The following is a 56,486-nucleotide window of genomic DNA, read 5'->3' on the forward strand; positions in this document are numbered from 1 at the left end:
AGGTACTCGGGGTCGCAGCCCAGCCGGTGGGCGAGCTGGACCAGCACGTCGTGCGACGGGGTCCGCTTGCCGGACTCCAGCAGGGAAATGTAGCTCGGGGAGAAGTCCTGTCCGGCCAGATCGACCTGGGACAGACCTGCGGCGCGCCGGAGCTGCCGGATTCTCGAACCAAGCCTCTGCAGGTGCTCCACGCTTGAACTCCCCATATTGACTACGGAATCTAACTGAATTTACCACCGCCTGTCAAAGGTCCTCCGGGGCGCACGTGTGGGGTCCGTTGATCCCGTCGTTGATCTTGTCGTTGATCAGACGTAGATCGCGGGGTGCCAGGCTGCGGGCAGTGAACGACGGACTTCCGGCGGCTGCCAGTGCAGGCCGCCGGCCGGCCGTGAAGGCCGGTCCAGCAGAGGAGAACTCGCCATGGAGCATGTGACGAAGCCGGCCGCCGCCGGGACGCACCGGGCACGGATGGCGGCCGGGCTCGCAGCCGCGCTGCTCGCCCTGCTCCCGGCGGCGGTGGTGACGGCCACGACTGCCGGCTGGGACGGTGCCCCCGCACAGATCAGTGCGGACGGCAGCCACAAGGACCCCAAGGAGTGGAACAACACCCTCGACGTTCCGCCGCCCAAGATGCAGTGACCCCGCACGAGCAGCCGAGGACCGGCCCCCGGAGCCCTTGCCGTGGCGGTCCGGTGAGGCGGGGTCCTTCAGGCCAGGTGCGACAGCAGGCGCTCGGTGTCGGCCGCCTCGGGCAGCCTGAGCCGGGTGTACACGGCCGTCGCCTCCCGCAGCCGCACCCGGGCCGCGTCGGCCTCACCGAGATCCGCCAGGGCCCGGCCGAGCACCACCAGCGCGTGTCCCCGGTCGCGTTCGGCTCCGATCTCCTCGCACTGGCCGAGGGCCGCCTCCGCGTGCCGGACCGCCTCCCCGGCGCGCCCGGTCGCGCGCAGGGTGTCCGCCATGCGGTACCGGGCCTGGGCCTCCCGGTTGCGGATGCCCGCGGCCCGGCACAGCTCCAGGCACGCGTCGTACCGGGCCAGGGCCTCCTCGTGGCGGCCGAGTCCGTGGAGGGCCAGAGCGAGGACGTACAGCCCGTAGGCCAGGTTGCGGTCGTCGCCGATCTCCCGCAGGGCCGGCAGCAGCTCCTCGCAGGCGGGCACCGCCTCGTCGGCCCGGCCGCTGCACACCCGGGCCAGTGCGGCGTTCAGCGTGGTCACCAGCTCCCCCGACCGGTGGCCGAGCTTACGGGCGAGCTCGATCGCCTCGTCGTAGGAGCGGATCGCGTCGTGGTGGCGGTGCCGGAGCTGGGAGACCAGGCCCAGGTCGTTGAGCGACTGGCGCAGGATCGTCAGGTCGCCCACCTCCCGGGACGCCTCCACCGCCAGCGTCGCCTGGGCTTCGGCGTCCGTCAGGCGGGTGCTCTGGATCGCCACGGTGCCGCACAGGAAGTGGCCGCGTCCGACCGAGCGGCGGTCGCCCAGGACGGCGGCGGCCTTGGCGACGGCCAGCGCCACCGGCGTCAGCTGCTCGTAGCGCACCTGCTGACCGAACGGGCTGAGCGCGACCAGGAGATCGGCCGCCTTGCGCAGCCGCTCGGCGCTCGCCGGCCCGGCCTCCCGGGCCGCCAGCAGGGCCGCCGCCAGGGCGCCGTCGACCTCGGCCGCGACCCACTCGCGGGCCGCCGCGAAGCCGTCCAGCGGTACGCCGGCCGACCGCGTCGGACCGAACGCGTCGTTCATCGGATCGCCCGGGACGGCGGTCTCGAACGCCCGGACGGCGGTGGCGAGCAGGTGGTCGATCAGCCGTTCCAGCGCCGCGGAGCCCTCGCCGGGATCCGCGGCGGCGGCCCGGTGCCGGGCGAAGTCGCGCAGCAGGTCGTGGTAGCGGTAGCGGCCCGGAACGGTCGCCTCCAGCATGGCGGCGTCGACCAGGGACTCCAGCAGGTCCTCGGCGCTGTGGGTGTCCGTCTCCAGCACGGCGGCCGCGGCCGGCAGCCCGATGTCGGGGCCGCCGACGACGGCGATCAGGCGGAAGGCGCGGGCCTGTTCTTCCGTGAGCTGCCGGTAGCCGAGCTCGAAGGCGGCGTCCACGGCCAGGTCGCCGACCCGCAGTTCGGCGATCCGGCGGCGTTCGTCGGCCAGCCGGTCGGCCATCGTCCGGACGGACCAGGACGGCCGGGCGGCCAGCCGGGTCGCGACGATCCGGACGGCGAGCGGCAGCCGGCCGCTGCTCGTCACCAGCTCCAGCGCGGCGAGCGGCTCGGCGGCGACGCGCTCCGGCCCGGCGATGCGGGCCAGCAGGTCGAGCGCCTCCTGCTGGTCGAAGGCGGCCAGGTCCACCTGGACCGCGGTGGGCAGTCCGAAGAGCCGGGACCGCCCGGTGATCAGCACGGCACAGCCGCCGGAGCCGGGCAGCAGCGGTCTGACCTGGGCGGTGTTGGGGGCGTTGTCCAGCAGGACGAGCGCGCGGCGTCCGTCCAGCAGCGAGCGGTACAGCCGGGAGCGGTCCTCCAGGCTCTCCGGGACGTTCTCCGGCGGGACGCCCAGCGCGGTGAGGAAGCTGGCCAGCACCATGGCCGGCTCGGCCGGGTCGCCCTCGCTGCCGCGCAGGTCCGCATACAGCTGCCCGTCGGTGTAGGCCGCCTTGACCCGGTGCGCGACCCGCAGCGCCAGGGCGGTCTTGCCGACGCCGCCCATCCCCGACACCGCGACCACGGGCATGTCGGCCGGTCCCGCCGCGTCGATCGCCCGGCAGATCGTCGCCACTCCCTCGGCCCGGCCGGTGAAGTCCGAGGTGTCCGCGGGCAGCTGGGCGGGGGTCGGTCCGGGTGCGGCGGGGCGGGCGGGGAGGGCCGGCCGGGCCGGCGCCGGTTCGGCGGCGGGGGGCCGGTCTGCGGGCGGCGTGAGCGGGGGCCGGGCGGGGGCGGGCAGGTCGAGCTCCGGGTCGTTGCGCAGGATCTGCTGGTGCAGGGTGTGCAGTTCCGGCGCCGGAGCGACGCCCAGCCCCTCGCCGAGGATCCGGCGCAGCCGGTCGAAGAGTGCGAGCGCGTCGGCCTGCCGCCCGGCCCTGTACAGGGCGCGCATCAGCTGTCCGTACGGTCGCTCGCGCAGCGGGTGCTCGGCGGTGAAGGCGCTGAGGTCGGGGATCGCGAGGCTGTGGCGGCCGAGCAGCAGGTCCACCTCGAACCGCTCTTCCATCAGGGCGAGCCGCAGTTCGGAGAGCCGGCCGCGCTGCTGTTCGGCGAACGGGCCCGGGACGTTGGCCAGCGGCTCGCCCTGCCAGAGTTCCAGGGCGCGGGACAGCTGGTCGCCGGCTTCCTCGTCCCGGCCGGCGCGGCGGGCCTGGAGGGCGGAGGCGGCGAGCTGGTCGGCGAACGTCGCGTCCAGGTTCTCGACCGGGAGGACGAGCCGGTAGCCGTCGCCGACCGACACGAGGGTGCTCGGCGCCGAGCGGTCCTCCTCCAGCGTCTTGCGCCACCGCCAGGCGTAGGTGCGGACGGTGGCCAGCGCCGTGTCGGGGCACTCCTCTCCCCAGACCGCCCCGATGAGTTCGTGCACCGACACCGCCTGCCCGGGGCGCAGCAGCAGCGCGGCCATCATGGCCTGCTGCTGCGGTGACCCCACCGGAAGGCGATGGTCCCCCCGGTATGCCCGTATCTGTCCGAGAACCATGAAGCGGATGTCGGTCGTCATTCCGGCAATTCCCTCCCGCTGTCGCTCCGCCGGGCGCAGCCTGTTGCTTCTGTTCGGTGTGACTTCGCGTGTTCCCAGGCGGGGCGTCGGGCCTGCCGGTCGGGTTCTCGTTGAACGACCGCCGCTGAGCGGAGGGGCGGTGGCGTCCTCAGAATACGGTGAATGGTAGGAAATTATGCCTATGGAGGGCTCCATTGATCGCCCGGCGTGCCGGTGGAGAGCCGTCATCGATTCGTACACCGCGCGGATGAACGCGCGTTGATCCCGCTCTGGTTGGTTTTGCCGTACGGACGCCGGACGCCACCCGGCGGCCGCCGAAACCGGGACGCAGCGAATGACAGGATGTGAAATGGTTGATTCCGGGCATGCCCTGAAGCCGCCCACGACACCGCAGGACGTCACCACCGCCCTCGGCGGGGCGTCAGCTGCCGTGCTGGCACGGCGGGTTGCGGAGACCCATGCCGCTCTGGCGGCCGGCGGGCCCGGGCTGCCCGCCCCCGGCGACGTCCCGCTCCTGCTCGCCCTGGGGGACGGCGGGACGGCCCCCGTCCCCGACCGCTGCCTGCACGAGCTCTTCGAGGAGCAGGCCGGCCGCACCCCGGACGCCGTGGCCGTGCACTGCGACGGCGTGGAGCTCACCTACCGGGACGTCGCGGAGAGGGCGCAGGAGTTGTCCCGCAGGCTGCCCGGCCCCCTCGCCCCGGGCCGGCCGGTCGGGATCTGCCTGGAACGTTCGGCGGACCTGGTCGCGGCGCTGCTGGCGGTGCTCACGACGGGCGGCTGCTACGTGCCGCTCGATCCGTCCCTGCCGCCCGGGCGGCTGCGCTTCATCGCCGAGGACGCCGGGCTGGAGCTCGTCCTGACGAGTGCCGCGTCGGCCGCCCGGCTCGACGGGATCCCCGTCCGCGTGGTCCTCACGGACGGGGACGCGCAGGGCACGGACGACGGGCATCTTGCCGGCGGCGCCCGGGACAAGCTCCGCGCCCCGGGCCCCCGCGACCCGGCGTACGTCATCTACACCTCGGGCAGCACCGGCCGGCCGAAGGGCGTGGTGGTCGAGCACCGCTCCGCGGTCGACGTCCTCCTGCGGAAGATCGAGCTCGGCGGTCTCGGCCCCGGCTCCCGCATGCTCGGCTTCGCCTCGGCCGCCTTCGACGTCTCGCTGCTGGAGATCTTCGGCGCACTGCTGTCCGGCGCCACCCTGGTCCTGGCCACCGAGGAGGACCGGCTGGACACGGGACGGCTCCAGACGCTGATGGTCACGCAGCGGGTGACCGCCGCCGACCTGCCCGTCGCCCTCCTTCCGCTGCTCGACCCGGAGGAGCTCGTGGATCTCGGGTTCCTCTCGACCGGCGGCGAGGCTCCCCCGGGTGCACAGCTCGACCGCTGGGCCGCCCCGGGCCGGGCGGTCTGGAACAGCTACGGCCCCACCGAGACCACCGTGGACGTCACCATGCACCGCTGCACCGCCCCGGCCCGGGAGCCGTTCCCGCCGATCGGCCGGCCGATGGCCAACCACCGGGTGTACGTGGTCGACCCGGCCCTGCGGCTGCTGCCGCCCGGCGCGCCCGGCGAGCTGTGCGTGGCCGGCGCCGGGCTGGCGCGCGGCTATCTGGGCGCGCCCGCCCTGACCGCCGAGCGCTTCGTCGAGGACCCGTGGGGGCCGCCGGGCTCCCGGCTCTACCGCACCGGGGACCTGGTGCGCTGGAACGCCGAGGGCCGGCTGGAGTTCCTGGGCCGCGCCGACGGCCAGGTGAAGGTCAACGGTCACCGGATCGAGCTGGGCGAGATCGAGGCTCACCTCGCCCGGCACCCGGACGTCCTGCAGGCGGCCGTGACGGTCCGCCGGGACGCGGTGGTGCAGGCCCTGGTCGGCTACGTGGTGCCCCGGGAGGGTGCCGCCCCGGCCCCCGCCGCGCTGCGCGCGCATCTCGACCGGTCGTTGCCGGGCTACATGGTCCCGCACGCCTATGTGACGCTCGACCGGCTGCCGCTGGGGCCGAGCGGCAAGCTCGACCGCGGGGCGCTGCCGGCTCCCGGCCGCGCCGCACGGGCGGGCGGCCCGGGCCGGGCGCCGGCGTGAGCCCGGGGCCGCCGTCCCGCCCCGGGCGGATACCCGTCTATCGCGGTGCAGAACCCGCGTAGAGCGTCCCAAGCCATGATGCGGGGGACGGAAGGGGCATGTGGTGGACTCCGAAAGACACTACGACGTATTGGTGGTCGGCGCCGGCGCGGCGGGCGCATCGGCGGCGCGGCTGCTGGCGGGCTCCGGGAGGCGGGTCCTGGTCGCCTCGCCCGGCGGCGGGGACGCTCCGTCGGCCCTGCCGCCCGCGGGCCCACTCGCCCGGACGGTACGGGAAGCCGCGGGTGACGGCGCCGAGTTCGTCCGTGGAGAGGTGCTGGACATCCGCACCTCCGGAACGAACGCCCGGCTACGGATCCGTGGTGGCGGCTCGTTCACCGGCGACCGCGTCCTGCTGGCCGTCGGCCACACGCCGGGCCTGCCGTCCTGGCTGCCCGCCGGCGCCTGGGGCCGGTGCGCCTTCGACCGCCCGCGCGGTGGGGCGCGCCGCTCCCGTGCGGCCGCCGCGCGGGTCCCGGCCGGTGCCCGTGGCCGGCCGCGCGACGTCTGCGTCAGCGTCGGCAGGGGCGTGGAGGCGCTGGAGTCCGCCCTGCTCTCCGTGGGGCACGCCGGCCGGGTGACCGCCGTCATCTCCGACCCGGACGCCCTCGACTGCGACCAGGCGTGGCGGCTTCGGCGGTCGGGCGGCAACGTGGTGCGGGACCTGGTGGTCGCGGCGATGGAACTGCCGTCCGGCACCCTCAAGCTGCTCACCACCGAGGGGCGGGAGCTGCTGGCGGACACCCTGCTCCTGCCCGGGGCGGGCGCCCCCGTCCGCCGCCCGCTGACCAGCCTGCTGGCGCTGAGCGTCGACGCCCGGGGCAACCCCCGGACCAGCAGCTCCGGGCGGACTTCCAACCCCCGGGTGTGGCACGTCCGGGACGACGCCGGCGCGGCGGACGGCTTCTCCCGCGCCGCGGCCGACGGCCTGGTCGCCGCCCGCTCCATCGTGGAGGACATCCTGCTGAGCAGCTCCGGCGGCGCGGCGACCGGAGCCGGGGCCTCCGCCCGCCGGGGCCTGCGACGGTCCCTCGGCAGCCGGACCGTCGCCGGGCCGGCCCGGCTCGGTTCCGCCGCCGGGTGACATACTGACGGCCCGCCGGCCCCGACGGCCGGTTCCTTGCGGCGTGGACGGGAGCACTGATGACCGGGACAACCGCCCAGGGCGTGCTGTTCGACTTCTCCGGCACGCTCTTCCGCATCGAGTCCACCGCTTCCTGGCTGCGGGCCGCGCTCGACCGGAACGGGACCGAGCTGTCCGGCACACAGTTCGCGCGGCTGACACGTCAGTTGGAGGTGGCCGGTGCGCTGCCCGGCGGTCCGCTGCCGCAGGCCGTGCCACCGCACCTGGCGCAGGTGTGGGCCGGACGCGACCGCAGCACGCAGGAGCACCGGGCCGCCTACACGGGCCTCGCCCGGGAGGTGCCGCTGCCCGACGCGGCCCTGTACGACCTGCTGTACGCCCGGCACATGGAGCCCGCCGCCTGGCGGCCGTACGCCGACGCCGGCGAGGTCCTCGGCGAACTGCGGCGGCGCGGCGTACGGACCGCGGTGGTGAGCAACATCGGCTGGGACCTGCGGCCGGTCTTCCGCGCGCACGGCCTGGACGGTCCGGTGGACGCCTATGTGCTGTCGTACGAGCACGGCGTGCAGAAGCCCGATCCACGGCTGTTCCGGGTGGCGTGCACGGCGCTCGGGCTGCCGCCCGAGCGGGTGCTCATGGTCGGCGACGACCCGCGTGCGGACGCGGGGGCGGCCGGGATCGGCTGCGCGGTGCGGCTGGTGGAGAGCCTTCCGGTCGAGGAGCGGCCGGACGGTCTGCTACCGGTCCTGGACCTCGTCGGCTGAGCCCCCCCCCGGCCGCCGGGCACCGGCCCGCGCTCACTCCGCGGCCGGCGGCCCCGGGGCCTCCGCCTCCCTCGCCGCCCCCGCCCAGGCCCGCAGGGCGCCCCGGTCGGCGAACCGGGCCACATTGCGGTCCAGGCCCCCGGCCCAGCTGTACTGGTGGAAGGTCCACGGATGCTGTACGGCCGGGTGGCCGGCGGCGTGGCCGGGGTCGGCTATCCACAGGCCGTCGCCCGCGTTGCTCGTCGTGTCGCGGTTGAACCAGTAGTCCCGGTTGCAGTAGAGCACCACCCGGTGCCCGCTCGCCTTGGCGCGGACGTGGGCGAGCCAGCGGTCCTTGTCCGGGCACCACACGTCGGGGTGCTCCCAGTCGAGGGCCAGGACGTCGCCCGCGCGTAACGCGATCTTCCCGAGGAAGTAGTTGCCCTGCGCCGACATCGAGCCCGGTGTGACGTAGTGGTAATAGCCGACGACGAGCCCCGCCCGCCGGGCCCGGTCGCGCTGGACGACCCACTTGGGGTTGGTGTACGACGTTCCCTCCGTGACCTTGACGAAGACGAAGTCCAGCCCCTGGAGGGGGTAGTTCTCGCTGTTGTGGCTGCTGACGTCTATGCCGTGGAGCATGCCGGCCTCCTTCGGAACTGCGCACGACAGGCGTCCGCAGTATCGAGGGGAACCGGCGAGGCTGCGAGGGGTGCGGCCTCAGATCTTCTGCGGCTCGGCCAGCGGGCCCGGCCGGCGGGGCGACGGCAGGCGCGGGCGCCGGCCGCCCCCGGCCGTGCGCAGGGCCAGCGCGGCCAGGGCCTCGGGCGCCCCGGCCTGGCCCCGGATGCCCGGGAAGGCGTTGATGTCGACGATCACGGGCTCTCCCCCGGCGTCGAGGAGGTCGACGCCGTAGACGTCCAGGGCGAACACCTCGCCCACGCGCCGCACGACGTCCAGCCACCCCTCGGGCAGCTCACCGGTCCCCAGCGAGCGGGTGGTCTTGTCGGGGACGTCCGTGGCCAGCTCGGAGCGGCGCAGTCCGGCGAAGATGTCGTCGGCGACGGCCCAGAGCTTGTGGTCCCAGCCGTCGTTGGGCGTGAAGGGCTGGATGACCACCGGCTCGTCCGGCCACCGTTCGGCCAGCGACCGCAGACGGGCGAGGTCGTCGACGCGGGCGACCAGGTCGTGACGCCGGCTCCGCCGGCTCTTGACCACCACCGGGCCCGGCAGCTCTTCCCCCGCCGCCGCGCAGCGCGACAGGGACGCCTCGGTGCGGGTGTCCACGAACGGCAGGCCCGCACGCCGGGCCACCTCCGCCATGGCGGTGCGGTCCTGGCACAGCTCGGTGGCCGCGGCGGAGTTCAGCACCGGAGCCCCGTGTTCCTCCAGGAAGCGGGCGTACGCCAGGGCCCGCGGGGTGCGCGTCTTGAGCAGGTAGACGTCGGCGAGGGCCGCGGGGTCCGGGAAGTCCTCCGTCGTCCCCGGGTCGGTCCATTCGACGGTGTGGCGGGGCGTCAGCAGGGCCGTGGTCTCGGCGAGCAGCGGGTGGCCGGGGTCGGGGGTGAGCAGGCAGATCCTCATGCGTCGCCGCCGGCGGCCCGGGCCTGCGCCGTCAGCAGGGGGTGCGGGCCGGGTGCCGGGCCCGCTCCTCCCCCGCCCGCCAGCCGCAGGATGGCGCGCGAGACCGTGGCCACGGCGTCGGGCACCTGACGGAAGCTGGGGAAGTCGTTGACGTCCACGACGACCGGGCCGTCGGGGCCGAGGACGATGTCCACCCCGTAGAGGTCGAGGCCGAAGGCGGCACCGACCTCGGTGGCGATGGCCGCGATCTCGGGGGCCAGCGGTACGTGGCGTTCCCGGGCGGGGTGGTCGGGGTGCAGGGGGCTGCGGCGCTCGGTGGCGTACAGCTCGCCGGCGACGCAGTAGACCTTCAGGTCGACGCCCGTGTTGGGCACGTAGGGCTGGGCGATGAGCATGCCGTCCGGGTGCCCGTCGGTGTCCGGTGCGGGGGCCGTCAGCCGCTCCGCGTCCGGTACGAGCCGGACCGCGCGCCCCGAGCTGCCGTCGGCGGGCTTGACGACCAGCGGGTAGGCGCTCGCCGGCAGCGCGGCGAACTCCTCCGCCCGGGCGGCGGCGTAGGTCGGGGGCACCGGCAGGCCGCGGCCCTCGGCTATCACGGCGGCGAGGGCCTTGTCCCGTACGCCCCTGATGGAACGGGCGTCGTTGACCGTGGTCAGGCCGACGGCCGCGGCGGCCTCCAGGAGCGTCAGCCCCGGGCCGCCGGACACGGTCTTGAGCACCCACGCGTCGTGGTCCCCGGCGCGGACCACCTCCGAGAGGCGCATCAGCGAGCTTCCCGGCCGCAGCACGTCCACCCGGTGGCCCCAGGCGGTCAGTTGGCGGATGACGTCCACCGGCATGCCGTCGTACCGGTACTGCTCCTCCACCAGGAAGCAGAGTCTCATGTGCTGCATCATCCTCGATATCCCGGACATCCGCCGATGCGCCCGGCGAACTGTGACGGCTCAGGATGTCATGGCGCCGGGTGGGCTCCGTACCCGGCGGCCGGTGCCCGCGGACCGGGCGGACGGAACGCCTCCAGAAGTCGTTCGGCGGCCAGGGCCGCCGTCAGGGTGCCCTCGCGCACCTGCTGTTCGAGGCCGGGGCCCAGTCGGCGCACGTCGGGGTGGTCGCGGAGCTCCGTCAGGAGCTGTTCGCGGACCATGGTCCACACCCAGTCGACCTGCTGTCCGCGGCGTCGTTCCTCCAGCGCGCCGGTGGCCTCAAGGACGCGGCGGTGCTGCTCCACGCGCTCCCACAGGACGTCCAGGCCGGTGTTCTCGCGGGCGCTGCACGTGAGCACGGGAGGGTTCCAGGCGGCGTCCGGCGACTGGAGCAGGCGCAGTGCGCCGGCCAGTTCGCGGGCGGCGGCCTTGGCGTCCCGTTCGTGCGGTCCGTCCGCTTTGTTCACGGCGACGAGATCGGCTAGTTCCAGGACGCCCTTCTTGATGCCCTGGAGCTGGTCGCCGGTGCGGGCGAGGGTGAGCAGCAGGAAGGTGTCGACCATGTCGGCGACGGCCGTCTCGGACTGGCCGACGCCGACGGTCTCCACCAGCACGACGTCGTATCCGGCGGCCTCCATCACCACGATGGTCTCGCGGGTGGCCTTGGCGACCCCGCCGAGCGTTCCGGCGGTGGGCGAGGGACGGACGAAGGCCGCCGGGTCGACGGCGAGGCGCTCCATGCGGGTCTTGTCGCCCAGGATGCTGCCGCCGGTGCGGCTGGAGGAGGGGTCGACGGCGAGCACGGCGACCTTGTGGCCGAGCCCGGTGAGCATCGTGCCGAGGGCGTCGATGAAGGTGGACTTGCCGACGCCGGGCACGCCCGTGATGCCGATCCGCCGCGCCGCACCGGCGTGCGGCAGCAGCTGGGTCAGCATCCGCTGGGCGAGCGCCCGGTGGTCGGCGCGCGTGGACTCGACGAGCGTGATGGCGCGGGCGACGGCCGCCCGCTTCCCGTCCAGCACGCCCTTCACATAGGCGTCGAGGTCGATGGTCCTGCGGGCGGGCGGGGTCATGGCAGCCACCGGCGTTCCGGGCTCACAGCTCGTGGCCGAGGACCCCGGCGAGGGTCTCCAGCAGGTCGTGGGCGGCGTCCGGGATGACCGTTCCGGGCGGGAAGACGGCGGCGGCGCCCATCTCCCGCAGCGGCTCGACGTCCTGCGGCGGGATGACCCCGCCGACGACGATCATGATGTCCTCGCGGCCCTGTTCCTCCAGCTGCTCCCGCAGGGCGGGGACGAGCGTGAGGTGGCCGGCCGCCAGCGAGGAGACGCCCACGATGTGCACGTCCGCCTCGACCGCCTGCCGGGCGACCTCGGCCGGGGTCTGGAAGAGCGGGCCGACGTCCACGTCGAAGCCGAGGTCGGCGAAGGCGGTGGCGATCACCTTCTGGCCGCGGTCGTGGCCGTCCTGGCCCATCTTGGCGACCAGGATGCGCGGCCGCCGGCCGTCCTCGCGCTCGAACGCCTCCACCAGCGCGCGGGTGCGCTCCACTCCGGACGACGGCCCGGCCTCCTCGCGGTACACACCGGCGATCGTACGGATCTGCCCGGCGTGCCGCCCGTAGACCTTCTCCAGGGCGTCGGAGATCTCGCCGACGGTGGCCTTGGCGCGGGCCGCGTCCACCGCGAGGGCCAGGAGGTTGCCGTCGAGCCCCTGGCCGGGGCCGGCCTCGGCGGCCCGGGTGAGGGCGTGCAGCGCGTCCTGGCAGGCGGCCTCGTCGCGCTCGGCCCGCAGCCGCTGCAGCTTCTCGATCTGCTGGGCGCGCACGGAGGAGTTGTCGACCTTGAGCACCTCGATCTGCTCGTCGCTGTCCACCCGGTACTTGTTGACGCCGATCACCGGCTGCCGGCCGGAGTCGATGCGGGCCTGGGTGCGGGCGGCGGCCTCCTCGACGCGCAGCTTCGGGATGCCCGCGTCGATGGCCTGGGCCATGCCGCCGGCCGCCTCGACCTCCTGGATGTGCTGCCAGGCGCGGCGGGCGAGGTCGTGGGTGAGCCGCTCGACGTAGGCGCTGCCGCCCCAGGGGTCGATGACCCGGCAGGTCCCCGACTCCTGTTGCAGCAGCAGCTGGGTGTTGCGGGCGATGCGGGCGGAGAAGTCGGTGGGCAGGGCCAGCGCCTCGTCGAGGGCGTTGGTGTGCAGCGACTGGGTGTGCCCCTGGGTGGCGGCCATGGCCTCGACGCAGGTGCGCGCCACGTTGTTGAAGACGTCCTGGGCGGTCAGCGACCAGCCGGAGGTCTGCGAATGGGTGCGCAGGGAGAGCGACTTGACGTTCTTCGGCTCGAACTGCTTGACGAGCCGGGCCCACAGCAGCCGGGCCGCCCGCAGCTTGGCGATCTCCATGAAGTAGTTCATGCCGATGGCCCAGAAGAACGACAGCCGGGGTGCGAAGGCGTCGACGTCCAGTCCGGCGCCGAGCCCGGCGCGCAGGTACTCCACGCCATCGGCGAGGGTGTAGGCCAGCTCCAGGTCAGCGGTGGCCCCGGCCTCCTGGATGTGGTAGCCGGAGATGGAGATGGAGTTGTAGCGCGGCATCTTCTGCGAGGTGTACGCGAAGATGTCGGAGATGATCCGCATCGAGGGCCGGGGCGGATAGATGTAGGTGTTGCGGACCATGAACTCCTTGAGGATGTCGTTCTGGATGGTCCCGGCCAGCTTCTCGGGCGGCACGCCCTGTTCCTCGGCGGCCACGATGTAGAGCGCCAGCACGGGGAGCACCGCGCCGTTCATCGTCATCGACACGCTCATGCGGTCCAGCGGGATGCCGTCGAAGAGCTGCCGCATGTCGTAGATCGAGTCGATGGCGACGCCCGCCATGCCGACGTCGCCGGTCACGCGCGGGTGGTCGCTGTCGTAGCCGCGGTGGGTCGGCAGGTCGAAGGCGACGGACAGCCCCTTCTGACCGGCCGCCAGGTTGCGGCGGTAGAAGGCGTTGGACTCCTCGGCCGTGGAGAAGCCGGCGTACTGCCGGATGGTCCAGGGCTGGTTGACGTACATCGTGGGGTAGGGGCCGCGCAGGTAGGGCGCGATGCCCGGGTAGGTGCCCAGGAAGTCCAGCCCGTCGAGGTCCTCGGCGGTGTAGAGCGGCTTGACGCCGATGCCTTCGGGCGTCTGCCAGAGCAGGTCCTCGACGCTCTTGCCCGTGCTCTCCTTCAGGGCTGCGCGCCAGGCCGCGGCGTCGGCGGGGCCGGCGGACGCCGGTCCCAGGTCGATGCCGGAGAAGTCGGGGATCGACATCACGCCACTCCCATGCGGTCGAGGACGGAGGTGAGGACGGCGACGGCGTCGCCGCCGGCGAAGACGAACGCGTCGACCCCGGCCCGCAGGTACGCCTCCCGCTGCTCGCCGGCCGGCTTCCCCGCCAGGAGGACCCGTTCGGCGCCGGCGGCCCTGAGGGCGGTGGCGACGGCCTCGGCCTGTTCGGCGTAGAGCTTGTCGCTGGAGCACAGGCAGGCGACCGTGGCACCGCTGCGGACGAAGGCAGCGGCGACCGTGTCCGCGTCGACCGTGGCCGGTTCGTGGACGGGCTCGACGCCACCGGCCTGGAAGAGGTTGGCGGCGAAGGTCGCCCGGCCGGTGTGGGCGGCGGCGGGCCCGAGCGCGGCGAGGAAGACCCGCGGCCGGGCGCCGGTGGCGGCCAGGTGGGCGTCGGAGCGGGCGCGCAGCGCCTCGTACGCCTCGTCGCGGCGCACGCGGGGCAGGCCCCCCGTGGGGGCGGCCGGGGCGGCGTCGCGGTGGACGGGCTGTTCGCCCAGGTGGGGGAACTCGCTGACACCGGTGATGGGTTCGCGGCGGGTGGCGAGGTCGGCGGACCGCCGGCGCCAGGTGTCGGCGAGCCGCTCGGCGACGAGGCCGGAGCGCAGGGCGGCCGCCTGGCCGCCGGCCCGTTCGAGCTCCTGGAACCAGGCCCAGGCGGCGTGCGCGAGCTCGTCGGTGAGCCGCTCGACGTACCAGGAGCCGCCCGCCGGGTCGACGACGCGCGCGAGGTGGGACTCCTCCAGCAGGATGGAGGAGGTGTTGCGGGCGATGCGGCGGGCGAAGGCGTCGGGCAGGCCGAGGGCCTCGTCGAAGGGCAGGACGGTCACGGCGTCCGCGCCGCCCACCCCGGCGCCCAGGCAGGCGATGGTGGTGCGCAGCATGTTCACCCACGGGTCCCGACGGGTCATCATCACCGATGAGGTGACCGCGTGCTGGCGCTGGGCGCGCGCGGCGGGTGCCGCGCCGCTGACCTCCGCGACGCGGGACCACAGCCGTCGCGCGGCGCGCAGCTTGGCGATGGTAAGGAACTGGTCGGCGGTGGCGGCGTAGCGGAACTCCAGCTGGGCGCAGGCCGCGTCGGTGCTCAGCCCCGCGGCGGTGAGCGCGCGGAGGTAGGCGACGCCCGTGGCGAGGGAGCAGCCCAGTTCCTGGGCGGCCGAGGCGCCGGCGTCGTGGTACGGCAGGGCGTCGACGGTCAGGGCGCGGATGCCGGGGCGCTCGCGCAGGCAGCGGGCGGCGAGGGCGGCGGCGGCCGCGAGGGGGCCGGCGGGGTCGGTGTCGCCGCCGGTGCGGGCGAGCGTGCCCAGCGGGTCGGCGCCGAGGTTGCCGTGGGACGCCTCGCGCGGCACCTCGCGCTCGTCGTGGAGGCCGAGCAGGCAGGCGGCCGCGGTCTCGAACTCGGCGCCGGCGTCGAGGACGAGGGGCGCCAGGTCGAGGTAGACGCCGTCCAGTGCGGCGGGCAGGGCGGCGACGGGCAGTCCGGCGGTGCCGACGGTCATCCAGAGGGAGGTGACGCCGTTCTCCAGGTCGGCGAGGACGGCCTCGTTGGTCCGGCGCGGGTCGGGGCGGCCGTGGTGCTGACGGACGTCCCAGCCGGTCAGTGCGGTCCCGGCCACGGTGGACCCGCGCACGAAGGGCGGGAAGCCGGGGTGGCCGGCCGCGGGGGCCTCGTCGTCGGCCGTGTAGAGCGGACGGGTGGCGAGCCCGTCCTGGAGTGCGGTGGCCAGCGCGTCCTCGGCCGCCGGCCCCTCGGCCACGGTGCCCGCTCTGCTCAGTACGCCTGCGACGAGGCGCTGCCATTGGGTGCGGGTCGCGTCAGGGAACTCGGCGGCCAGGGAGAAGCCATCATCAGGCAGGACCGTCATGGGGGGAAGGCTAGGGGAGCTGGTGCGCCCGACAGCAGGGGCAACCGCTGTGACCTTGGCCTCTTCCTCCCGGACTGCTGCGGGGCTCCTGCGAGGGGGGCTGCTCAGCCCTTCGGCGCGCAGGCCCGCGCCGGGTCGTCGTGGGTGAGCACGCAACCGATGGTGGCTGCGCGGTCCTTGCCGTAACGGGCGGTCAGTGCGTCCCGGAAGTCGGTCCACTGGCGGCGGGTGTCGGTGATGGCGGCGCGGACGGCGCGGTCGAAGTTGTCGGCCGTCCTGCCGCGGTCGGTGGCGGGGTTGCCGGTGGCGCCGGTGGCCGGGTCGATGAGGCCGGTGTCCTTGTTGAGGCCGGAGTGCTGGACGCGCTGGGAGCAGCCCAGGGGCAGCAGCGAGAAGCAGCCGGTGGTGAGCTCGCGGGGGACGTCCGCGGCCGCCGGCGGGCGGCCGGTGGACAGGGCGAGCAGCGGGGAGGGGGCGGGCAGGCCGAGGCCGGGCGGGTTGTCCTTGCCCAGGGGGCGGCCGGTGGCCGCCTTGTCGGCCCAGTTGCTGTGCGAGTAGAAGTCCTGTACGCCGTGCAGGGCGCGACCGAGGCCCTCGATGGCCTCGCACTTGTTGCGGCCGGGCACGCCGAGGCTGAAGGTGCAGTCCCTGGTGAGGTCACTCTCGCGGGGGGCGACCGTGCCGTCGGCCTTGAGCGTGCCGCCGGCGGCGTCGACGCCTTCGCGGAAGCGGCTCTGCAGCTTGGCGACGCACGCCTGGAGCTGCCGGGTGGCCTCCTCGCGGCTGCGCGGGTATCCGGCGGCGGTGAGGAAGTCGGCGTTGTCGCAGTGCGCCTCGGGGGTGGCGATCTCGTCGGTGTCGGGGGCGCCGACGGCGCCGAAGGTGCCCTTGTGGCCCGCTATCTGGTCCAGGGAGCGGGGCTCGAAGCAGGTGCCGTCCGAGGGCCGGCCAGGTGCGCAGGCGAGGGCGGCGCGGGTGATGCGCTCGTGCTCGGCGTGCTGGCCGAGGGCGTTGACCGTGCCGAACGCCTGGGCGGACGGCGCCTGGGCGGTGAGCAGCGCGGCCGGGGTCAGGGCGGCGGCGCCCATCAGCAGCGTGGCGCGGCGCATGGTGTGACGTCTGGGGTTCCCCACGGGGTTCTTCTTGCCTTTCCGACGGTTCGTCAGGGACGGAAGCGACAGTGGACCCGGAGAACGGCACATCGCGCAAATCAGGGGCCGATTGCGGTCAGTCCGGATGGTGTCGGTCCGGTACGACGAATTCGCACCATACGGACTTACCGCCGCCGCGCGGCTCCACGCCCCAGACGTCCGCGAGCTGGTCGATCAGCAGCAGTCCGCGGCCCGAGACCTGCGACTCCCCCGGCTCCCGGCGGCGCGGCAGGGCGCTGGACTTGTCCTCGACCTCGATGCGCACACGGCGTTCGGGGCCGGGGAGCATGCGGATGGTCACCACGGCGGAGCCGTCGGTGTGCAGCAGGGCGTTGGTGACCAGTTCGTCGGCGGCCAGCTCGATCTCGTCGGAGCGTTCGCGGGCGCCCCAGGCCCGTACGGCGGCGCGGATCATGTGCCGGCCGGCGGACAGGGCCTCGGGGTCGGCGGGGGCGATGTGCTGCTGGAGCTTGCCGCCGCCGGGGGTGGCCGCGCCCTGGCGGCGCAGCAGCAGGACGGCCATGTCGTCCTCGCCGACGCGCTCGCCGACCACCTCGCACAGCAGGTCGGCGAGGCTCTGCAGCTCGTAGGGGCCGTCGCGGACGATGCCGGTGAGCTGGTGCATGCCCTCGTCGAGGTCGGAGCCGGGGACTTCGACGAGGCCGTCGGTGAACAGCAGCAGGGTCTCCCCCGGGTCGATCTCCACGGTGGTGACGGGGTAGTCGGGACGGCCGAACTCCGCGGAGAGGCCCAGCGGCAGCCCGCCGGAGACGGGCAGGCGGCGGCAGGTGCCGTCGGCGTGCCGGAGCAGCGGGTCGATGTGGCCGGCGCGCACCAGGTGGACGATGCCGGTGGTGAGGTCGGCCTCGGCGTAGGTGCAGGTGGCGAAGCGGTCGGTGTCGAGTTCGTGGAGGAAGGCGGAGGCGCGGGCCATGACGGTGGCCGGGGCGTGGCCCTCGGTGGCGTAGGCCCGCAGGACGATGCGCAGCTGGCCCATGACGGCGGCGGCGTGGGTGTCGTGACCCTGGACGTCGCCGATGACGGCGCCGACGCGGCCGCCGGGCAGGGGGATGGCGTCGTACCAGTCGCCGCCGATGTCGCGGCCCATGCGGGCGGAGCGGTAGCGCACCGCGATGCTCGCGCCGGGGATGTCGGGAATGCGGCGGGGCAGCATGGACTGCTGCAGGCCCTTGGCGAGGTCGTGCTCCTGGTCGAAGAGCATGGCGCGGGCGATGCTCTGCGCGAGACTGCTGCTCAGGACGATGAAGAGGTTGCGTTCGTGCTGGGTGAAGCCGCGCGCGTCGCGGTAGAGGAGGCCGAGCGCGCCGATCGGGCGGGCCTGGGCGATCAGCGGGAGGTAGGCGGCGGAGGCGATGCCGATGTCCTTGATCCGCTCCCACAGCCAGGGGTAGCAGGAGGCGAACTCCTCCCGGGATTCGATGAAGCGCGGGGTGAGGGTGCGGATGACCTCGCTCATGGGGAAGTTGTCGTCGACGCGGGTGTAGCGGGTGCCGGGGATGAAGTGCTCCGAGGGGCCCTCGGCCACCAGGTGGATCCGGCCGGCGTCGAGGAGCCCCAGGACGAGCAGGTCGGAGCCGAGGTGCTCGACGGCCTGGGCGTCCTTGAAGAAGTCGATGACGTCCTGGACGGTCCGGGCGTGGGCGAGGGCGGCGGTGATGGTCTCCACGACGGTGGTCTGGTGGCGGTGCTCGTCGTCCTGCAGCCGCGGGCCGGCCTGGTCGAGCTCCTCGGTGGCGTCCCGGACGACGCCGACGATGCGCCGGGGGCGCCCTTGCTCGTCACGCTGGATGCGGCCCTGGGTGTAGGTCCAGCGCAGGCTGCCGTCGTCGGTGCGGACGCGGTAGTAGGCGCCGTAGAACTCGCTGCCGTCCTTCAGGGCGCGGGAGACCAGGGCGTCGAGGCGGCTCGCGTCGGTGCGCGGCAGCCGGCCGCTGAGATCGGAGATGCTGCCGTGGTACGTGCCCGGGGGCACGTGCAGGATCTCCAGGGCCACCGGGTCCAGGTGGAGCCGGTCGTTGTCGAGGTCCCAGTCGAAGCTTCCGGTGCGGTTGAGGGCGAGGATCAGCTCCGGGCGAGCGGGCCAGTCGCCCGGTGCCGGTACGGCGGCAGGCGTCGCTCCCCGATCAACCATAGAGCCACTCTGCCACCTTTTGCCCGTTTCTTCGATGTGACTGCACGATCTGGAGGGGCGCAAGTGGTACGGATACCGCCATGGAGTGGTTCACGGCATCGGGGTACTGGCTGAGCCGGCTGGTCCTCCAGCGGGCACTCGCCGGCATCTACCTGATCGCCTTCGTCTCAGCCGCCGTGCAGTTCCGCGCCCTGATCGGCGAGCGGGGCATGCTGCCGGTGCCCCGGTTCGTGGCGTACGCACCGCTGCGCCGGGCGCCCAGCGTCTTCCACTTCCACTACTCGGACCGCTTCTTCGCCGCCTGGGCGTGGGGCGGTGCGCTGCTGTCGGCCGCGGTGGTGGCGGGCGCCGCGGACGCGGTGCCGCTGGGGGCGGCGATGGCCATGTGGGCGCTTTTGTGGGTGCTCTACCTGTCGATCGTCAACGTGGGCCAGACCTGGTACAGCTTCGGCTGGGAGTCACTGCTGCTGGAGGCCGGGTTCCTGGCCGTCTTCCTGGGCAACGCCCGGACGGACCCGCCCGTGCTCGTGCTGTGGCTGCTGCGCTGGCTGGTCTTCCGCGTCGAGTTCGGCGCGGGCCTGATCAAGATGCGCGGGGACGCCTGCTGGCGCGACCTGACGTGCCTGTACTACCACCACGAGACACAGCCCATGCCGGGCCCGCTGAGCTGGTTCTTCCACCGGCTGCCCCGGCCGCTGCACCGGGTGGAGACCGGCGCCAACCACGTCGCGCAGCTGGTGGTGCCCTTCGGCCTCTTCACGCCCCAGCCCTTCGCGAGCGTCGCCGCGGGCCTGATCATCGTCACCCAGCTGTGGCTGGTGGCCTCCGGCAACTTCGCGTGGCTCAACTGGCTGACGATCGTGCTCGCCTTCGCCGCCGTCGACGGATCGGCGATGGCGGAGCTGTTCTCCCTGCCCGGCCACACGCCTCTGGCGGGCGCCCCGGTCTGGTACGAGGTCCTGGTGCTCGCCGTCACGGTGCTGGTGGCGGTGCTCAGCTGGTGGCCGGTGCGCAACCTGCTCTCCTCGCACCAGCGCATGAACATGTCCTTCAACGCCCTGCACCTGGTCAACACCTACGGCGCCTTCGGCAGCATCAACCGCAGCCGCTTCGAAGTGGTCGTCGAGGGCACCGACGAGGAGACCCTCGGCGGCGGGACGGTCTGGCGGGAGTACGGCTTCCGGGGCAAGCCCGGCGACCCCCGCCGGCTGCCCCGCCAGTTCGCCCCGTACCACCTGCGGCTCGACTGGCTGATGTGGTTCGCCGGGATCTCGCCGGGCTACGCGCGCGAATGGTTCGGCCCCTTCGTCGAACGGCTGCTGACGGGCGACCGGGCGACGCTGCGGCTGCTGCGCCACAACCCCTTCCCCGCCGCCCCGCCCACCCACGTCCGCGCGCGGCTGTACCTCTACCGCTTCACCACCTGGCGCGAACTGCGCGAGACGGGCGCCTGGTGGCACCGCACGCTCGCGGGCGAGTTCCTGCCGCCGACGCGCCTGGCCGAACGCCCGTCCTGAAGGCGTGCGGCCCCCCGGGCCGTGGCGCACGGTGGTGGTGTGGAGGTGGGTGCCATGGAGGCCGTGGAGGCGCTGGAGCGGATCGCGTTCCTGCTGGAGCGCGCACAGGCCCCGACGTACCGCGTCAAGGCATTCCGCACGGCCGCCGCGGTGGTCGCGGGGATGCCGGAGGAGGAGGTGCGGCGCCGGGCGGCGGGGCAGTTGCTGACGGACCTGAAGGGCATCGGCCCCAAGACCGCGGCCGTGGTGGCCGAGGCGGTGCGCGGCGAGGTGCCCGCCTACCTGGCCCGGCTGGAGGAGGAGGCCGGCGAGCCGCTGGCCGAGGGCGGCCTGGCGCTCCGGGCGGCGCTGCGCGGCGACTGCCACCTGCACTCGGACTGGTCGGACGGCGGCAGCCCGATCGACGAGATGGCGCGCGCGGCCCGGGACCTGGGCCACGAGTGGGCCGTCCTGACCGACCACTCCCCGCGGCTGACGATCGCCCGGGGGCTCTCCCCGGAGCGGCTGCGCGCGCAGCTGCGCGCGATCGCCGAGGTCAACGAGCGGCTCGGGAACGGCTTCCGGCTGCTGACGGGCATCGAGTGCGACATCCTGGCCGACGGCTCGCTGGACCAGGAGCAGGAGCTGCTGGAACAGCTGGACGTGGTGGTCGCCTCGGTCCACTCCAAGCTGCGCATGGACGCGGAGGACATGACCCGGCGCATGGTCTCGGCGGTCGCCAGCCCGCTCGTGGACGTGCTCGGGCACTGCACGGGGCGGATCCTGGGGCACCGGCCCGAGTCGCAGTTCGACGCGGCGATGGTCTTCGCCGCGTGCACCCGCTTCGGCACCGCCGTGGAGATCAACAGCCGGCCCGAGCGGCTCGACCCGCCGCGCCGGCTGCTGCGCGAGGCGCTGGACGCCGGGGTGCTGTTCTCGGTGGACAGCGACGCCCACGCCCCCGGCCAGCTCGACTGGCAGATCCACGGCTGTGCCCGCGCCGAGGAGTGCGGCGTGCCGCCCGAACGGGTCATCACCACCTGGACGGCGGAACGCCTGCTGGACTGGGCCGGGTCGAAGTGAACCGGCCCGCCCCCGCGCTGCCCCGCATCCGCCCGATGCTGGCCACACCGGCGCCGCTGCCCGCCGAGGGCGAGGACGCCGCGTGGGGCTTCGAGGTCAAGTGGGACGGGGTGCGCTGCGTCGTCGGCGTCCCCGGCGACGGCACGGTCCGCCTGGTCACCCGGGCCGGCAACGACACCACCGCCGCCTACCCGGAGCTGCAGGGGCTCGGCGAGCAGCTGGCCGGGCGCCCCGCGGTGCTCGACGGCGAGGTCGTCGTCCTGGACGGGGCAGGGCGCCCCGACTTCGGTCTGCTGCAGCGCCGCATGGGGGTGCTCGACCCGCGCCGCGCGGCGCAGCTGGCGTTGCAGTACCCCGTCCGCCTGATGCTCTTCGACGTCCTGCACCTCGACGGCGACTCCCTGCTCGACGCCGCCTACCGGGACCGCCGGGCCGTCCTCGCCGGGCTGGGCCTCGACGGACCCGGCTGGTCGGCGCCCGCCCATCTGGAGGGGCACGGCCGGCAGGCGTGGGAGGCCACGCTGGGCAGCGGCTTCGAGGGCGTGGTCGCCAAACGGCTGTCGTCCCCGTACACCCCGGGGGTGCGGTCACCCCACTGGCGCAAGACCAAGCACGTCGTCACGCTCGACGTGACCATCGGCGGCTGGACGGAGGGACGCGGCGCGCTCACCGGCCTGCCCGGCGCGCTCCTCACGGGCCTGCGGGATGCGGAGGGCCTGCGCTACACCGGCTCCGTCGGCTCCGGCCTGTCCGAGTCCGAACGCCGCGACCTCGCCCGCTACCTGGCGGTGCTCACCCGCCCGGACTCCCCCTTCCGGGAGCCGGTCGACGTGACGGGCGCGCACTGGGTCGAGCCGCGGCTGGTGGCGGAGGTGACCTTCACGGGCTGGACACCGGGCGGACGCCTGCGCCACCCGACGTGGCACCGCCTGCGACCGGATCTCACGGACCTGGGGTGAGCCCCCGGCGCCGGACGGACCGACATCCCCCTGCCTACGGCAGCGGCACCCGGGCCACGTCGCCCGCAAGACCGGCCAGCAGGTCGCCGTCCGCGGCGAAGCGGTCGAGGACCGCCTCGGGAGTGAACGCCAGATCGCCCGGCTCCCGGCACCCCGCCACCTCCTCCCACGTGACCGGCGCCGCCACCCCCGGCCGCCCCGGCAGCAACCGCACCGTGTACGGCGCGGCCGTCGTCTTCGCGCTCGCGTTCTGGGACCAGTCGATGAGCACCTTGCCCGTGCGCTCGGCGCGCACCATGGACACGACCACCAGACCGGGGTGCTCGTTCATCATGCGGCCGGCCAGCTGCTTGGCGTACCGCCCGGCGGCCCGGCCGGAAGCCGGCGCGATGGGCGCGTACAGGTGGAGTCCCTTGGCGCCGGAGACGACGGGGAACGCGGTGAGCCCGTCGTCCGCGAGCAGCTGGCGCAGCCGTTCGGCCACGCGGCAGCAGACGACGAGGTCGACGCCGGCCCCGGGGTCCAGGTCCAGGACGAGGCGGTCGTGTGCGTCGGGGCCCGCCGCGGCCGTCCACTGCGGCACGTGCAGCTCGTACGCGCCGAGGTTCACCATGGCGATCAGCGCGGCGGTGGAGTCGATCATCACCTGTTCGGTGACCCCGTCCTTGTGCCGGACCGGCACCCGTGGCACCCAGGCAGGTGAACCGTTCGGCGGGGTCTTGGCGACCCAGCTCTCGCCGCCGGGGCCCTCGGGCGCACGGACGAAGGATGCGGCGCGCCCCACGGCGTGCGGCAGCAGTGCCGGGGCGATCCCCGCGTAGTACCGCAGCACCTGCGCCTTGGTGTGTCCCGACGCGGGGAAGAGCAGCCGGTCGAGGTGGGACAGCGACAGCCGATGGCCCTCGAACTCCACCACCTGCCGCTCCGGAGAAGCGGACATAAGGTAGGAATTCCCCGCGGAGGGATAAAACTATGCGGTCGATGTGGAAGGGCGCGATCGGATTCGGGCTCGTCTCCGTGCCCGTACGGCTCTACGCCGCCGTCCAGGAGCACGGCATCAAGCTGCACCAGGTCCACGACGAGGACGGCGGCCGGATCCACCTCAAGCGGGTGTGCGACGCCTGCGGCAAGGAGATCGACTACGAGCACGTGGCCAAGGGCTTCGAGGACGACGAGGGGCACACCGCCGTCGTCACCAAGAACGACCTCGCGGGCCTGCCCCTGCCGAGCAAGAAGCTCATCGACGTCCTGGCCTTCGTCGACGCCGACCGCATCGACCCCCTCCAGCTCTCCGGCGCCTATTACCTGGCCCCCGAGAACGCGGCGGCGAACAAGCCCTATGCCCTGCTGCGGGAGACCCTCAAGCAGACCGAACGGGTCGCCGTCACCAAGATCGCGCTGCGCACCCGGGAGTCGCTGGCCCTGCTGCGCGTCCACGAGGACCTGCTGACCCTGCACACCATGTACTGGCCGGACGAGATCCGCGACGCCGGCGACCTGGCGCCCCCCGCCTCCGTCACCGTGCGGCCCCAGGAGCTGAAGATGGCGACCAGCCTGATGGACACCCTCTCGGAGGACTTCGACCTCGACTCGCTGGAGGACGAGTACGAGATCGCCCTCGGCGAGCTCATCAGCGCCCACCTGGACCACCGCCCCGCGCCCCGCAAGGAGACCACGCCCGCACCCGACAACGTCATCGACCTGATGGCCGCCCTGCAGGCGTCCATCGATTCGGCGGGCCGGAAGGCACCACCGGGAAAGGCCGGGCCGCGGGCCGCCGCACAGGACGACGCCAAGAAGACCGCGGAATCGAAAAGGAGCACGAGCAAAAAGGCGCCGGCCAAGAAGACCGCGGCCAAAAGCACCGCGAAGACCGCCACGTCCAAGAAATCCGCCGCGAAGAGCACGGCATCGAAGAGTGCCTCGGCGAAAAGCAGCACGGCGAAGAGCACTTCCGCCAGGAGCGCCCAAAAAGCCCCTGCCAAGAAAGCGGGCCGCCGCGCCTCGTGAGCCCTTGCTCCCGCGTGCGGCGACCCGTCTTCTCCTCCGTCAGTCCCTCGGACCGTCCTCTCCCAGGGCGCACTCCGCCACCCCGGACCGGGCCCGCTCGATCAGCCCGTCCGCGCCGCAGAGCTCGGCCACGGCCAGACCCTCCTGGAACCGCTCGACCGCCTCGGCCTTGCGACCCGCCTCCCGCAGCGCGGAGCCGTGGTCGACCAGCGCCGCCGCGTACTCGTAGCGGCACGGCGACTCGACCAGCTGACCGACGGCCTTGGCGAGCCTGGCCAGCCGCTCCTCCCGCCCGTACAGCGGGGCCGAGCGGCGCAGCGCCTCGCCGATCGCGGTCTCCGTACCGAACCGGTGGGCGTGCGCGATGGCCGTCTCGGCCAGCTCCCGGGCGCGCTCCGGCTCCTCGTCGGCGACGGCGGTCGCGAGGTCGAGCGCCCAGGGAGCCCACAGGGTGTTGTGCCGGCCGCGCTCGTCGAGCCGCTTCCCGGCGGCCTCCAGCTCGGCGACGGCCTCCTTGACCCTGCCCCGCTGCAGCAGCAACCGGCCCGCCAGACAGGCGGCGTCGGGCAGGACGATCACCGGCGAGTAGGGCGGGTAGAACTGGTTCTGCTCCGCCACGGCCTGCGCCTCGTCGATCTTGCCCCGGGCGATCAGGGTGTCGATCAGCAGGCAGGTGCCGTCCCACTGGGTGGGCAGCCCGGGACCGAGGCGATAGGCCAGCTCCAGCCCCTTGCGCAGGGTCTGCTCGGCCTTCGCGAGCTGACCGCGGCGCCGCTGGACCAGACCGAGGAAGTCATGGGCCAGCGCCAGGTGGGCACCGCTCCAGCCGGAGATCTCGAAGGCGCGCACGGCATCGGTGAAGAGCTCTTCGGCCTGGTCGAGCCGGTCGGTGTAGGCGAACGTGATGCCGATGATGCTGGGGAGTTCGAAGCCCCACTCGGTGTTCGTCCAGCCCATGCCCTCCGCGAGCCGGCCGTTCGGCAGCGTCCGTTCGACGATCTCGTTGACCTCCAGGGCGTTCTCGCCACGGATCATGCCGTCGAAGGCACGCAGCGCGAGCAGGGCCCGCTCGGCGTTGTTCCGGCCCTGGAGGGGCCGGGCGAGGTCGGCGATGCGGTGCGAGCGGCCGAGGGCGTCCTCTTCCTCGACCTGGATGCCCTTCCACAGGTAGTGGGCGGCCTGCAGCCGCATCAGGCCGGGGCCCGGTGGGGTGCGCGACGCCTGGTCGGCCACGACCGCGACGGCTTCGCGGAGCTGGCTGTTGTGCGCGTACGCCTGGGAGAGCCGGTACGCGGCGTCGACGCGCAGCTCCTCGCTGAGGTCCGGCAGGTCCAGCGCGGCCCGCAGGTGGTTGACCGTGGTCTGCGGCGAGGTGAGCAGCGCCGCGCAGCCCAGCTCGTACAGCAGCGTGGCCCGCTCCTCCTCGGGCGGCGGCTCCTTGAGCGCCCGCTCCAGACAGCGGCGGGCCGCGTCCGGGGCGCCCACCGCGAGGTGTTCGCGAGCCGCGGCACGCAGCTGGTTGACCACATCGGTGTCGCCCTCGGGATGGACCTCCAGCAGGTGCCGGGCGGAGACGGCCACGCCCTTGCCCGCGTCGGCCGACAGCCAGGCCGCCTGTCCGTGCATGGCGGTGCGGGTGGCACCGGGGATGGCGCGGTAGACGGCGGTGGCGATCAACGGGTGGACGAACTCCAGCCGGGAACTGCCCGTGAGGATACGGGCCTCACGCAGCTGGTCCGCGTTGTCGGCGGCCTCGGCCGGGCCCATGCCCGCCAGGCTGGCGGCCAGGTGCACCTCGATCTCCGTGCCCAGGATCGCGGCGGCCCAGGCGAAGCGGGTCACCGACGATCCGAGCTGCTCCAGCCGCGACACCAGGCCCTTGCCGCGGGCGGCCGCACCCAGATCGCGCAGCAGGGGCGCGGACTCCTCGACCGGTTCGAGATCACGGTCCTTCGCCTTGGCTATCAGCTCGACGACCTCGTACGGGTTTCCGTCGGTGACCGCCCACACCTCGCGGCAGAACGGGCCGTCGGCCGCGGGCCCGAGGGCGTCGCGCACCAGGCCGGCCACGGCCTCCGGCGTCAGGGTGCGCAGCTCGGTCGGCCGGACCGACCGTCCCTCGACCAGATCCTGGAAGGCCGGGGTGTGATCGGGGAGTTCCTTGGGCCGGTAGGCCAGCACGAGCAGCAGCGGCAGCTCCCCCAGACGCACGCTGAAGGAGGTGAGCCAGGAGAGGGACTCGGGGTCGGCCCAGTGGGCGTCGTCCACGACGACGACCAAGGGCTTGCGCGTCACGGCGAGTTGGGTGACCACCCAGTCGAGTCCGTCGCGCACGCCCTGCGGGTCGGCCTGCGGGCCGACGGGCGGCGCGATGCCCAGCGCGGGCCCGGCGATGTCGTACCAGCCGCCGAGCAGCTCCTGCCGCGCGTCCGTGGACATCGGCGCGAGGGCCGGCTGGAGCAGCTGCCGGACGACGTGGAACGGCACCTGCTCGGCCGACCTGCTGCCCCGCGCGAAGAGCACCGTGCACGCGCCGGAATCGGTTGCCATCCGGCGCAGCTCGGTGAGCAACGCCGTTTTGCCCAGGCCCGCTTCACCGCTGATGAGGAGGAGGCTGCCCTCCCCTGGTTGATCACCGTCCTCTGGTCCGTCCGGCCCTTGGCGGCCGCAGAGGCCGTGCACCGCCCGTTCGGCCACAGCGAGCTCGCGCTCGCGCTCGAACAGGGCTGCAGATGGGTCGCGTTCACGCTGATGCCCCGACATGGCGATGTCTCCCCGGAGAAAGTAGTGGGGCGAGCCTAGCCCCGTCCGCGGCCGTCCGGGCAAGGTTCGCCGGACGGACCACCCGTGAGCGTGACCCCCACCCGCCGCCGAACGCCCTTTCAGGCCATTCGGAAATGCATTCGCGTGCATGGTGCAGGACATTATGAGGCCATTCGAATTCGCTCGTCAGCCCATCATGCGAATATGACAACTTCGCGCCGGAGCACTCCACAACAAGCTACGCTCCATCTCGCGCAGCGGGCCGTCACTGCTTCGGCCCGCTGCGGTCAAGTGCTGTGCTGCCGCCGCCTTTCCGGGAGAACGGAAAACGCCGCGCGCCGGCCCCCACTCCTTTATGTCTTCAAGAGTTCCGAGGATCTCGATGGTTGGTACTGGCTCGTCGGCTCCGGGGCGGCCCGCCTCCGCCCTCATATGGGTGGTCTCCCCTCTGGTACTGGCCGTGTGCACGGTCACCGCCTCCCTCGCCGTGACCCCCGTGGCCCGCGCGCCCGTGGCCTGGTGCGGCGCGGCGGCCACGGTGGCGGTGGCGCTGGCCTCCGCCGAGGCGGCCCGCCGGGGACGGGTGATCGCAGGACTGCGCCGGCGCCACGCCGAGCGGGAGGCCCTCCTGCAGCACCGGCTCGACCAGCACGACGCGGAGACCTGGCGCTTCGCCCGCGACGTGATGCCCGAAGCGCTCAAGCTGATGCGCCACGGTGCCCCCACCGATCAGGTCCTGCGCGTGACGATCCCGATCCACGAGCTGGAACCCGGCTTCGCCGCCGCCCACCGCTCGATCGTGCGGTCCGTCATCGAGGCCGTTCAGGCGGAAGAGGCGCTGCGTGACGCGGCCCACCGCGCGTTCGTCAACATCGCCCGACGCATGCAGGCCATCGTTCACCAACAGGCTTACGACATCCGGGAGATGGAGCACAAGCACGGCAACAACCCGGACGTCTTCGGCGACCTGCTCCACCTGGACCACGGCAACGCCCTGACCGGCCGGCTCGCCGACAGCATCGCGGTGCTGGGCGGCTCGCGCCCGGGCCGCCAGTGGCGCTCCGAGATCCCGCTCTACAACGTGCTGCGCGGCGCGATGTCGCGCATCCTCGAATACCGTCGCGTGGACCTGCACTCGGTGGCGGACGTCGCCGTGGTCGGTCCCGCCGTCGAGCCGGTGATCCACGCCCTGGCAGAGCTGCTGGACAACGCCACCCGTTACTCCCCGCCCCAGACGCGGGTGCACCTGACCGCGGTGGACATCCAGTCCGGCATCGCGGTCGAGATCGAGGACGCCGGCGTCGGCCTGACCGACGAGGCCCGCCGCCGCACCGACCGGGTGCTGTCCAAGGAGGGCGGCCTCGACCTGGACGACCTGGGCGAGTCGCCCCGGCTGGGCCTGGCCGTGGTCAGCCGCCTCGCCAACGCCCACGACTTCATCGTCTCGCTGCGGCCCTCCGCGTACGGCGGCGTCCGTGCGGTGCTGGTCATCCCGCCGAACCTGATCACCGCGAGCAGGTTCCCCGGCGGCGACATCGCCCGCGCCCCCAAGCTTCCCCCGTTCAAGAAGAAGCGGCGCCCCGGCTCGATCCCGCTCCAGCCCTCCGCGGCGCCCATCATGGACAGCCCCGTGCCCCCGCCGCTGGGCGACAGCGGGCTCCCCCAGCGCCGCCGCCGGCGCGGACCCGCGCCCCTTCCGTTCGGCCGGGGCGCGGCCGCCGAGCGCGGCCGTGCGGGCGCCGACCGCCGGGGTGCGGCGGACCGCCGCGGTCCGGCGGAGCACAGCCGGACCACCACCGACCGCAGTGCCCCGGTCCCGTCCGCTCCGGAGGAGCAACCCGTCCAGCCCGGCCTGTGGCTGGCCGCCTTCACCAGCGGCATCAACGGGGAACTGCCGCAGCAGGACGGGGCCCGGCGGCCGAACAGTGATATCCCGTCAGACAAGGAAGAGTAGCCAAGTGACGCAGCAGCCGCGGTTCAACATGGACTGGATGCTCAAGGACCTGGCAACCAGCGTCCCTCAGACCCGCCACGTGATCGTGCTGTCCTCGGACGGCCTGCGCATGGCCCAGCACGGCACCGACACGGAGGTCGCCGACCGCCTCGCCGCCGCCTGTGCCGGACTGCAGAGCCTGTCCACGGCCATCGCCTCCGAGTTCCCGCACGGGGACGGACAGATGCGCCTGGTCGTGATCGAGGTCGACGGCGGATTCTTCTACCTGATGGCCGCCGGCGCCGGAGCGTATCTGGCGGTGCTGGCCGACGACGACGTGGACGCCGGGCTGATGGGCATGAAGATGCGGGACCTCGTGGCCCGCATCGGCTCCCACCTCACCAGCCCGCCACGGGTCGGCGGGGCGGTGACATGAACGAAGCCGCACCCGGTCCCGCGTCCGGTCCGGAGCCCGCGGGCAATCCGGACCGGCTGTACATCCTCAACGGCGGCGAAGGCCACGCGGAGGCGAAGAAGGGGCTCGACCTGGTCACGCTGATCGTGTCCCGGACCGAGCCCGACCCCGGACTCCAACCGGAGCACGCGGCCGTCGTCAGGATGTGCGACTACCCGCTGTCGGTGGCCGAGGTATCCGCGTACCTGGAACTCCCGGTCAGCACCCTCACCCCGCTCCTGACCGAGCTCCTCACCGGCGGCCAGGTCGAGGCCCGCCCGCCGGTGCCGACGGCCGCACTGCCCGACGTTCGACTGCTTGAGGCGGTGATGCATGGACTACAAAAGCTCTGACGGCTACGCCGGGCCGCGCAGCGAGGACACCCTCCCCGCCTCCGCCACCGCGGCCGTCAAGGTAGTGATCGTCGGAGGATTCGGGGTCGGCAAGACGACCCTGGTCGGCTCGGTGAGCGAGATCCGTCCACTGACGACCGAGGAGACGATGACCCAGGCCGGCGTCGGCGTGGACGACCTGGCCGGCATCGAGCAGAAGACCGAGACCACGGTCGCCATGGACTTCGGCCGGATCAGCATCAACGACCAACTGGTGCTGTACCTCTTCGGAACACCCGGCCAGCAGCGCTTCTGGTTCCTGTGGAACGGCCTCTTCGAGGGCGCCCTCGGCGCCGTCGTCCTCCTCGACACCCGCCGGATGGAGGTCAGCTACGACGTGATCGGCCGCCTGGAGGAGCGCGGCGTGCCGTTCGTCGTCGGGGTCAACGCCTTCCCCGGCGCCCCCAGATACCCCATGTCGGAACTGCGGACCGCAATGGACCTGGACGATTCCGTCCCCATGGTCGACTGCGACGCCCGCGACCGCTCGTCCTGCCGCGACACCCTGATGGCGCTGATGCGCTATCTGTACACCCTCACAACCGTCCCCACGGAGCCCCAGTGACCGACACGTCTGAACACTCCCGCGCCGAAGCCCTCCCGACGCCGCCGCCGGGGTGCCCGGCACACGCCGGCGCGACACGGCTGTACGGGCCGGAGGCGGAGAAGGACCCGTACGGGCTGTACGAGCGGCTGCGGGCCGAGCACGGGCCAGTCGCTCCCATTCTGCTCCATGGTGACCTTCCCGCCTGGTTGGTGCTGGGGTACCGGGAAACCCTCGACGTGACGCGGACGCCTTCACGATTCTCACGGGACTCCCGGCTGTGGGCCGACATGCGCGAGGGCCGGGTCCCCCCCGATCACCCCCTGACGCCTGTCACCACCTGGCAGCCGATCTGCACTTTCGCCGACGGCGAGCAGCACGAGCGATGGCGTGGTGCCGTTAACGACAGCATCGCCCGCTTCGACAAGCGGGGCATCCGCCGCCATGTCGCGGAGTGTGCCAATCAGCTGGTCGACCGCTTCTGCACCACGGGACATGCCGATCTCGTGAGTCAGTTCGCGGAGCACCTGCCGATGATGGCGATGACCCAGCTGCTCGGCATGCCCGAGGAGTACAGCCCCCAGTTGGTGAATGCCGCCCGCGACATGCTCAGGGGCACCGAGACGGCGGTGGCGAGCAATGAATTCCTCCAGGAGACGCTGCGCAAGCTCGTGGCGCGGAAGCACGCACAGCCCGGAGCGGACTTCACCACCTGGCTGCTGGAACATCCCTCCGGCCTTTCGGACGACGAGGTACAGCAGCACCTGCGACTCGTCCTGATCGCCGCTTTCGAATCCACTGCGAACGTCATCGCGAACACTCTGAAGATGGTGCTCACCGACGTCCGCTTCCGGGCTTCCCTCGCGGGCGGGCACATGACGTTGCCCGACGCAGTCGAGCAAGTCCTTTGGGACGAGCCTCCGTTCATCACCATCCTGGGCCGCTGGGCCGCTCAGGACACGGAGCTCGGCGGACAGCAGATCAAGGCGGGTGACGCACTGGTACTGGGGCTCGCCGCCGCCAATGTGGACAAGGCGATCCGGCCCGATCTGGACGCCCCCATCCATGGCAATCGCTCTCACCTGGCCTTCAGCGGCGGAGCACACGAATGTCCCGGTCAAGACGTGGGCCGGGCTATCGCAGGCACGGGCATCGACGCCCTGCTGCTGCGACTGCCCGATCTCAACCTCGCCTGTGAGGAGTACGAGCTCACCTACCGTTCGACCATGATGACTCGCCATCTGAGCGAGCTGCCGGTGAAATTCAAGGCGCACCAGCCGCACTTGTCGGAGCTGACCATCTGCGAGTCCACCCCGGCGCAGCCGGGCGCTCCGGCGCAGTCGGCAGCCTCCCCGGCGACGCCTGACAGGGAGCCCGTGGCCACGCGTTCCTCGTGGTGGCGGTCGGTCCGGAAGTGGCTGCGCCGCCGGTAGGAGGCGGGTCCATCCATTTCCGGCACAGGCCGGATCTCGCTCATGCGTGGTGACTCAGGTGAACGGCCGGGGCATGCCCGACACTGTGATCAGCGCGCATGAGGGAGGCACGTGATGACGATACTGACCCCGGCAAAACAGCCAGGGCGACTACTCGCCTCGCCCTGGCCGCGGGCCTGTGGGGCCGTCGTCGCCGGGGCCGTGCCCGCGTTGGCCTTTCCCGCCGCCTCGCTGTGGTGGCTCGCCTGGGTGGCCCTCGTGCCCTGGATGCTGCTCGTGCGGTCGGCGCCCACGGGGCGGCGGGCGGCGGTTGAGGGGTGGTTGGGCGGGGCGGGGTTCTTGCTCTTCGTGCATCACTGGCTGCTGCCCAGTCTGCATGTCTTCATCCTCGTGCTGGCCGCGCTGCTCGGGCTGTTGTGGGCACCCTGGGGGTTGCTGGTGCACCGGCTGCTGGGGGGAACGTCCGGGGCCGGGCGGGTCGTGGCCGCACTGTTCGTCGTGCCGGCCGGGTGGCTGGTCGTCGAACTCGTGCGGTCCTGGGAGTACTTGGGTGGGCCCTGGGGGCTGCTCGGGGCCAGTCAGTGGCAGGTCGCTCCCGCGCTGCGGCTCGCCTCGGTCGGGGGTGTGTGGCTGGTCGGGTTTCTGATCGTCGCCGTCAACACCGGGCTCACCGCCCTCATTTCGGCGCCCCGGACCCGTAAGGCCGCCGGTGCCGGGGTCGTGGCCTGTGCGCTGGTCGTGGCGGGCGTCTGGGTGTGGGCGCCCGTGCCGGAGTACGCCGGTACGGTGCGGGTTGCGGTCGTTCAGCCGGGAGTCGTCGACGGTGCGGGCAGTGTGCAGCGGCGCTTCGACCGGCAGGCCGAGCTCACCCGGCAACTGGCCGGGCAGCGGGTGGATCTCGTGGTGTGGGGCGAGAGCAGCGTCGGCCAGGATCTGGGGAGCCGCCCCGACCTGCGCGACCGGCTCGCTGCGCTCTCCCGGGCGGTCGGTGCGGATCTGCTGGTCAATGTGGACGCGCGGCGCTCGGACCGGCCGGGGATCTTCAAGAGCTCCGTGCTCGTCGGCCCGGAGGGGCCCACCGGGGACCGTTACGACAAGATGCGGCTGGTGCCGTTCGGCGAGTACGTTCCCTTCCGTTCGGCGCTCGGCTGGGCCACGTCCGTGGGGAAGGCGGCCGTCGAGGACCGGCGGCGCGGTGAGCGGCCGGTGGTGATGCGGCTGCCTGAGACGGGCGGGCGCGGGCTGCGGGTCGGGCCGTTGGTCTGCTTCGAGTCGGCGTTCCCCGACATGAGCCGGCGGCTGACGCGGGACGGCGCCCAGTTGCTCGTCGCCCAGTCGGCCACGTCGACCTTCCAGCACAGCTGGGCCCCGCAGCAGCACGCCTCGCTGGCCGCACTACGGGCGGCCGAGACCTGGCGGCCGATGGTGCACGCAACGCTGACCGGGGTGAGCACGGTGGCCGACCCGCGCGGCCGCACGGTCGGCGAACCGCTCGGCACGGACCGCAGCGTCGCGGCCGTCTACGACGTCCCGCTGGCGCACGGCACCAGCCCGTACGTCCGGACCGGGGACTGGGCGCTGTACGGGTCCGTCGCGATCGTGGTCCTCTTCTGCGCCGCCGAGCCGGCCGCACGGGCCGTCAGGAGGTCTGCTCCCCGATCTCGGTGACGATGCGCTCGCACAGCTCATGGGTGAGCAGCGCGTCCTGCGCGTCCAGCGTCCGGCCCGCGCGCACGGCGTCGAGGAAGGCGTGGACGGTCTGCTCGATGCCGCGCTGCCGGGCGACGGGCACCCAGTCGCCGCGGCGCCGGACGGTCGGCTGGCCCTTGTGGTCGATCACCTCGGCGAGGTTGAGGACCTGGCGCTTGGTGTCCTGGCCGGAGACCTCCAGGATCTCCTCGGTGGAGCCGCTCATGCGGTTCATGGTGCCGATGGCGGTGAAGCCGTCGCCGGACATCTGCAGGACGACGTGGTGCACCAGGCCGCCGCGGACCCGGGCCCGGACGTCGACGTGGTCGACGGTGCCGGGCACCAGGAAGCGCAGGGTGTCGACGACGTGTATGAAGTCGTCGAGGACGAGCGTGCGGGGGGCCTCGGGCAGGCCCACGCGGTTCTTCTGCAGCAGGATCAGCTCGCGCGGGTGGTCCGCGCACTGCGCGTACCCGGGGGCGTAGCGGCGGTTGAAGCCGACCATGAGGGAGACGCCCCGCTCGCGCGCCAGGCGGACGAGCCGCTCGCTCTCGGCCAGGTCGTAGGCGAGCGGCTTGTCGACGTAGACCGCGACGCCGGCCTCCAGCAGCCGGGTGACGATGCCGGGGTGCGCGGCGGTGGACGCGTGCACGAACGCCGCCTCGATGCCGGCCGCGAGCAGGGAGTCGAGGGTGGTGTGGCGCCGGTCGTCCGGGATGCGGTGGAGGTCGGCGACGCGGTGCAGGGTGTCCGGGGTGCGGGTCTGCAGGTGGAGTTCGGTCCCGGGCTCGGTGGTGAGTACGGGAAGGTACGCCTTCTGCGCGATGTCCCCGAGACCGATGCAGCCGATCTTCATTCCGAGATCTCCCCTGGTGCGCCTACCGCCCTCTGTCTACTTCTGCCTAGGCAGCATACGTGCGGTGCGGTGGCTGCCAGTCGGCGATGCCCTCCCAGCTGCGCAGCAGGAGGCCGGGGGCCAGGCGGCTGACAGCGGCGAGGGCGCCGTCGCGGAGGACGGCGGCGGGCGTGCCGGCGAGCAGGGCCATCCGGGCCGTCCGGGCGGAGCGGCGGACGATGTCCGCGGTGCGGGGCAGCCGCTCGCGGGTGTAGGCGGCCAGGGCCGGCGTGGGGTCGGCGGGCGCCGCAGCGGCGGCCAGGTGGTGGGCGAGGACGATGGCGTCCTCGATGGCCTGGTTGCCGCCCTGGCCGAGGTTGGGGGGCATGGCGTGGGCGGCGTCGCCCAGGAGCGCGGTGCGGCCGTGGTGGTAGGCGGGCAGCGTCCGGGCCATGTGGCGGACGTCGTGGCGGAGGATCGCTGCGGGTTCGACGGCGGCGAGGACGGCCGGGACGGGGTGGTGCCAGTCGCCGAACCGGCGCAGCAGTTCGGCCTTCTCGTCGTCGGGGGCGCGGCTGCCGGCGGGTGCGGCGGCCGAGGCGTAGGCGTAGATCCGCCCGTCCTTGAGCGGGTGGGTGCCCCACAGCCGTGCGTTGCCCCAGGTCTCGTGGGGGGCGAAGGGCCGGGACGGGGCCGGGACGACCATGCGCCAGGTGGTGAAGCCGGTGTACACGGGTCCGGGGTGGGCGGGGAAGAGCGTGCGGCGCACGGCGGAGTTGATGCCGTCGGCGCCCACGACGAGGTCGGCCTCGACGTCCCCGTCGGGGGTGGTGACCGTGGCCGGCCGGGTGGCTGCGCCCGGGTCGGCGAGGGTGGCGGCGGCTCCGGTGCGTACGGCGTCGTCGGGAAGCTGTGCGGCGAGCAGTTCGGCCAGGGTGGCGCGGTGCAGGAGGACGAGGGGGCCGCCGAACCGCCGGGCGGCCGCCGCGCTGTCGGTACGGGAGAGCCAGCGGCCGCTCGGGGTCCGCAGTCCCCCGTCGCCCCGCCAGGCGGCGAGCGCGCGGACGTCGTCGCCGAGGCCGATGACGTCGAGGGCGCGCTGGGCGTTGGGCGCGAGGGAGATCCCGGCGCCGACGGGTTCGAGGGAGGCGGCCCGTTCGAGCACGGTGACCCGCCAGCCCGTGCGCCGCAGCGCAACCGCTGCGGTGAGGCCGCCGATGCCGGCACCGATGACGACCGCACGGGGTTCTTCCATGACTTCTCCTCGTCGCTGCCTCAACCACGGCTGCACTGCCGCACGCCACTACATCTGTAGTGCGAGGCTACTACGTCCGTAGTGGAAGTGCCAGGGTGGTACGGGCGGGGACGGGCACGGCGTCGCTAGGTTGGGCACCATGAGCACCGAACGCACCACCCGCCCGGCCACCGCCTCCCGCGCCGAACTGATCGCCGACACCGCCATCACCCTGCTCGCGGAGCGCGGCATGCGCGGCCTGACGCACCGTGCGGTGGACGAGGCGGCCGGGCTGCCGCCCGGCTCGACCTCCAATCACGCCCGAACGCGGGCGGCGCTGCTGGAACTGGCCATGCGGCGGCACGCGGCCCGCGAGGCCCGGGTGCTGACGCTGGAGGAGATGCCCGCCCTCACGGACGGCCCGGAGGCCCTCGCCGATGCGGTCGCCCTGGCCCTGCACCGCATCCTCACCGACCACCGCGAACTGCTCCTCGCCCGCTACGAACTGGCCCTGGAAGCGACCCGGCGGCCGGAGCTGCGGAAGATCTACGACGCCGAGGGACGCGCCTTCCGCGAACCCCTCGTCGCACTCATGACGGCGGCGGGCTCCACCGAGCCGGAGCGGCACGCACTGAGCCTGCTCGCCTGGAGCGAGGGGCTGATGTTCTCGTGCACCGCGGGGTCCTTCCACGCCGAGGCGCCCACCCGAGCAGAGCTGCGCGATGGTTTCGCCGAACTACTGCGGGGTGCGCTGAGGCGACAATGAGCCTCACCAAGTGATGCGTGGCGCCTCAGGGATGCCGGCCGTCAGCGGCCGGCATCGCGGAACGCGCCACAGAAACACCGTACGACATACCAACACCACTGGCCCCAAGCCTTATTTACAGTCCTGGGAACGGGTCACCGGTGCTTCACGCGCCCCCGATTCACGCTCTGCCTGGGGATATCGCTCCGCGTCACGGTGGAAGCTGCCTGGGCCGGATCCCCTGCTTGATCACCTCCAGGTGACCGGTCAGGCTCGGCAAGACGGTGATCACGCGTCAGGCCACGCCGAAGGTGTCACCAGGTCTTCGTGAAAGGCGCAGTCGTCGAGATTGCCCCCGGAGGCAAGATCGTCGACACTCTCATCGAGCACGTGTTGCAGTTGGTCGAGCAAGCCTCGCCCGACCGAGGGGCGCGAAAAAGGAGGTGCATCATCTCTTCCTTCACACTGCCGCAATTCTACAACCCGTTCCCGTCCCGCCTGAGCCCTGAACTGATGACGGCCACCGACGAGTCACTGAGGTGGGCTCAGGAAATGGAATTGGTGGCTTCACCATCCGCCCAGGAGCGTTTCGAGTCGGCCCTCTATGGAGAGTTCGCGGCCCGCACGTATCCCGACGCCCCCACGGATCGGCTCGTGGTGGCGGCGAAGTGGTGCGCCTGGCTGTTCCTGTTCGACGACCATTTCGATGACTGCTACCTGGGACGCAGCAAAGTCGACGCGGAGACAGTCCTCCCCAACCTGCTTCGATGCCTTGCGAGCCCGGAGATCGAGCCACTGGTCCCAGGCAACCCACTGGAGGCCGCCCTGCTGGACCTCTGGCCACAAACCGCAACCAGGATGTCCCCCTCCTGGAGGGGGCGATTCAAAAGACACATGCACGACTATCTGATGTCGTACTTCTGGGAGATCTCCAACAGATCCCGACGGCACACTCCGGACCTCGTCATGTACATCGACATGAGGCGGGACACTGGAGCGACGTGGATCGGCTTCGACCTCATCCCCTACACCGAAGGGCTGGAGGTGCCGACCCGGCTCAACGATAGCCTCCTTCTCCGCACCATGGAGCTGGCGGCCATCGACGTGATCTGCATCTCGAACGACATCCTCTCGCACGAAAAGGAAATGGCACGCGGCGAGGTCAACAACATCGTTCACGTCGCCCAACAACTCACCGGCGGCGAGATCCAGCAATCCGTGGACCTCGTCAACGCAATACAGAATTCACGGATCCGATTGTTCCTCGACCACAAAGAGCAGGTTCCGGCCTGGCTGGAGGAGTCTCAGGCATCTCCCGCAACACGACAGGCCGTTGAGCGCTACATCGTCGGGCTTGAAAGCTGGATCAGGGGGAACCTCGACTGGTCCTTGCGCACCGCTCGCTACCTGAACGTGGAATATGCACCGGGTCACGGCGACCGCGTCAGTTGGGCGGAGAACCTGAGCGGCGTCACCGACGATGCGCTACGAGCACCCGTAGAAGATCGGAAACCAGCCGGTCTCGGCTGGGGTGCCGCTACCTCCTGACCACTCCGACCCGAAAAAATGCACCTAGGTGCATGCAAGGTTGCCTTCATGTAATGCAGCGATGCACGATTCGCCGACCTCACCTGGCGAGGTCGGGCATCTTCAGCCAGATAATGAACGTCCCTCGTCAGGTGTTTGAGCCATCACGGCGGATAAAAGACCGGCTCATGTCTGCTTCGGTACGCCGAGGAAGGATTCGACCTCCCAGCATCGCAGCAGTACGACGAAGTCCTTTAATTCTGTGGCGTGACCGGACGTCAACCGCGATGATGGCGGCCATGATCACTCCCGAACGCATCGATCCGCCCAGCGTCGCCGACGAGCGCACCGCGCTGGAGGGCTTTCTCGACTATCACCGTGCCACCCTCGCGCTGAAGTGTGCGGGGCTCGACGACGCCCAGCTGCGGGAGGCATCGGTGCCGCCCTCGTCGTTGACGCTGCTGGGTCTCGTGCGGCACATGGCCGACGTGGAACGGCACTGGTTCCGGCGGATGCTCGCCGGCGAGACGGAGGCCGGGCCCATCCACTACACCGACGACGACCTCGACGGGGACTTCCGCGTCTCCGAGGGGGACTCGTGGGAGGCTGCGTTCGCCGTGTGGCAGGCGGAGATCGACGCGGCACGGGAGGCGGCGCGCGGGCGGTCGCTGGACGATCTGGGTGTCGGCGCCCGTAGGAACGGGGACCCTCTCGACCTGCGCTGGATCCTCCTGCACATGATCGAGGAGTACGCGCGTCACAACGGCCACGCGGACCTCATACGCGAGCGCATCGACGGCGTGACGGGGGATTGACCGGCGGGTGACGCCTGCGGCGGCGGGCGGCCCCGCACGGTGAGTCGTGAGCGACCGCCCCCACCTGATGATCCTGGGTAGTGATCTCGGGTGCGCGGCGCGAGGGGGCGGCGCGTGGTCGCGGGTGTGATCCCTTGTCACCCCTGCGGGGAGTTCCCAACCGCTGTGTCGTGGCAGCAGGTTGGGCGAGTGCATCGAATGCCTGCTGCGGCTGCCCTGGTGGCGGTGGCGATGTCGGCCGCCGCCGGTTGCGTCTCCGTCTCTCCGCATGACGACGACCGGTCCGCACGGCCGCCCCGGCTGACCCGGGCCGCAGGGCCGGAGGCCGCGCCGGGCCCGGCCCGCGAGTCCCTGACCACCACCGGCGACGGGCCGGAGCGCGGCAGGGCGGCGACGCTGGGACGGCCGTCGGACGCGTCTGCGGACCTGACCGATCCGCCTCTGGTCCTGACGGGGGAGCCTTCCTGGGCGCCGTCGTGGGGACCGCGCCCCTCCTGGCCTCCGGGCTGGCCGCTCTGGGGGCGGGAGCACGACCGGGCCGGGGGCGCTACGGGCTCCCACGACCGGGAGTCCGGGGAGCCGGCGCGCGAGGCGGACCGGCCGGCGGGCTCCGCCCGGTCCGCAGGTCCCCCGCCACCCGCTGCCGCACCCCCCTCCCGGGAAGCGGCGCACGAGGCGCCCGGGCCCCGGCGCGAGGCCCCGCCCCCGCCGGCCGAGCGGCAGGCGGACCAGGAGTCCCGGCCCCGGCACGAGCCCGAGGCGCGGCACGAGGCCCCGGCGCCCGCACCCGCCGCCCCGGCACCACGCGGCCGCAAGGGCAACGGCGTCTGTGCCATGGGCGACACCTACGGCAAGTGGCAGAAGGGCGGCGACGCCTCGCGGATCTGCCACCAGGTGTACGGGAACTGACGGACGGCACGACCCCGGGGTGCGACGGCGCGAGGGCCTGGGGGCGCGGGTGGCGCGCCCCCAGGCCAGACCGCTCCGGCTCAGACCGCGAGGTCCGGGATGCGCCAGTCGACGGGCTGGTGGCCCTGGGCGGCAATGGCCTCGTTGATCTGCGTGAAGGGGCGGCTGCCGAAGAACTTCTTCGCCGACAGCGGCGAGGGGTGCGCGCCCTTGACGACGATGTGCCGCTCCTCGTCGATGAGGGGCAGCTTCTTCTGCGCGTAGTTGCCCCACAGCACGAAGACGGCCGGGTCGGGCCGGGAAGCCACCGCGCGGATGACCGCGTCGGTGAACTTCTCCCAGCCCTTGCCCTTGTGGGAGTTGGGCTCCCCGCCGCGGACCGTCAGCACGGCGTTGAGCAGCAGGACACCCTGCTGGGCCCACGGCATGAGGTAGCCGTTGTCCGGCACGTCGTAGCCGAGCTCCTCCCGCATCTCCTTGTAGATGTTGCGCAGCGAGGGCGGCGTCTTGACGCCGGGCCGCACCGAGAAGCACAGGCCGTGGCCCTGGCCCGCGCCGTGGTACGGGTCCTGGCCGAGGACGAGGACCTTCACCTGCTCGTACGGGGTCGCCTCCAGGGCGGCGAAGACCTCTCCGCGCGGCGGGTACACCGGCGCCTTCGTCCGCTCGTCCTCCACGAAGTCGATGAGCTCCTTGAAGTAGGGCTTCTCCAGCTCCTCGCCGAGGACACCGCGCCAGGACTCGGGCAGCATGTCGGTGACGGTCACGCACAACCTCCGGGGTTCGATCCGTTCTCGCGGAAGAACTTACCGGCGACCACTGACAACGCCCGCCGCGAGGTCGCGGGCGGCCCGGAGGGGGCGCACCCTCAACACGCCCTCACACCCCTGTGTTCCTCACACCCCCATGTTGAGGAAGAGCCCCCCGTCCACGACGAGGGTCTGCCCCGTGACCCAGCCCGCCGCGTCCGACAGCAGGAACGCCGCCGCACCGCCGATGTCCTCCGGGACGCCCAGCCGCCCGAGCGGGTAGGAGGCCACGGCCTCCTGCTCGCGCCCTTCGTAGAGGACGGCGGCGAACTGGGTCTTCACGAGGGCCGGGGCGATGGCGTTGACCCGTACGCCCGGCGCCAGCTCGTGGGCGAGCTGCAGGGTGAGGTTGATCATGGCGGCCTTGCTGATGCCGTACGCGCCGACGAAGCGGGACGACCCGAGTCCGGCGACGGAGGCGATGTTGACGATTGCCCCGCCGTTGTCCTTCTGCCATGCCTTCCACGTCTGCTGGGCGAAGCCGAGCGCCGAGATGACATTGGTCTCGAAGACCTTGCGGGCGATGGAGAGGTCGAGGTCGGCGATGGGGCCGAAGACCGGGTTGGTGCCGGCGTTGTTGACGAGGTAGTCCACGCGGCCGAACGCCTCCATCGCACGCTCGACGGCCACGGCCTGGTGGGCCTCGTCGTGCGCCTTGCCCGGCACGCCGATCGCCCGGCCGGGACCGAGCCGTTCGACGGCCTCCTTCAGGGCGTCCTCGTTGCGGCCGGTGATGACGACGCGGTCGCCGCGGGCCACGAGCGCCTCGGCGATGCCGTAGCCGATGCCCCGGCTGGCGCCGGTGACGAGGGCGACTCTTCCGGTGAGCTCCCGCTCCTGTGCGGTCATGGTGTCCGTCCCTTCCACCGTCAGTTGAGGGGGCCGCCGGCCACGTACAGGACCTGGCCGGAGACGAAGCCGGCCTGCTCGCCCGTGAAGAAGGCGACGGCGTGCGCGATGTCGTCCGGCTCGCCGACGCGCTGCACGGGGATCTGGCTCGCCGCGGCGGTCTTGAAGTCGTCGAAGTCCATGCCGACCCGGGCCGCGGTGGCGGCCGTCATGTCGGTGGCGATGAAACCGGGCGCCACGGAGTTGGCGGTGATGCCGAACTTGCCGAGCTCCTTGGCGAGCGTCTTGGTGAAGCCCTGCATGCCGGCCTTGGCGGCGGCGTAGTTGGCCTGGCCGCGGTTGCCGAGGGCCGAGCTGCTGGAGAGGTTCACGATGCGGCCGAACCCGGCGTCCACCATGTGCTTCTGGCAGGCGCGGGACATCAGGAACGCGCCCCGCAGGTGCACGTTCATGACGGTGTCCCAGTCGTTCTCACTCATCTTGAACAACAGGTTGTCGCGGAGCACACCCGCGTTGTTGACGAGGATGACGGGCGCGCCCAGCTCCGCCGCGACGCGGGCCACGGCGGTGTCCACCTGGGCGGAGTCGGAGACGTCACAGCCGACCGCGAGGGCCCGGCCGCCCGCCGCGGTGATCTTCTCCACGGTGTCCGCGCAGGCCGCCTCGTCGAGGTCGAGGACGGCGACAGCGCGGCCCTCGGCGGCCAGGCGCACGGCGGTCGCCGCCCCGATGCCACGGGCCGCGCCCGTGACGAGGGCTACGCGCTGCTCGGTGGTGGACATGCGGGTTCTCCTCACCTTTGGGCCGCTCCCCGCACGGAGCAGCAGGTGAGCAACCGCTTAGTAGCGTCGACGATCAGACGCTAGAAGCCGTGCCACCCGCTGTCAACGCCCCGTGACGACGCCGGGCGCCGAGGGCCCCGCCGCCCCCGCTCACTTCACCAGCAGGTCCAGCAGGCGCGCGGACTCGCTCTCGGGATCGGCGGTCAGGCCCGTGTGCACCGGTCCGGGCTGGACGACGGTGCTACGCGGCGCGATCAGCCAGCGGAACCGCCGGCCGGCGTCGTCGCAGGCCGCCTGTCCGGCCCGTTCCCCGCCGGCACAGACCCCTTCGACGGCGTGCAGCGCGGCCCGCACGCCGGCCACGTCCGCCGTGGGGTCGAGCGCCAGCAGCCGCGCCTCGTCCAGGTGGACGCGGGCGGCGACGTAGGACCGGGCCTGGCAGTAGACGACGACCCCCGCGTTGATCTGCTCCCCGCGCTCGATGCGCGGTACGACGCGCAGCAGCGCGTACTCGAAGACGTCGCGTCCGTTGTGGCGCGTCATTTCCCGGCCTTTCCGTTCAGCCTGACACGCACCCATTCCGGCGCCTGCGAGGGTTTGTCGGCGCTACGCTCGCCGACGGTGATGCGATCGCCGATGGTCGCCGCGCGTTCGAGCAGGACCTCGACGTAGGCGCGGCGCAGGGCGTCCGGGCCGTCGAAGCCCGGCTCGTCCACGAGCCACTCGTCGGGGACGTCGGCGGCGACCTCGGTCAGCAGCTCCGTGGTGATGCGGGGCGCGAGCTCGGCGGCGGCGGTGGCGACGTCCGGGTCGAAGGAGGCGAGCACATGGTCGGAGGCGTCGTACGCCTTGCCGGCCGCGGTCGCCGCGCTCGGCCAGTTGTGGTGCCAGATCATGGTGGCGCCGTGGTCGATCAGCCAGAGGCGGCCGTGCCAGACCAGCAGGTTGGGGTTGCGCCACGACCGGTCGACGTTGTTGATCAGGGCGTCGAACCAGACCACGCGCCCGGCCTCGGCCGCATCGGTCTCGAAGGCGAGCGGGTCGAAGCCGAGGGCGCCGGGGAGGAAGTCCATCCCGAGGTTGAGCCCGCCGCTGGCCTTGAGGAGCGCCTGTACCTCCTGGTCCGGCTCGCCCCGGCCGATGACCGGGTCCAGCTGGATCCGCGCCAGCTCCGGGACGCGCAGTCCGAGGCGGCGGGCCAGCTGCCCGCAGATGACCTCGGCGACCAGCGTCTTGCGGCCCTGGCCGGCGCCGGTGAATTTCATGACGTACGTGCCGAGATCGTCGGCCTCGACGATCCCGGGAAGCGAGCCGCCTTCACGCAGGGGCGTGACATAGCGGGTGGCAGTAACCTCCGGCAGCATTATCCCAAGCCCCGCACTTCGTTTACCTTGCAATCCATAGTCCACTCCCGGCGGGTGCTTTGCGGGGAAACCGGCCGCGATCAGCCCTGGGGAGAGCATAGTAACCGAGCGTGACCGCCGGTGAGGAATGGCCGAGCCGCCGCGCCGAAGTCACCGCGTGCTCTCCCGCCTCTGCCGGTCGCCGGCAGCAGCCGTTCCTCGTGCAGAGCGTCCTCACCAAGTGGAGGGAATTCCCCGCTGCAGATGTGAGGGGAGCGGGATTTCCGGCGGCAAGGGCCGGATCCGGCTGGGGACACCGCGCAGGCCGCGGTCAGGGCCGCATCTTCCATGACGGCCTGCGCGCCGGTGCGGGAGCGGCTCGCGCACGGAGTCGTACGGCAACAGAACGCTCCCGAGTCGGTGGCTGCGGGGCGCGCACGGCGACGTAGGGTCCTGCGAGGCGCCCGACGTGGAGGTCGCCGTGGGGAGTGGGGGGCGTGGCGGTGATCCACGCGGTCGGTCATGCGACGGCCCCGCCCTTCGACTCGTGCAGGGGCCAGTAGACCGAGGGCCAGTACGGGGGCTCAGGTGGGGTTGCGCACGACGTGTTCGTTGTTGCGGGGCAGGACCAACAGGTCACCGGTGGTGAAGTCGGTGGATTGCCCGGGCAGTTCGAGCGTGCCCGAGCCGGAGTGGATCACCATGACCTCGTCCTGGTCGTGACAGTCGACTAGGCCATGCCGAATTCCTCGGAGGCGTTCGCCGCGATAGGCGAATTTTGACGATCAAGGGACCTCGCAACCGTTACAGAATGCCCCCGGGGCCACCGAACGCGTCTGGGCGGTGGCAGACTTTCGGGAATAAGGAAATGAGGCGCATCACCCTCTGCACCGCAGTGGCTCCTCGGCCGAATATTCGCGGTATGGCCCGCAGTGTGCCCCGGAAAGGGGATGCACGCATGGGGCCGTTAACAACCCCCCGGTGCCGAGTCGGCGACAATATAACACACGCATTCCCACGGTCACTCGCCTTCGGGAGAAGCGTCCAACAGCCCGAAAGTCGCGATGAGATACCCGAGTTGCGCCCGGCTGGAGCTGCCCAATTGCCGGGAGAGCTTGCGGACGTGCTCGGCCACCGTGCGGGCGCTCAAGCCGAGCCGGGTCGCCATCGAGGCGTCGGTGTGCCCCTCGACGAGCAGGCGGAGGATCCGGTCCTGGATCTCCGAGGTGACCACCTCCGTACGCGCGGGTGCGGCGGTCGCCCCGACGGCGCTGGCGTTCTCCCAGCACCGCTCGAAACACTTCACCAGGTGCCGCAAGAGCGCCGGATGACGCACCATCAGCACCCCCTCGCCGTGCCCGTCGTCCCCGGCGACGTTCCCCGGGGCCTGGCCGGGACCGTCGCCGGGAATGAAGGCCAACCGCCGGTCACAAATGACCACTCGGTCGATGTCCTCACTCGTCGTGCGCACCTCGCCCCCCGCGCTGGTGATCCTGCGGGCGTACTCGAGCGTGGGCGCGTGGGAGCGCATCCCGTGCTGGTAGAGGGTGCGTTGCCGCACTCCACGCTGCAGGGCGCTCAGATCGCGCGGCAGCGCCTCGGCAAGGAGGTGCTCGGCGCGCCCACCCCCCGGCCGGGCGGTGAGCAGCTCCTCCTCACAGCAGGTCACGGCCCGGTCGAGAGCGGCGTTGATGGTGGACGCGCCGAGCAGCAGGGTCAGCTGGGCGCTCTGGCGCCCTTGCACCTCGCGGTACGCCACTTCCGCGGCGGCGAAGGCCGCCTGCGTGGCGGCGATCGCGCTCCGGTTCCGGCGGATGCCCTCCTCGTACGGCCGGAGGGCCTGGGCGAGGGGTCCCGCAGGTGGGACGGGCACGACGCTCCGGGCTCCGGGGACCCGGCGCAGCAGGCCGAGCGCCACCACGCACTGCGGCGCCTCCCCGGCGTCGAGACTGCCGGCGGCCACGGCCGTGCGATACGCGGCCAGCCCCTCCGCGCACAGCGCGTTCTCCTCCTGGAGGGTCAACCCGTCCATTTTTGAGCACATATACGCCCCCTTCATGATCACGCAATGCATCATCCTGAAGAGTAATCCTCTTGATCGACTTACAAAGGCTGTGCAGAGTTGATGCATTGACGCGCCACGCGTCCCAACGGGGAGGAATACCAGTGCGCTCGGCGTTGCTTCACGATGCTTCTGCCGCTGTTGTCGTCGCCATCTCGGAACTTTCAATTCCGATTGTTGGCCGCCGTGATTCCGCTTGGGGTCCGGCGCCGCGCCACTTACGGACACACAACTTTCACTGAGGATGGGAATGTCCGAAGCACAACCACCCGCGGAGCACAGCGAGCACCGGCAGCCAAAGGGGGCACGTCCCCGGCCGGACGTGCCGGCCGCCTGAGCATCGCGCGTGACGTTCGGTTCGCGCCGTTCCTCCTCCTGCACCTACCCGGGCATCCTTCGGCCTCGGCACCGCCTCGGCCCGGCGCTGGGCACCGTTGGCTGGAACGCGCTCGGCGACCGGCCGCCGCAGCAGCAGGCCCCCACCGCGTCACCGAGCCGCTAGGAGGTTCCGCAGTGAACGTCGACGACCGCCCCGTGATCATCGTGGGATACACGGCGGGCTGGAAGTACGTGGCCGAGAGGTACCACCGGCAGACCGCGACGCTCTTCGTCGACACGCCCACCGCAGCGAGGGAGAAGAACCTGGTCGCCGTGCTGGCCGCCGCCGACGCCTCCTGCCGGCTGATCGTGACGGAGTACGAGGAGGAGGACGCCGCCGCCCGGTTCCACCGGGAGTACCGGGGCCGGCCCCCGGCGGCCGTCATCCCCGGCATCGAGTACACCGTGCCGTTCGCAGCCCGGCTCGCGGAGCTGTTCGGTCTGCCCGGGGCCGGGGCGCGGGCCGCCGACCCGCTGCGCGACAAGTGGCTGCTGCGCCAGGTGACGGCGGACAGCGACGTGCGCAGCCCCGTCTCCCGCACGGTCTCGGCACCGCAGGACGTACGCGCCCTCATGGCCGAGGTCGGCGGACCGGTCGTGCTCAAACCCGCCAACCGCCAGGGCTCCATCGGCACGAGGATCGTGAGGACCCCCGACGACGTGGACGACGCCTGGGCGGAGTGCGTCGTCCAGGAGCACGCGGCCATGGCCGCACAGAGCATCGTGCCCGTCCGCATGCTCGCCGAGAGCCACCTTCGCGGGCCGGAGTTCAGCGTGGAACTCCTGGTGCACGACGGACGCACCCTCTTCCGCAACGTCACCGCCAAGTCGCTCTTCCCGGGCGACCGTCCGGTGGAGCTGGGCCACACCGTGCCTGCGGACATCACCGCCGCAGCTCAAGCACGCCTGCACACGGCCACCGAAACGGTGCTCGAGACGATCGGCTTCGAAAGCGGCTTCGTGCACTGCGAGTGGATCGTGGTGGACGGCGAACCGCACCTGGTCGAATGCGCCGGCCGGATGCCCGGCGGCAGCATCGTCAAACTGGTCGAACTGGCCTGGAACGTCGACATCACCCGGGAATACCTCTCGGTGATGCGCGGATCCGCGCCGTCCACCGCCCTGCCGGAACATCCGACGGGCGGCGCCGCGAGCTGGTTCCTGTCCGCAGGACCGGGCGAAGTCGTGCGCCTCGACGGCGTATTGAAGGCCGCGGACTCCCCGGGAGTGTCCTCCGTCGAACTCCTGGTCGGCATCGGCTCCCTCACCCGCTCCCCGCGCTCCGGCCGGGACCGGGTCGGCTCCGTCATCGCGGCGGACCGCAACGGGGCCGGCGCACGACAACGGGCCCGGGACGCCGCGGCGCTGATCGACATCGGCGTGCGGCCGACCCCCTGACCACACCACACCCCACCGACAGCAAAGGAAATCGGATATGTCCACGTCCCGTGCCGCCACCCCCCGCAAGCTGCTGATGTGCCCGCCCAGCCACTTCGACGTCACGTACTCCATCAACCCGTGGATGGTCCCCGGGAAACCGACCGACAGAGCCCTCGCCCTCCTGCAGTGGGAGCAGCTGCGCGACCTCTTCCGCACGCTGGGGCACACCGTGGAGACCATCGAGCCGCTCCCCGGCCTGCCCGACATGGTGTTCGCCGCCAACGGGGCCACCGTGGTGGACGGCAAGGTCCTCGGCGCGCGCTTCCTCCACGCGGAGCGGACCGCCGAAGGCCCCGCCTACCTCCAGTGGTTCGAGCAGCACGGCTACCGGGAGGTGCTGTGGCCGGAGCACATCAACGAAGGCGAGGGCGACTACCTCACCGTGGGCCGGCGCATCCTGGCGGGCACCGGCTTCCGCACGGATCCGCGTTCCCACGCCGAGGCCCAGGAGTTCTTCGGTCTCCCGGTCACCAGCCTGACCCTGGTGAACCCGCGCCATTACCACCTCGACACCGCGCTGGCGGTGCTCTCCGACACCGAGATCATGTACTACCCGGCGGCCTTCACCCCCGGCAGCCAGGCGGTGCTGCGCGAGATGTTCCCCGACGCGATCCACGCCTCGGACGAGGAAGCCGCCCTCTTCGGCCTCAACGCCTTCTCGGACGGGCTCAACGTCCTGCTTCCCCAGGCCGCACAGGGCCTGCAGGAACAACTGCGGGCCCGCGGGTTCAACCCGATCGGCGTCGACCTCACCGAGCTCCTCAAGGCCGGCGGCAGCGTGAAGTGCTGCACCCTGGAGCTGCGTGACTGACGCTCACGGAATGCTCACCCGGTCGGCCCCCGTTTCTCCGGTGGGACTCGGTTGAAGCCGGGGGCTGGTGTCGGGACGGGGTGAACACGTACGGCGGAAGGTGTGGCGAATGGCCGGTATCGACCCCTTTCACTGCACAATGGTCGGCGCTGACGGGCAGAGGAAGCAGGGAACCGACTCACACCTTCGTGCACTGCCGATTCCCGCTGAACGCCGGGCGCGCGCGAACCGTATGGCTCCTCGAACCGGGCTGCCTCCCGCAGCGGGCCCCTGGGCCCTCCTCCTGGAGGCGGCCCTGCACCAGCACTTCCGGAACAGCGAAGGAACGATCATGACGCATTCGTCTCCCGCTTCGTCTCCCGTCCCGTCCCCCGGCCCGGCCGGCACGGCCCGGCGCACCGTCGTCACGACGGCCGGGGCCGCCGGCCTGGCGGCCGTGCTCGCCGCGTGCGGCGGTTCGGACGGCAAGAAGTCGTCGGACACCTCGCAGCCGGCGCCCGGCACCCAGGGGACCGGCGCGTCCGGCGGCTCGTCCGGGACGACGTCCGAGGCGACCGGGAAGCCCGGCAAGGGCGAGGCCCTGGCCACGACGGCGGAGATCCCGGTGGGGGGCGGGAAGGTGTTCGCCGACCGCAAGGTGGTGGTCACCCAGCCGGCGAAGGGCGAGTTCAAGGCGTTCTCGGCGGTCTGCACGCACCAGGGGTGCCTCGTGAAGGAGGTGACGAACGGGACCATCAACTGCCCGTGCCACGGCAGCAAGTTCTCCGTCACCGACGGCAGCGTCCGCACCGGCCCGGCCCGCAAGCCGCTGCCCCCGGAGCACGTCTCGGTGAGCGGGGACTCGCTCACCCTGGACTGATCTCTCGCGGTCAGTACGAGCCGGTACGGTCGCCGGTACGGTCCGGTGCAGCACATCGGCGCGGCGCGGACGCGGTCCCGCCGCGTCCGCGCCCGGCCCTGAGCGCCCGGCCCTGAGCAGCCGGGCCTCAGCGACCGGACCCGAGCGCCCGGGCCCCTCAGTGCTGCCGTCGTGGGTGTCGCCAGTCGCGCACGAGCGCTTCGGTGGTGGTGACGGTGGCGACGAGAGCGAGCGTGTGGCGGACCATCGCCGCCGTGTAGTCGGCGGGCACCCCGGCGATGGCGTCCGCGGGCACGACGGCGGTGTAGCCAAGGTTGACGGCGTCGAAGACCGCGTTGGGTATCGCGACGTTGGCCGAGACGCCGGTGACGACCAGGGTGCGGCAGCCGATGTTGCGCAGCAGGGCGTCCACGCCGGTGCCGGCCAGTGGTGAGAGCCCGTGCAGCCGCCGTACGACGAGGTCGCCGTCGCCGACCGGGACCGGGTCGGCGATCCGGACGGCCAGGGTGCCGGTCAGCTGTTGCACGGGCAGGCGTTCGGCGATGCGGAAGAGGTGGGCGTTGCGGCTGGCGCCGCGGCCGTCGGGGCGGCGCTCGGCGACGGCGTGCACGACCTGCACGCCCGCCTCGTGCGCCGTGGCGACGAGCCGGGCGACGTTGACCAGCGCCCCGGAGGCACGGGCGACGGCGGCGAGCTCGGGCAGGGCGCTGTCGGGGCCGACGACTCCGCGCTGACACTCGACGGTCAGCAGCACGGTGGTGGCCGGGTCGAGCCCGTCGGCGATCCGGTCCTGCGGCGCCATGGCGCTCCCTCGTCGGGTCGTGCACGGGTGGGGTCGGGGCGCGTGAGGGTAACGGGCATTGCGCGCCGGGGGAAGAGGGCCCACTCTTTCTGACAGTCAGTCAGGTACGGACAGTCGGATACGCACGGAGATACGAGAGGGCGGGTGGTGGACGATGGCCGTCACGCAGCGGCGGGGCCGCCGGATCATGATGACGCCGACGGAGCTCGACGCCTTCCTCACCGCGGCGCACACCTGCCGGGTGGCGACGGCCGGCCCGGACGGCCGGCCGCATGTGAGTGCCCTGTGGTACGTGTGGGACGGGCGGGCCCTGTGGCTGTACTCGCTCACCCGCAGCCGGCGGTGGGCCGACCTGCTGCGCGACCCGCGCCTCGCGGTCGTGGTCGACGACGGCCGGGAGTACGGCGAGCTGCGCGGAGCCGAACTCTCCGGCACGGCCGTCCCCGTCGGCGAGGCACCGCGCCGGGGCGCGGCCTGCCACGAGCTCGCCGCGCCGGAGCGGCTGTTCGCCGCCAAGTACTTCGGCCTGGACGCCATGCCGCACGACGGCAGGCACGCCTGGCTCCGCCTGGCCCCCGAGACCGTCGTCTCCTGGGACTTCCGCAAGCTCCCGGCCGCGGGCGGTCGCTGAGCACCGGCGGGGCGCCTGAACGGGGCGAGGAGTGGGTAGCACAGACATGTCCGGCAAATGGCCATGTACGCGCCCTGCGAGGGACCCATGAGCGATACACCTCCCGACCCGGAACACGGCCCGGCTCTCGACCGGCTCCTGCAGACCGCCACCGGCTTCATGGCGTCGAAGGTCCTGCTCGTCGCCGTCAGCCTCGGCCTCTTCACGGAGCTGGCCGAGGGCCCCCTGGACGGCGACGCCCTGCGGGCCCGGCTGAAGCTGCACCCCCGCTCCGCCCGTGACTTCTTCGACGCCCTCGTCGGCCTCGGCGCCCTGGAACGCACGGACGGCGCCTACGCCAACACCCCCGCCACCGCCCACTACCTCGTGCGCGGCAGGCCCGCCTACGTGGGCGGGCTCCTGGAGATGAGCGACACACGGATGTACGACCTGTGGGGCAACCTCGCCGAGGGCCTGCGCACGGGCGCCCCGCAGAACGAGATCAAGACCGGCGAGGAGGGGATCTACGCCTCCCTCTACGACGACCCCGAGCGCCTCGCCGTCTTCCAGCAGGCCATGACCGGTCTGTCCATGCGCTCGGTGCACGCCCTGACCGAAGCGGTCGACTGGTCCCCCTACTCCACCGTCGTCGACGTCGGCTGTGCCGAGGGCGCCCTGCTGACCCACCTGCTCCAGCGCCGGCCCCATCTGCGGGGCACCGGCTTCGACCTGGCCGCCGTGGAACCCACGTTCCGGCGCGGGCTCGAACGCTCGGGCCTCGCCGACCGCCTCTCGTTCCTCGCAGGCGACTTCTTCGCCGGTCCCCTGCCCCGCGCCGACGTGCTGGTCTTCGGGCACATCCTGAGCAACTGGGCGCTCCCCAAGGCCAAGACGCTCCTGCACAAGGCGTACGAGGCGCTGCCGGAGGGCGGCCGCGTCATCATCTACGAGACGCTGCTCGACGACGAGCGCCGGGAGAACGTGCCGGGGCTGCTCATGAGCCTGACCATGCTCCTGGAGACGCCCGGCGGCTTCGAGTACACCGGCGCCGACTGCCGTGCCTGGCTGGCGGAGGCCGGATTCCGGGAGACCCGGGTGCAGCACCTGGCCGGCCCCGAGTCGATGGTGATCGGGCGCAAGTGACACCCGCCCCGGGCGACGCCCGCCCCGGCCCGACCGGCGGATCCGGCGCCGGAATCCACGGATCCGGCGCCGGAATCCACGGATCCGGCGTCGAAGCCGGGGGTCGGGCGTCGAAGCCGGGGGTCAGGCCGGGGCCGCACCCGGACGGCCGTCCGTGCGGCCGTCCAGGCGGCCCTCCATGTGACCGTCCAGGCGGCCCTCCGCGCGACCGTCCGGGCGGCCGTCCGCGCGTACGTACTCGATCAGGCGCGCGTAACTGTCACCGGCGTGGCCGGCCGCGACCGCCCGGTCGGCCAGATCCCGGAACAGCTCCGCCGTGCGGGAGTCGATCCCCCGGAGCCGGCACGCGTGGACGAGGACGTCCATCGTCATCCGGTGGAGTTCGAGGGGGAACTCCCCGCTCGGATAGTGCCCCGAGTCGATCTGCGGCGCGTACGCACGCATGAAGAAGCGCACGGTCTGCATCCAGCGGTCGGCCACCTCGGTGTACGCCGTTGCCGATACGTTTCCTCCGGGGCCGTCGGCGCCGATGAGCGCCACCGTGTGCAGCCAGCCGGTCAGAGTGGACCACATCAGGCCCAGCAACGCCGTGTCATAGACGGAGGACAGGGCGGTGTCGGCACCCACGTGCAGCGGCTCACCCAGGGCGGCGAGCGTCGCGCGGTGCTCCTCGAAAGCGGTCGGCGAACCGGCGTAGAGCTGGAGGAAGCCGCGGTCACCGACGCCGGACGGGGTCGTCATGATCACCCCGTCGAGATAGCCGGCTCTGCTGCGCTCCGCCCACACGGCCGTCTCCCGCGCATGGACCGGCGAACCCGAGGTGAGGTTGACCAGCGTCCGGCCCGCGAGCTCGCCGGCCAGGGGGCCGACCACCTCGTGGACCCCGCCGTAGGACGACAGGCAGATCACCACCAGCGGGCTCGCCGTCACGGCCTCGGCGGCCGACGCCGCCGCCACGGCACCCCGCGCGGCGAGGGCGTCGGCCTTGCCGCGCGTGCGGTTCCACACCGTCGTGCGGTGGCCCGCGTCCACGAACGCGCCGGCCAATGCCGCACCCATCGCCCCCAGACCGAGGACGGTCACCTCGGCGCTCACCCCGATGCTCACGTTGGCGCTCTCGTTGACGCTCTCGTCGGTGCTCACATTTCCCCCCGAGTCCCCTATAAGCGAGACAACCACCAGCTAGTCGGCGTCTCCGTAGGTTTCTTCCCTCATGGGACTCTTCCACTCATTCCACTCAGGAACCGATGGCGGCTCCGGCGGTACGGAGCGCGTCGACGGCGGCGCGGACCGAGGGCCTGCGGTCGGCGTCCACGCGCCAGATCGCGAAGACCCGACGGCACATCGTGGGGCGCACGGGCACGATGCACACCCCCTCCGGCACCGGACCACGGCCCAGGCGCGGCGCGACGGCGATGCCGAGGCCGGCGGCGACGAGGGCGAGCTGGGTGGGGTGTTCGTCGGCCTTGTGTCCGATGCGGGGCTCCACTCCCTTGCCGCGCAGGGTGAACAGCAGCCAGTCGTGGCAGAACTCGCCCTTGGGCCAGGAGATCCACTCGTCCTCGGCGAAGTCCTCCAGGGCGACCTGCTCCCGGCCGGCGAGCGGGTGGCCGGCGGGCACGGCGACGTCGACGCGGTCGTCGAGGAGCGGGGCCTTGGCCAGCTCCTCCGGCACCGGCAGCGGCTTGTTGTACCAGTCGAGGACGACGGCGAGGTCGATGTCCCCGCGCACCACGCGGGAGACGGCCTCGTCCTGCTCCATCTCCTCCAGCCGGGCGCGCAGGTGGGGGTGCTCGCGACGCAGGGCGACGAGGGCCGCCGGGAACAGGCCACGGGCCGCCGTGGCGAAGGTGCCCAGCAGGAGCTCACCGACGGCATGGCCGTGCTGGGCCTCCAGGTCGGCCTGGGCCAGCTCCACCTGGGAGAGGATGCGCGAGGCGTGCTCGACAAGCAGCCGCCCGGCGTCGGTCAGCCGCACTCCGCGGCCGTTCTTGGCCAGCAGTTGCTGCCCGGTCTCCCGCTCCAGCTTGGACAGTTGCTGGGACACGGCGGACGTCGTCACATGGAGCCCGTCGGCGGCGGCGCTGACGGAACCGTGGCGGGCGACGGCATGGAGGGTACGCAGGCGCTCCAGGTTCAACATGTAAGCAATGCTACGGGATGCTCGCTACATTTATTCGCTTGTTCTAATGAGTACGACCCGTCATCGTAGTCACATGAGCACCGTCACCACTCCCGAGCAACCCTCTGCTTCTTCCCACAGAACAGCCCCTTCGACATCTCCTTCCGCCCCTTCCTCTGCTTCCGCCCCTGCCGCCCCGAACGGCCAGGGGCGTTCCGCCGTGGACTGGCGGATCCGCTTCGGTGCTCTCTGCCTCATCTGGGGGTGCAGCTATCTGTTCATCAAGGTCGGCACCGATGGTTACCCCCCGGCCTTCGTGACCCTCGGGCGGATGCTCTTCGGGACGGCGGTGCTCGTCGTGGCCCTGATGATCAAGCGGGAGCGGCTGCCGCGCGCGCCGCGTACCTGGGCCCACCTCTTCGTGGCGGCGGTCCTCCTGAACGCCCTGCCGTTCACGCTCTTCGCCTACGCCGAGACCACCATCCCCTCCACCCTGGCCGGCATCTGCAACGCCACCACCCCGCTGTGGGGCATGCTGCTCTCCCTCGTGGCCCTGTCCGACGACCGCCCCACCCGACGCCGGATCGCCGGGCTGGGGCTCGGCTTCGCCGGCGTGCTCACCGTGCTCGGCGCCTGGCAGGGCTTCTCGGGCCAGGACCCGGCCGGTACCGCCATGGCACTGATCGCCTCGGCCAGCTACGCCGTCGGCTGGGTCTACGTCCGGCGCACCCTGTCGAACACCGGCGACTCCAACCTCTCGCTGTCCGGTGGCCAACTGCTCGTGGGCACGGTGCAGATGGCCGTCGCCGCCCCGGTACTCAGCCCCCTGCCGTCGTCCTTCCCCGTGGTGCCGCTGCTGGCCGTGTTCACGCTGGGAGCTCTGGGCACCGGCCTGGCCTTCCTCCTCCAGTACGGACTGGTCGCCGAGGTGGGCCCGACGACCGCGACGCTCTCGACGTACTTCATCCCGGTCGTCGCGACCGCGGCGGGCGTGCTGTTCCTCGGTGAGGACCTCGCCTGGAACACCCCCGTCGGCGCGGTGATCGTGCTGGCCGGCGCGGCGCTCACCCGGAGCAGGCCCGGCAGCGCCCCGAAGCCCGCCCGGCCCGAACGGGCCCGCTTCCGCCGCGCCGGCCGGGACCGCACCGGCTCCGCTCAGTCGTAGCGCCCCACCGACATCGCAACGGTCGCGGCCGCCAGGGCGTCCGCGACCGTCCCTATCTCCTCCATGGCGAGCGTCGACACGGTCAGCCGCACGGCCGGCCGCGACGCGACCCGGAAGCGCGCGCCCGGCGCCACGGCCCACCCCGCGTGCAGCAGCCGCGCCACCGCTCCCGTCTCGTCCGGCACCGGCAGCCATACGTTCATCCCGCTGCGCCCGTGCGCCTCGACGCCCCGCTCGCGAAGTGCCCGTACCAGCGCGTCGCGCCGCCGCCCGTAGGCGCCCGCCACCGCCACCGTGTCCACGGCCCCGCTCCGCCACAGGTGCAGCACGGCGTCCTGCAGCACATGGCTCACCCATCCGTGCCCCAGCCGCTGCCGCCCGCGCACCCGGTCCACCGTGACCGCGTCACCGGTGAGCACCGCGAGCCGCAGATCGGGCCCGTACGCCTTGGCGACGGAGCGGACGAACACCCAGTGGTCCGTCCCTCCCGCGAGGGGGTGCAGCGGGAGGTCGACGATGCCGTGGCCGTGGTCGTCCTCGACGAGCAGGACCTGGGGATGGCGGGCAAGGACGGCCCGCAACGCCCGGGCCCGCGCCTCGCCGACGGCCGCTCCCGTCGGATTCTGCGCCCGGGCGGTGACGATCAGCGCCCGCGCACCCTGCTGCAGCGCCCGCTCGGTGTCCTCGGGCAGGGGTCCGTCGTCGTCGACCCCCACGGGCACCGCGCGCAAGCCGAGCGCCGGGACGAGATCCAGCAGGCTGCCCCAGCCCGGGTCCTCCACCGCCACCGCGTCCCCCGGCCGCAGATGCGCCGCCAGCACCCGCTCGATGCCGTCCAGCGCCCCCGAGGTGACCGTCATCGGGCCGTCCGGCACCCCGTCCCGCGCGAACATCTCCCTGGCCATGCGCTCCAGATCCGTGTCGACCGCCGGCGTTCCGTACAGCACGGGGTCGCGCCGGGCCCGCTCGGCCGCGGCGGCGAGCGCCTCGCCGAGCGGGGGCAGCAGCGCCGGGTCGGGGTTGCCCGTGGAGACGTCCCGGACCCCCTCCGGCGCGTCCACCCGGATCAGCTCACGCGGGGTACTGGCCGGGCGCTCGCGCACCCGGCTCCCCCGCCGGCCCGCCGTCTCGATCACCCCGCGGTCGCGCAACGTCCGGTAGGCGGCCGCGACGGTGTTGGGATTGACGCCGAGCTCCACCGCCAACTCCCGCATCGGCGGCAGCAGTTCGCCCGGCGCGAGCTTGCCCGCACCCACAGCACGCTCCACGCTCGCGGAGATGTCCGCTGCGCGACGACCCTCGATCCGATACTCTCCTAGCACAAAGCAAAGTATGCACTAGTGCAATGAGGAGCGCAATGCCTTCTTCCACGGTCTCCCCCACCGCCGTCGAGCAGGCCGGGGCGGGGCAGTACGAGCGGACCGAGCGCACCACCCCCACCCGCAGCCGTGACCGCGCCTCCTACGACCGCGCGCACATCCACGCGATACTCGACGCGGGCTACGTCTGCCACCTCGGCTTCGTCCGCGACGGCGCTCCCGTCGTCCTCCCGACGCTCTACGGGCGCATCGGGGAGCGCCTCTACGTGCACGGCTCGACCGGATCGCGGCCGCTGCGCGCCGCCGGGGAGGCGGAGGAGCCGGGGATGCCCGTCTGCGTCACGGTCACCCACGTCGACGGTCTGGTGCTGGCCCGTTCCGCCTTCCACCACTCCCTCAACTACCGTTCGGTGGTGGTGCACGGCACCGCACGCCGGGTCACCGACCCGGCCGAGCTGTCCGCCGCCCTCGACGCCCTGGTCGATCAGGTCGTACCGGGCCGGGCGGCCGACTCCCGGCCGGCGTCGGCCAAGGAGC

Annotated in this window: 50 protein-coding genes (2 of these 50 running past the window's edge); 25 read left to right on the top strand and 25 right to left on the bottom strand. The window is 72.5% G+C overall.

The features are described from left to right. A protein-coding gene (locus IE182_RS11695) for a helix-turn-helix domain-containing protein (protein ID WP_190109664.1) crosses the window boundary here: on the bottom strand, positions 1–191 show its beginning. The gene continues 1,141 nt to the left of window position 1, outside the view; only the first 191 of its 1,332 coding nucleotides appear in the window; its start codon is at positions 189–191; the stop codon falls past the left edge of the window. Between the two features lie 229 nt (positions 192–420). Here IE182_RS11695 and IE182_RS11700 point away from each other — a divergent pair, with 229 nt between their 5' ends. After that, positions 421–639: a hypothetical protein gene (locus IE182_RS11700; protein WP_190109665.1), complete on the top strand. Its 219-nt coding sequence runs from the start codon at positions 421–423 to the stop codon at positions 637–639. Positions 640–707: 68 nt separating this feature from the next. Here the strand turns inward: IE182_RS11700 and IE182_RS11705 are convergent, their stop codons facing one another. After that, complete coding sequence (locus IE182_RS11705; RefSeq protein WP_229844741.1) at positions 708–3,692, bottom strand: AfsR/SARP family transcriptional regulator; 2,985 nt, start codon at positions 3,690–3,692, stop codon at positions 708–710. A 349-nt stretch (positions 3,693–4,041) separates the two neighbouring features. Between IE182_RS11705 and IE182_RS11710 the strand changes: the two genes are divergently transcribed. From IE182_RS11710 to IE182_RS11720, 3 genes are all read left to right on the top strand, one after another. Continuing rightward, positions 4,042–5,775, top strand: a complete 1,734-nt coding sequence (locus tag IE182_RS11710; RefSeq protein WP_190109666.1) for an amino acid adenylation domain-containing protein — start codon at positions 4,042–4,044, stop codon at positions 5,773–5,775. Between the two features lie 103 nt (positions 5,776–5,878). Further along, complete coding sequence (locus IE182_RS11715; protein ID WP_190109667.1) at positions 5,879–6,898, top strand: FAD-dependent oxidoreductase; 1,020 nt, start codon at positions 5,879–5,881, stop codon at positions 6,896–6,898. Between the two features lie 59 nt (positions 6,899–6,957). Next, the gene (locus IE182_RS11720) at positions 6,958–7,662 is read left to right on the top strand and encodes an HAD family hydrolase (RefSeq protein WP_190109668.1); all 705 of its coding nucleotides are present in this window, start codon (positions 6,958–6,960) and stop codon (positions 7,660–7,662) included. A 33-nt stretch (positions 7,663–7,695) separates the two neighbouring features. Here IE182_RS11720 and IE182_RS11725 read toward each other — a convergent pair whose 3' ends face one another. The 8 genes from IE182_RS11725 to IE182_RS11760 form a co-directional block, all read right to left on the bottom strand. Next, positions 7,696–8,283, bottom strand: a complete 588-nt coding sequence (locus tag IE182_RS11725) for a glycoside hydrolase family 25 protein (RefSeq protein WP_190109669.1) — start codon at positions 8,281–8,283, stop codon at positions 7,696–7,698. 78 nt (positions 8,284–8,361) lie between these two features. After that, entirely contained in the window at positions 8,362–9,225 is an 864-nt protein-coding gene (locus tag IE182_RS11730; protein WP_190109670.1) for an ATP-grasp domain-containing protein, read from the bottom strand. Next, the gene (locus IE182_RS11735; protein WP_190109671.1) at positions 9,222–10,109 is read right to left on the bottom strand and encodes an ATP-grasp domain-containing protein; all 888 of its coding nucleotides are present in this window, start codon (positions 10,107–10,109) and stop codon (positions 9,222–9,224) included. The genes IE182_RS11730 and IE182_RS11735 overlap by 4 nt, the downstream gene beginning before the upstream one ends. 68 nt (positions 10,110–10,177) lie before the next feature. Beyond that, complete coding sequence (meaB, locus tag IE182_RS11740) at positions 10,178–11,221, bottom strand: methylmalonyl Co-A mutase-associated GTPase MeaB (protein WP_190109751.1); 1,044 nt, start codon at positions 11,219–11,221, stop codon at positions 10,178–10,180. Between the two features lie 22 nt (positions 11,222–11,243). Next, the gene (gene scpA / locus IE182_RS11745; protein WP_190109672.1) at positions 11,244–13,445 is read right to left on the bottom strand and encodes a methylmalonyl-CoA mutase; all 2,202 of its coding nucleotides are present in this window, start codon (positions 13,443–13,445) and stop codon (positions 11,244–11,246) included. Further along, positions 13,445–15,331 carry a methylmalonyl-CoA mutase family protein gene (locus IE182_RS11750; RefSeq protein ID WP_190109673.1) on the bottom strand — a complete coding sequence of 629 codons (1,887 nt, stop codon included), beginning with the start codon at positions 15,329–15,331 and terminating at the stop codon, positions 13,445–13,447. Before IE182_RS11750 ends, scpA begins: the two co-directional genes overlap by 1 nt. Positions 15,332–15,435: 104 nt before the next feature. After that, positions 15,436–16,464 (bottom strand): CinY protein, encoded by a 1,029-nt coding sequence (locus tag IE182_RS11755; RefSeq protein WP_229844742.1) that lies wholly within the window; start codon positions 16,462–16,464, stop codon positions 15,436–15,438. A 94-nt stretch (positions 16,465–16,558) separates the two neighbouring features. Then, the gene (locus IE182_RS11760) at positions 16,559–18,634 is read right to left on the bottom strand and encodes a SpoIIE family protein phosphatase (RefSeq protein ID WP_190109674.1); all 2,076 of its coding nucleotides are present in this window, start codon (positions 18,632–18,634) and stop codon (positions 16,559–16,561) included. 80 nt (positions 18,635–18,714) lie between these two features. Between IE182_RS11760 and IE182_RS11765 the strand changes: the two genes are divergently transcribed. From IE182_RS11765 to ligD (IE182_RS11775), 3 genes are read left to right on the top strand one after another with little or no spacing between them, the layout of a single operon-like run. After that, positions 18,715–20,151, top strand: coding sequence for a lipase maturation factor family protein (locus tag IE182_RS11765; protein ID WP_190109675.1), 1,437 nt, complete (start codon positions 18,715–18,717; stop codon positions 20,149–20,151). Positions 20,152–20,205: 54 nt separating this feature from the next. Next, positions 20,206–21,213, top strand: a complete 1,008-nt coding sequence (locus IE182_RS11770; RefSeq protein WP_190109676.1) for a PHP domain-containing protein — start codon at positions 20,206–20,208, stop codon at positions 21,211–21,213. A 35-nt stretch (positions 21,214–21,248) separates the two neighbouring features. After that, the gene (ligD, locus tag IE182_RS11775; RefSeq protein ID WP_190109677.1) at positions 21,249–22,172 is read left to right on the top strand and encodes a non-homologous end-joining DNA ligase; all 924 of its coding nucleotides are present in this window, start codon (positions 21,249–21,251) and stop codon (positions 22,170–22,172) included. A 34-nt stretch (positions 22,173–22,206) separates the two neighbouring features. On the opposite strand, the gene ligD (IE182_RS11780) is transcribed toward ligD (IE182_RS11775), so the two are convergent. Next, a complete protein-coding gene (gene ligD / locus IE182_RS11780; RefSeq protein WP_190109678.1) occupies positions 22,207–23,112 on the bottom strand; it encodes a non-homologous end-joining DNA ligase in 906 nt (301 codons plus the stop codon). 32 nt (positions 23,113–23,144) lie between these two features. Between ligD (IE182_RS11780) and ku the strand changes: the two genes are divergently transcribed. Next, positions 23,145–24,182: a non-homologous end joining protein Ku gene (gene ku, locus IE182_RS11785; RefSeq protein WP_190109679.1), complete on the top strand. Its 1,038-nt coding sequence runs from the start codon at positions 23,145–23,147 to the stop codon at positions 24,180–24,182. 39 nt (positions 24,183–24,221) lie between these two features. Here ku and IE182_RS11790 read toward each other — a convergent pair whose 3' ends face one another. Then, on the bottom strand, positions 24,222–26,945 hold the full coding sequence (locus IE182_RS11790) for an ATP-binding protein (RefSeq protein WP_190109680.1): 2,724 nt from the start codon (positions 26,943–26,945) through the stop codon (positions 24,222–24,224). Positions 26,946–27,327: 382 nt separating this feature from the next. Between IE182_RS11790 and IE182_RS11795 the strand changes: the two genes are divergently transcribed. The 6 genes from IE182_RS11795 to lnt all read left to right on the top strand — a co-directional run bounded on the left by IE182_RS11795 (position 27,328) and on the right by lnt (position 33,369). Next, positions 27,328–28,899 (top strand): ATP-binding protein, encoded by a 1,572-nt coding sequence (locus IE182_RS11795; protein WP_190109681.1) that lies wholly within the window; start codon positions 27,328–27,330, stop codon positions 28,897–28,899. A gap of 28 nt (positions 28,900–28,927) precedes the next feature. Beyond that, positions 28,928–29,314, top strand: coding sequence for a roadblock/LC7 domain-containing protein (locus tag IE182_RS11800; RefSeq protein ID WP_190109753.1), 387 nt, complete (start codon positions 28,928–28,930; stop codon positions 29,312–29,314). Further along, positions 29,311–29,685 carry a DUF742 domain-containing protein gene (locus IE182_RS11805; protein WP_190109682.1) on the top strand — a complete coding sequence of 125 codons (375 nt, stop codon included), beginning with the start codon at positions 29,311–29,313 and terminating at the stop codon, positions 29,683–29,685. Before IE182_RS11800 ends, IE182_RS11805 begins: the two co-directional genes overlap by 4 nt. Beyond that, positions 29,666–30,289 carry a GTP-binding protein gene (locus IE182_RS11810; protein ID WP_190109683.1) on the top strand — a complete coding sequence of 208 codons (624 nt, stop codon included), beginning with the start codon at positions 29,666–29,668 and terminating at the stop codon, positions 30,287–30,289. Before IE182_RS11805 ends, IE182_RS11810 begins: the two co-directional genes overlap by 20 nt. Further along, positions 30,286–31,701: a cytochrome P450 gene (locus IE182_RS11815; RefSeq protein ID WP_190109684.1), complete on the top strand. Its 1,416-nt coding sequence runs from the start codon at positions 30,286–30,288 to the stop codon at positions 31,699–31,701. The genes IE182_RS11810 and IE182_RS11815 overlap by 4 nt, the downstream gene beginning before the upstream one ends. Before the next feature lie 114 nt (positions 31,702–31,815). Then, positions 31,816–33,369, top strand: coding sequence for an apolipoprotein N-acyltransferase (gene lnt, locus IE182_RS11820; protein ID WP_190109685.1), 1,554 nt, complete (start codon positions 31,816–31,818; stop codon positions 33,367–33,369). Here the strand turns inward: lnt and IE182_RS11825 are convergent. Together IE182_RS11825 and IE182_RS11830 are read right to left on the bottom strand one after the other, a co-directional pair. Further along, positions 33,341–34,246: a Gfo/Idh/MocA family protein gene (locus IE182_RS11825; RefSeq protein ID WP_190109686.1), complete on the bottom strand. Its 906-nt coding sequence runs from the start codon at positions 34,244–34,246 to the stop codon at positions 33,341–33,343. The two genes, lnt and IE182_RS11825, sit on opposite strands and share 29 nt — an antisense overlap. 46 nt (positions 34,247–34,292) lie before the next feature. After that, positions 34,293–35,480 carry an FAD-dependent monooxygenase gene (locus IE182_RS11830; protein WP_190109687.1) on the bottom strand — a complete coding sequence of 396 codons (1,188 nt, stop codon included), beginning with the start codon at positions 35,478–35,480 and terminating at the stop codon, positions 34,293–34,295. 139 nt (positions 35,481–35,619) lie between these two features. On the opposite strand from IE182_RS11830, the gene IE182_RS11835 reads away from it, so the two are divergent. The 4 genes from IE182_RS11835 (at position 35,620) to IE182_RS11850 (ending at position 39,455) form a co-directional block, all read left to right on the top strand. Then, positions 35,620–36,225: a TetR/AcrR family transcriptional regulator gene (locus tag IE182_RS11835; protein WP_190109688.1), complete on the top strand. Its 606-nt coding sequence runs from the start codon at positions 35,620–35,622 to the stop codon at positions 36,223–36,225. 306 nt (positions 36,226–36,531) lie between these two features. Further along, the gene (locus tag IE182_RS11840; RefSeq protein WP_190109689.1) at positions 36,532–37,752 is read left to right on the top strand and encodes a terpene synthase family protein; all 1,221 of its coding nucleotides are present in this window, start codon (positions 36,532–36,534) and stop codon (positions 37,750–37,752) included. Between the two features lie 278 nt (positions 37,753–38,030). Then, the gene (locus tag IE182_RS11845) at positions 38,031–38,546 is read left to right on the top strand and encodes a DinB family protein (RefSeq protein WP_373303540.1); all 516 of its coding nucleotides are present in this window, start codon (positions 38,031–38,033) and stop codon (positions 38,544–38,546) included. A 198-nt stretch (positions 38,547–38,744) separates the two neighbouring features. Then, positions 38,745–39,455, top strand: a complete 711-nt coding sequence (locus IE182_RS11850) for a hypothetical protein (protein ID WP_190109690.1) — start codon at positions 38,745–38,747, stop codon at positions 39,453–39,455. 80 nt (positions 39,456–39,535) lie between these two features. Here the strand turns inward: IE182_RS11850 and IE182_RS11855 are convergent, their stop codons facing one another. From IE182_RS11855 to IE182_RS11885, 7 genes are all read right to left on the bottom strand, one after another. Further along, positions 39,536–40,222, bottom strand: a complete 687-nt coding sequence (locus tag IE182_RS11855; RefSeq protein ID WP_190109691.1) for a uracil-DNA glycosylase — start codon at positions 40,220–40,222, stop codon at positions 39,536–39,538. Between the two features lie 129 nt (positions 40,223–40,351). After that, a complete protein-coding gene (locus IE182_RS11860; protein WP_190109692.1) occupies positions 40,352–41,113 on the bottom strand; it encodes an SDR family oxidoreductase in 762 nt (253 codons plus the stop codon). A 20-nt stretch (positions 41,114–41,133) separates the two neighbouring features. Next, a complete protein-coding gene (gene fabG / locus IE182_RS11865; protein WP_190109693.1) occupies positions 41,134–41,895 on the bottom strand; it encodes a 3-oxoacyl-ACP reductase FabG in 762 nt (253 codons plus the stop codon). A gap of 150 nt (positions 41,896–42,045) precedes the next feature. Then, entirely contained in the window at positions 42,046–42,438 is a 393-nt protein-coding gene (locus IE182_RS11870; protein WP_190109694.1) for a DUF3037 domain-containing protein, read from the bottom strand. After that, positions 42,435–43,259, bottom strand: coding sequence for a HipA family kinase (locus IE182_RS11875; protein WP_190109695.1), 825 nt, complete (start codon positions 43,257–43,259; stop codon positions 42,435–42,437). The genes IE182_RS11870 and IE182_RS11875 overlap by 4 nt, the downstream gene beginning before the upstream one ends. Before the next feature lie 563 nt (positions 43,260–43,822). Beyond that, positions 43,823–43,984, bottom strand: coding sequence for a cupin domain-containing protein (locus IE182_RS11880; RefSeq protein ID WP_268249615.1), 162 nt, complete (start codon positions 43,982–43,984; stop codon positions 43,823–43,825). 275 nt (positions 43,985–44,259) lie between these two features. Then, a complete protein-coding gene (locus IE182_RS11885) occupies positions 44,260–45,270 on the bottom strand; it encodes a helix-turn-helix transcriptional regulator (RefSeq protein WP_190109697.1) in 1,011 nt (336 codons plus the stop codon). Positions 45,271–45,813: 543 nt separating this feature from the next. On the opposite strand from IE182_RS11885, the gene IE182_RS11890 reads away from it, so the two are divergent. The 3 genes from IE182_RS11890 to IE182_RS11900 all read left to right on the top strand — a co-directional run bounded on the left by IE182_RS11890 (position 45,814) and on the right by IE182_RS11900 (position 48,788). Further along, positions 45,814–47,076, top strand: a complete 1,263-nt coding sequence (locus IE182_RS11890) for an ATP-grasp domain-containing protein (protein ID WP_190109698.1) — start codon at positions 45,814–45,816, stop codon at positions 47,074–47,076. 37 nt (positions 47,077–47,113) lie between these two features. Next, positions 47,114–47,929 carry a dimethylargininase gene (gene ddaH, locus IE182_RS11895; RefSeq protein ID WP_190109699.1) on the top strand — a complete coding sequence of 272 codons (816 nt, stop codon included), beginning with the start codon at positions 47,114–47,116 and terminating at the stop codon, positions 47,927–47,929. A 331-nt stretch (positions 47,930–48,260) separates the two neighbouring features. Further along, on the top strand, positions 48,261–48,788 hold the full coding sequence (locus tag IE182_RS11900) for a Rieske (2Fe-2S) protein (RefSeq protein WP_190109700.1): 528 nt from the start codon (positions 48,261–48,263) through the stop codon (positions 48,786–48,788). A 157-nt stretch (positions 48,789–48,945) separates the two neighbouring features. Here IE182_RS11900 and IE182_RS11905 read toward each other — a convergent pair whose 3' ends face one another. After that, positions 48,946–49,590, bottom strand: a complete 645-nt coding sequence (locus IE182_RS11905; protein WP_190109701.1) for a cysteine hydrolase family protein — start codon at positions 49,588–49,590, stop codon at positions 48,946–48,948. A gap of 154 nt (positions 49,591–49,744) precedes the next feature. On the opposite strand from IE182_RS11905, the gene IE182_RS11910 reads away from it, so the two are divergent. Beyond that, the gene (locus IE182_RS11910) at positions 49,745–50,221 is read left to right on the top strand and encodes a pyridoxamine 5'-phosphate oxidase family protein (RefSeq protein ID WP_190109702.1); all 477 of its coding nucleotides are present in this window, start codon (positions 49,745–49,747) and stop codon (positions 50,219–50,221) included. 87 nt (positions 50,222–50,308) lie between these two features. Further along, on the top strand, positions 50,309–51,343 hold the full coding sequence (locus IE182_RS11915; RefSeq protein ID WP_190109703.1) for a methyltransferase: 1,035 nt from the start codon (positions 50,309–50,311) through the stop codon (positions 51,341–51,343). Positions 51,344–51,466: 123 nt separating this feature from the next. On the opposite strand, the gene IE182_RS11920 is transcribed toward IE182_RS11915, so the two are convergent. Together IE182_RS11920 and IE182_RS11925 are read right to left on the bottom strand one after the other, a co-directional pair. Beyond that, positions 51,467–52,438, bottom strand: coding sequence for an imine reductase family protein (locus IE182_RS11920; protein WP_190109755.1), 972 nt, complete (start codon positions 52,436–52,438; stop codon positions 51,467–51,469). A gap of 142 nt (positions 52,439–52,580) precedes the next feature. Then, positions 52,581–53,486: a LysR family transcriptional regulator gene (locus IE182_RS11925; RefSeq protein ID WP_190109704.1), complete on the bottom strand. Its 906-nt coding sequence runs from the start codon at positions 53,484–53,486 to the stop codon at positions 52,581–52,583. Between the two features lie 73 nt (positions 53,487–53,559). On the opposite strand from IE182_RS11925, the gene IE182_RS11930 reads away from it, so the two are divergent. Continuing rightward, entirely contained in the window at positions 53,560–54,630 is a 1,071-nt protein-coding gene (locus IE182_RS11930; RefSeq protein WP_190109705.1) for a DMT family transporter, read from the top strand. On the opposite strand, the gene IE182_RS11935 is transcribed toward IE182_RS11930, so the two are convergent. Then, positions 54,621–55,952 (bottom strand): aminotransferase class I/II-fold pyridoxal phosphate-dependent enzyme, encoded by a 1,332-nt coding sequence (locus tag IE182_RS11935; protein ID WP_190109706.1) that lies wholly within the window; start codon positions 55,950–55,952, stop codon positions 54,621–54,623. The two genes, IE182_RS11930 and IE182_RS11935, sit on opposite strands and share 10 nt — an antisense overlap. Positions 55,953–55,987: 35 nt before the next feature. Here IE182_RS11935 and IE182_RS11940 point away from each other — a divergent pair, with 35 nt between their 5' ends. Continuing rightward, positions 55,988–56,486, top strand: the 5' portion of a protein-coding gene (locus IE182_RS11940) for a pyridoxamine 5'-phosphate oxidase family protein (protein ID WP_229844743.1). It continues 203 nt past the right edge of the window; only the first 499 of its 702 coding nucleotides appear in the window; its start codon is at positions 55,988–55,990; its stop codon lies beyond the right edge, outside the window.

The organism is Streptomyces cinnamoneus, from assembly GCF_014650495.1.
Taxonomy (GTDB): Bacteria; Actinomycetota; Actinomycetes; order Streptomycetales; family Streptomycetaceae; genus Streptomyces; species Streptomyces cinnamoneus.

Bases quoted from the DNA above. Each gene is read 5' to 3' on its own strand.
- IE182_RS11700 (WP_190109665.1), top strand. From the start codon at position 421: ATGGAGCATGTGACGAAGCCGGCCGCCGCCGGGACGCACCGGGCACGG.
- IE182_RS11705 (WP_229844741.1), bottom strand. From the start codon at position 3,692: ATGACGACCGACATCCGCTTCATGGTTCTCGGACAGATACGGGCATAC.
- IE182_RS11710 (WP_190109666.1), top strand. From the start codon at position 4,042: ATGGTTGATTCCGGGCATGCCCTGAAGCCGCCCACGACACCGCAGGAC.
- IE182_RS11720 (WP_190109668.1), top strand. From the start codon at position 6,958: ATGACCGGGACAACCGCCCAGGGCGTGCTGTTCGACTTCTCCGGCACG.
- IE182_RS11725 (WP_190109669.1), bottom strand. From the start codon at position 8,283: ATGCTCCACGGCATAGACGTCAGCAGCCACAACAGCGAGAACTACCCC.
- IE182_RS11730 (WP_190109670.1), bottom strand. From the start codon at position 9,225: ATGAGGATCTGCCTGCTCACCCCCGACCCCGGCCACCCGCTGCTCGCC.
- IE182_RS11735 (WP_190109671.1), bottom strand. From the start codon at position 10,109: ATGAGACTCTGCTTCCTGGTGGAGGAGCAGTACCGGTACGACGGCATG.
- meaB (WP_190109751.1), bottom strand. From the start codon at position 11,221: ATGACCCCGCCCGCCCGCAGGACCATCGACCTCGACGCCTATGTGAAG.
- scpA (WP_190109672.1), bottom strand. From the start codon at position 13,445: ATGTCGATCCCCGACTTCTCCGGCATCGACCTGGGACCGGCGTCCGCC.
- IE182_RS11750 (WP_190109673.1), bottom strand. From the start codon at position 15,331: ATGACGGTCCTGCCTGATGATGGCTTCTCCCTGGCCGCCGAGTTCCCT.
- IE182_RS11760 (WP_190109674.1), bottom strand. From the start codon at position 18,634: ATGGTTGATCGGGGAGCGACGCCTGCCGCCGTACCGGCACCGGGCGAC.
- IE182_RS11765 (WP_190109675.1), top strand. From the start codon at position 18,715: ATGGAGTGGTTCACGGCATCGGGGTACTGGCTGAGCCGGCTGGTCCTC.
- IE182_RS11770 (WP_190109676.1), top strand. From the start codon at position 20,206: ATGGAGGCCGTGGAGGCGCTGGAGCGGATCGCGTTCCTGCTGGAGCGC.
- ligD (WP_190109677.1), top strand. From the start codon at position 21,249: ATGCTGGCCACACCGGCGCCGCTGCCCGCCGAGGGCGAGGACGCCGCG.
- ligD (WP_190109678.1), bottom strand. From the start codon at position 23,112: ATGTCCGCTTCTCCGGAGCGGCAGGTGGTGGAGTTCGAGGGCCATCGG.
- ku (WP_190109679.1), top strand. From the start codon at position 23,145: ATGCGGTCGATGTGGAAGGGCGCGATCGGATTCGGGCTCGTCTCCGTG.
- IE182_RS11790 (WP_190109680.1), bottom strand. From the start codon at position 26,945: ATGTCGGGGCATCAGCGTGAACGCGACCCATCTGCAGCCCTGTTCGAG.
- IE182_RS11795 (WP_190109681.1), top strand. From the start codon at position 27,328: ATGGTTGGTACTGGCTCGTCGGCTCCGGGGCGGCCCGCCTCCGCCCTC.
- IE182_RS11800 (WP_190109753.1), top strand. From the start codon at position 28,928: ATGGACTGGATGCTCAAGGACCTGGCAACCAGCGTCCCTCAGACCCGC.
- IE182_RS11805 (WP_190109682.1), top strand. From the start codon at position 29,311: ATGAACGAAGCCGCACCCGGTCCCGCGTCCGGTCCGGAGCCCGCGGGC.
- IE182_RS11810 (WP_190109683.1), top strand. From the start codon at position 29,666: ATGGACTACAAAAGCTCTGACGGCTACGCCGGGCCGCGCAGCGAGGAC.
- lnt (WP_190109685.1), top strand. From the start codon at position 31,816: ATGACGATACTGACCCCGGCAAAACAGCCAGGGCGACTACTCGCCTCG.
- IE182_RS11825 (WP_190109686.1), bottom strand. From the start codon at position 34,246: ATGAAGATCGGCTGCATCGGTCTCGGGGACATCGCGCAGAAGGCGTAC.
- IE182_RS11830 (WP_190109687.1), bottom strand. From the start codon at position 35,480: ATGGAAGAACCCCGTGCGGTCGTCATCGGTGCCGGCATCGGCGGCCTC.
- IE182_RS11835 (WP_190109688.1), top strand. From the start codon at position 35,620: ATGAGCACCGAACGCACCACCCGCCCGGCCACCGCCTCCCGCGCCGAA.
- IE182_RS11845 (WP_373303540.1), top strand. From the start codon at position 38,031: ATGATCACTCCCGAACGCATCGATCCGCCCAGCGTCGCCGACGAGCGC.
- IE182_RS11850 (WP_190109690.1), top strand. From the start codon at position 38,745: ATGCCTGCTGCGGCTGCCCTGGTGGCGGTGGCGATGTCGGCCGCCGCC.
- IE182_RS11860 (WP_190109692.1), bottom strand. From the start codon at position 41,113: ATGACCGCACAGGAGCGGGAGCTCACCGGAAGAGTCGCCCTCGTCACC.
- fabG (WP_190109693.1), bottom strand. From the start codon at position 41,895: ATGTCCACCACCGAGCAGCGCGTAGCCCTCGTCACGGGCGCGGCCCGT.
- IE182_RS11870 (WP_190109694.1), bottom strand. From the start codon at position 42,438: ATGACGCGCCACAACGGACGCGACGTCTTCGAGTACGCGCTGCTGCGC.
- IE182_RS11875 (WP_190109695.1), bottom strand. From the start codon at position 43,259: ATGCTGCCGGAGGTTACTGCCACCCGCTATGTCACGCCCCTGCGTGAA.
- IE182_RS11885 (WP_190109697.1), bottom strand. From the start codon at position 45,270: ATGGACGGGTTGACCCTCCAGGAGGAGAACGCGCTGTGCGCGGAGGGG.
- ddaH (WP_190109699.1), top strand. From the start codon at position 47,114: ATGTCCACGTCCCGTGCCGCCACCCCCCGCAAGCTGCTGATGTGCCCG.
- IE182_RS11900 (WP_190109700.1), top strand. From the start codon at position 48,261: ATGACGCATTCGTCTCCCGCTTCGTCTCCCGTCCCGTCCCCCGGCCCG.
- IE182_RS11905 (WP_190109701.1), bottom strand. From the start codon at position 49,590: ATGGCGCCGCAGGACCGGATCGCCGACGGGCTCGACCCGGCCACCACC.
- IE182_RS11910 (WP_190109702.1), top strand. From the start codon at position 49,745: ATGGCCGTCACGCAGCGGCGGGGCCGCCGGATCATGATGACGCCGACG.
- IE182_RS11915 (WP_190109703.1), top strand. From the start codon at position 50,309: ATGAGCGATACACCTCCCGACCCGGAACACGGCCCGGCTCTCGACCGG.
- IE182_RS11925 (WP_190109704.1), bottom strand. From the start codon at position 53,486: ATGTTGAACCTGGAGCGCCTGCGTACCCTCCATGCCGTCGCCCGCCAC.
- IE182_RS11930 (WP_190109705.1), top strand. From the start codon at position 53,560: ATGAGCACCGTCACCACTCCCGAGCAACCCTCTGCTTCTTCCCACAGA.